46 protein-coding genes and 1 pseudogene (1 of these 47 running past the window's edge) are annotated in these 57,671 nt (G+C 45.2%); 24 read left to right on the top strand and 23 right to left on the bottom strand.

What is annotated here, in order from left to right; all coding sequences use genetic code 11:
• On the top strand, positions 1-1,465 hold the 3' portion of the coding sequence (locus IEY09_RS10805; protein ID WP_188871024.1) for an NAD(P)-binding protein. 1,661 nt of this gene lie to the left of the window's left edge; only the last 1,465 of its 3,126 coding nucleotides appear in the window; its start codon lies beyond the left edge, outside the window; the stop codon is at positions 1,463-1,465.
• Between the two features lie 58 nt (positions 1,466-1,523).
• Here the strand turns inward: IEY09_RS10805 and IEY09_RS10800 are convergent, their stop codons facing one another.
• On the bottom strand, positions 1,524-3,191 hold the full coding sequence (locus tag IEY09_RS10800; RefSeq protein WP_188871022.1) for a diguanylate cyclase: 1,668 nt from the start codon (positions 3,189-3,191) through the stop codon (positions 1,524-1,526).
• 197 nt (positions 3,192-3,388) lie between these two features.
• Between IEY09_RS10800 and IEY09_RS10795 the strand changes: the two genes are divergently transcribed.
• The gene (locus tag IEY09_RS10795) at positions 3,389-4,240 is read left to right on the top strand and encodes a DMT family transporter (protein WP_172590067.1); all 852 of its coding nucleotides are present in this window, start codon (positions 3,389-3,391) and stop codon (positions 4,238-4,240) included.
• Positions 4,241-4,297: 57 nt separating this feature from the next.
• Here the strand turns inward: IEY09_RS10795 and IEY09_RS10790 are convergent, their stop codons facing one another.
• The 3 genes from IEY09_RS10790 to IEY09_RS10780 all read right to left on the bottom strand — a co-directional run bounded on the left by IEY09_RS10790 (position 4,298) and on the right by IEY09_RS10780 (position 6,907).
• On the bottom strand, positions 4,298-4,837 hold the full coding sequence (locus tag IEY09_RS10790; RefSeq protein ID WP_188871021.1) for a YfaZ family protein: 540 nt from the start codon (positions 4,835-4,837) through the stop codon (positions 4,298-4,300).
• A 162-nt stretch (positions 4,838-4,999) separates the two neighbouring features.
• Positions 5,000-5,509 (bottom strand): GNAT family N-acetyltransferase, encoded by a 510-nt coding sequence (locus IEY09_RS10785; RefSeq protein ID WP_188871018.1) that lies wholly within the window; start codon positions 5,507-5,509, stop codon positions 5,000-5,002.
• A 27-nt stretch (positions 5,510-5,536) separates the two neighbouring features.
• Complete coding sequence (locus IEY09_RS10780) at positions 5,537-6,907, bottom strand: magnesium transporter (RefSeq protein WP_088585845.1); 1,371 nt, start codon at positions 6,905-6,907, stop codon at positions 5,537-5,539.
• A gap of 147 nt (positions 6,908-7,054) precedes the next feature.
• On the opposite strand from IEY09_RS10780, the gene IEY09_RS10775 reads away from it, so the two are divergent.
• On the top strand, positions 7,055-7,540 hold the full coding sequence (locus IEY09_RS10775) for a glutathione peroxidase (RefSeq protein ID WP_037425797.1): 486 nt from the start codon (positions 7,055-7,057) through the stop codon (positions 7,538-7,540).
• Between the two features lie 597 nt (positions 7,541-8,137).
• Here IEY09_RS10775 and IEY09_RS10770 read toward each other — a convergent pair.
• The 5 genes from IEY09_RS10770 to IEY09_RS10750 form a co-directional block, all read right to left on the bottom strand.
• Positions 8,138-9,955 (bottom strand): M1 family metallopeptidase, encoded by a 1,818-nt coding sequence (locus IEY09_RS10770; RefSeq protein ID WP_188871067.1) that lies wholly within the window; start codon positions 9,953-9,955, stop codon positions 8,138-8,140.
• A gap of 510 nt (positions 9,956-10,465) precedes the next feature.
• On the bottom strand, positions 10,466-11,437 hold the full coding sequence (locus tag IEY09_RS10765) for a PstS family phosphate ABC transporter substrate-binding protein (RefSeq protein WP_037416594.1): 972 nt from the start codon (positions 11,435-11,437) through the stop codon (positions 10,466-10,468).
• 225 nt (positions 11,438-11,662) lie between these two features.
• The gene (gene phoR / locus IEY09_RS10760; protein WP_188871016.1) at positions 11,663-12,961 is read right to left on the bottom strand and encodes a phosphate regulon sensor histidine kinase PhoR; all 1,299 of its coding nucleotides are present in this window, start codon (positions 12,959-12,961) and stop codon (positions 11,663-11,665) included.
• Between the two features lie 80 nt (positions 12,962-13,041).
• Positions 13,042-13,731 (bottom strand): phosphate regulon transcriptional regulator PhoB, encoded by a 690-nt coding sequence (gene phoB / locus IEY09_RS10755; RefSeq protein WP_011071727.1) that lies wholly within the window; start codon positions 13,729-13,731, stop codon positions 13,042-13,044.
• A 185-nt stretch (positions 13,732-13,916) separates the two neighbouring features.
• On the bottom strand, positions 13,917-14,885 hold the full coding sequence (locus IEY09_RS10750) for a porin (protein ID WP_188871014.1): 969 nt from the start codon (positions 14,883-14,885) through the stop codon (positions 13,917-13,919).
• A gap of 292 nt (positions 14,886-15,177) precedes the next feature.
• On the opposite strand from IEY09_RS10750, the gene rdgC reads away from it, so the two are divergent.
• Entirely contained in the window at positions 15,178-16,092 is a 915-nt protein-coding gene (gene rdgC / locus IEY09_RS10745) for a recombination-associated protein RdgC (RefSeq protein ID WP_188871012.1), read from the top strand.
• 181 nt (positions 16,093-16,273) lie between these two features.
• Here rdgC and IEY09_RS10740 read toward each other — a convergent pair whose 3' ends face one another.
• Positions 16,274-18,085, bottom strand: a complete 1,812-nt coding sequence (locus IEY09_RS10740; RefSeq protein ID WP_188871010.1) for a M61 family metallopeptidase — start codon at positions 18,083-18,085, stop codon at positions 16,274-16,276.
• Between the two features lie 140 nt (positions 18,086-18,225).
• On the opposite strand from IEY09_RS10740, the gene IEY09_RS10735 reads away from it, so the two are divergent.
• From IEY09_RS10735 to IEY09_RS10710, 6 genes are all read left to right on the top strand, one after another.
• The gene (locus IEY09_RS10735) at positions 18,226-20,388 is read left to right on the top strand and encodes a tetratricopeptide repeat protein (protein ID WP_188871008.1); all 2,163 of its coding nucleotides are present in this window, start codon (positions 18,226-18,228) and stop codon (positions 20,386-20,388) included.
• Positions 20,389-20,537: 149 nt separating this feature from the next.
• Positions 20,538-22,094 carry a GGDEF domain-containing protein gene (locus IEY09_RS10730; protein ID WP_037416573.1) on the top strand — a complete coding sequence of 519 codons (1,557 nt, stop codon included), beginning with the start codon at positions 20,538-20,540 and terminating at the stop codon, positions 22,092-22,094.
• A 56-nt stretch (positions 22,095-22,150) separates the two neighbouring features.
• A complete protein-coding gene (gene ppnN / locus IEY09_RS10725) occupies positions 22,151-23,506 on the top strand; it encodes a nucleotide 5'-monophosphate nucleosidase PpnN (protein ID WP_188871006.1) in 1,356 nt (451 codons plus the stop codon).
• 14 nt (positions 23,507-23,520) lie between these two features.
• Complete coding sequence (xni, locus tag IEY09_RS10720) at positions 23,521-24,303, top strand: flap endonuclease Xni (RefSeq protein ID WP_144375540.1); 783 nt, start codon at positions 23,521-23,523, stop codon at positions 24,301-24,303.
• A 110-nt stretch (positions 24,304-24,413) separates the two neighbouring features.
• Positions 24,414-24,842: a DUF3192 domain-containing protein gene (locus IEY09_RS10715; RefSeq protein WP_037416564.1), complete on the top strand. Its 429-nt coding sequence runs from the start codon at positions 24,414-24,416 to the stop codon at positions 24,840-24,842.
• A gap of 876 nt (positions 24,843-25,718) precedes the next feature.
• Entirely contained in the window at positions 25,719-26,150 is a 432-nt protein-coding gene (locus IEY09_RS10710) for a ribonuclease E inhibitor RraB (RefSeq protein WP_229777861.1), read from the top strand.
• Positions 26,151-26,606: 456 nt separating this feature from the next.
• Here IEY09_RS10710 and IEY09_RS10705 read toward each other — a convergent pair whose 3' ends face one another.
• The gene (locus IEY09_RS10705) at positions 26,607-29,423 is read right to left on the bottom strand and encodes a S9 family peptidase (protein ID WP_188871004.1); all 2,817 of its coding nucleotides are present in this window, start codon (positions 29,421-29,423) and stop codon (positions 26,607-26,609) included.
• Between the two features lie 254 nt (positions 29,424-29,677).
• Here IEY09_RS10705 and IEY09_RS10700 point away from each other — a divergent pair, with 254 nt between their 5' ends.
• Complete coding sequence (locus tag IEY09_RS10700; RefSeq protein WP_037416541.1) at positions 29,678-30,688, top strand: isocitrate dehydrogenase; 1,011 nt, start codon at positions 29,678-29,680, stop codon at positions 30,686-30,688.
• 131 nt (positions 30,689-30,819) lie between these two features.
• Here the strand turns inward: IEY09_RS10700 and rlmM are convergent, their stop codons facing one another.
• The 4 genes from rlmM to IEY09_RS10680 form a co-directional block, all read right to left on the bottom strand.
• A complete protein-coding gene (gene rlmM / locus IEY09_RS10695) occupies positions 30,820-31,905 on the bottom strand; it encodes a 23S rRNA (cytidine(2498)-2'-O)-methyltransferase RlmM (protein WP_037416532.1) in 1,086 nt (361 codons plus the stop codon).
• 153 nt (positions 31,906-32,058) lie between these two features.
• Positions 32,059-32,451, bottom strand: a complete 393-nt coding sequence (locus IEY09_RS10690; RefSeq protein WP_037416529.1) for a DUF423 domain-containing protein — start codon at positions 32,449-32,451, stop codon at positions 32,059-32,061.
• Positions 32,452-32,544: 93 nt separating this feature from the next.
• Positions 32,545-33,210, bottom strand: coding sequence for an alpha/beta fold hydrolase (locus IEY09_RS10685; RefSeq protein ID WP_037425829.1), 666 nt, complete (start codon positions 33,208-33,210; stop codon positions 32,545-32,547).
• Positions 33,191-34,102 carry a transcriptional regulator GcvA gene (locus tag IEY09_RS10680; protein WP_037416523.1) on the bottom strand — a complete coding sequence of 304 codons (912 nt, stop codon included), beginning with the start codon at positions 34,100-34,102 and terminating at the stop codon, positions 33,191-33,193. The genes IEY09_RS10685 and IEY09_RS10680 overlap by 20 nt, the downstream gene beginning before the upstream one ends.
• Before the next feature lie 176 nt (positions 34,103-34,278).
• Here IEY09_RS10680 and IEY09_RS10675 point away from each other — a divergent pair, with 176 nt between their 5' ends.
• A complete protein-coding gene (locus IEY09_RS10675; RefSeq protein WP_037416521.1) occupies positions 34,279-34,512 on the top strand; it encodes a hypothetical protein in 234 nt (77 codons plus the stop codon).
• 130 nt (positions 34,513-34,642) lie between these two features.
• Here IEY09_RS10675 and thiI read toward each other — a convergent pair whose 3' ends face one another.
• The 3 genes from thiI to pomA all read right to left on the bottom strand — a co-directional run bounded on the left by thiI (position 34,643) and on the right by pomA (position 37,982).
• The gene (thiI, locus tag IEY09_RS10670; RefSeq protein WP_037425834.1) at positions 34,643-36,097 is read right to left on the bottom strand and encodes a tRNA uracil 4-sulfurtransferase ThiI; all 1,455 of its coding nucleotides are present in this window, start codon (positions 36,095-36,097) and stop codon (positions 34,643-34,645) included.
• A gap of 193 nt (positions 36,098-36,290) precedes the next feature.
• Positions 36,291-37,211: a flagellar motor protein MotB gene (locus IEY09_RS10665; RefSeq protein ID WP_188871002.1), complete on the bottom strand. Its 921-nt coding sequence runs from the start codon at positions 37,209-37,211 to the stop codon at positions 36,291-36,293.
• A 3-nt stretch (positions 37,212-37,214) separates the two neighbouring features.
• Entirely contained in the window at positions 37,215-37,982 is a 768-nt protein-coding gene (gene pomA, locus IEY09_RS10660) for a flagellar motor protein PomA (protein ID WP_188871000.1), read from the bottom strand.
• 314 nt (positions 37,983-38,296) lie between these two features.
• Here pomA and xseB point away from each other — a divergent pair, with 314 nt between their 5' ends.
• Genes xseB through dxs form a run of 3 tightly spaced genes read left to right on the top strand, consistent with a single transcriptional unit; the run spans position 38,297 to position 41,310 of the window.
• The gene (gene xseB, locus IEY09_RS10655) at positions 38,297-38,536 is read left to right on the top strand and encodes an exodeoxyribonuclease VII small subunit (RefSeq protein ID WP_011623480.1); all 240 of its coding nucleotides are present in this window, start codon (positions 38,297-38,299) and stop codon (positions 38,534-38,536) included.
• Positions 38,537-38,538: 2 nt separating this feature from the next.
• Positions 38,539-39,420 carry a (2E,6E)-farnesyl diphosphate synthase gene (ispA, locus tag IEY09_RS10650; protein ID WP_069454565.1) on the top strand — a complete coding sequence of 294 codons (882 nt, stop codon included), beginning with the start codon at positions 38,539-38,541 and terminating at the stop codon, positions 39,418-39,420.
• 21 nt (positions 39,421-39,441) lie between these two features.
• Positions 39,442-41,310, top strand: a complete 1,869-nt coding sequence (gene dxs / locus IEY09_RS10645) for a 1-deoxy-D-xylulose-5-phosphate synthase (RefSeq protein WP_055647999.1) — start codon at positions 39,442-39,444, stop codon at positions 41,308-41,310.
• A gap of 120 nt (positions 41,311-41,430) precedes the next feature.
• Here the strand turns inward: dxs and grpE are convergent, their stop codons facing one another.
• A complete protein-coding gene (gene grpE, locus IEY09_RS10640) occupies positions 41,431-42,051 on the bottom strand; it encodes a nucleotide exchange factor GrpE (protein ID WP_037416074.1) in 621 nt (206 codons plus the stop codon).
• Positions 42,052-42,150: 99 nt separating this feature from the next.
• Here grpE and nadK point away from each other — a divergent pair, with 99 nt between their 5' ends.
• The 8 genes from nadK (at position 42,151) to IEY09_RS10600 (ending at position 53,037) form a co-directional block, all read left to right on the top strand.
• Positions 42,151-43,029 carry an NAD(+) kinase gene (gene nadK, locus IEY09_RS10635; RefSeq protein WP_086023973.1) on the top strand — a complete coding sequence of 293 codons (879 nt, stop codon included), beginning with the start codon at positions 42,151-42,153 and terminating at the stop codon, positions 43,027-43,029.
• Positions 43,030-43,780: 751 nt separating this feature from the next.
• Entirely contained in the window at positions 43,781-45,424 is a 1,644-nt protein-coding gene (locus tag IEY09_RS10630) for an L-lactate permease (RefSeq protein ID WP_037425847.1), read from the top strand.
• Positions 45,425-45,490: 66 nt separating this feature from the next.
• Complete coding sequence (locus tag IEY09_RS10625) at positions 45,491-48,295, top strand: FAD-binding and (Fe-S)-binding domain-containing protein (RefSeq protein ID WP_188870998.1); 2,805 nt, start codon at positions 45,491-45,493, stop codon at positions 48,293-48,295.
• Between the two features lie 301 nt (positions 48,296-48,596).
• Positions 48,597-49,340: a (Fe-S)-binding protein gene (locus tag IEY09_RS10620; protein ID WP_037416062.1), complete on the top strand. Its 744-nt coding sequence runs from the start codon at positions 48,597-48,599 to the stop codon at positions 49,338-49,340.
• Between the two features lie 10 nt (positions 49,341-49,350).
• Positions 49,351-50,745, top strand: a complete 1,395-nt coding sequence (locus IEY09_RS10615) for a lactate utilization protein B (protein WP_055648002.1) — start codon at positions 49,351-49,353, stop codon at positions 50,743-50,745.
• Position 50,746: 1 nt separating this feature from the next.
• On the top strand, positions 50,747-51,316 hold the full coding sequence (locus IEY09_RS10610) for a LutC/YkgG family protein (protein ID WP_037425853.1): 570 nt from the start codon (positions 50,747-50,749) through the stop codon (positions 51,314-51,316).
• Positions 51,317-51,515: 199 nt separating this feature from the next.
• A complete protein-coding gene (locus IEY09_RS10605) occupies positions 51,516-51,698 on the top strand; it encodes a hypothetical protein (RefSeq protein WP_188870995.1) in 183 nt (60 codons plus the stop codon).
• 160 nt (positions 51,699-51,858) lie between these two features.
• Complete coding sequence (locus IEY09_RS10600) at positions 51,859-53,037, top strand: AAA family ATPase (RefSeq protein ID WP_188870993.1); 1,179 nt, start codon at positions 51,859-51,861, stop codon at positions 53,035-53,037.
• A 102-nt stretch (positions 53,038-53,139) separates the two neighbouring features.
• Here IEY09_RS10600 and IEY09_RS10595 read toward each other — a convergent pair whose 3' ends face one another.
• The 3 genes from IEY09_RS10595 to IEY09_RS10585 form a co-directional block, all read right to left on the bottom strand.
• Positions 53,140-53,538 (bottom strand): hypothetical protein, encoded by a 399-nt coding sequence (locus tag IEY09_RS10595; RefSeq protein WP_188870991.1) that lies wholly within the window; start codon positions 53,536-53,538, stop codon positions 53,140-53,142.
• A 95-nt stretch (positions 53,539-53,633) separates the two neighbouring features.
• Positions 53,634-54,056 (bottom strand): hypothetical protein, encoded by a 423-nt coding sequence (locus tag IEY09_RS10590; RefSeq protein ID WP_188870990.1) that lies wholly within the window; start codon positions 54,054-54,056, stop codon positions 53,634-53,636.
• 488 nt (positions 54,057-54,544) lie between these two features.
• Positions 54,545-55,522 (bottom strand): transposase, encoded by a 978-nt coding sequence (locus tag IEY09_RS10585; RefSeq protein ID WP_188870988.1) that lies wholly within the window; start codon positions 55,520-55,522, stop codon positions 54,545-54,547.
• A 75-nt stretch (positions 55,523-55,597) separates the two neighbouring features.
• On the opposite strand from IEY09_RS10585, the pseudogene IEY09_RS10580 reads away from it, so the two are divergent.
• A pseudogene (locus IEY09_RS10580) lies at positions 55,598-56,638 on the top strand (AAA family ATPase); the annotation flags it as partial.
• Between the two features lie 246 nt (positions 56,639-56,884).
• Here the strand turns inward: IEY09_RS10580 and IEY09_RS10575 are convergent.
• Positions 56,885-57,394, bottom strand: coding sequence for a hypothetical protein (locus tag IEY09_RS10575; protein WP_047535877.1), 510 nt, complete (start codon positions 57,392-57,394; stop codon positions 56,885-56,887).
• Positions 57,395-57,671 lie beyond the last annotated feature (277 nt).

Genomic DNA, 57,671 nt, shown 5'->3' with positions numbered 1-57,671 from the left:
TGCCCTGCACCAAAGGCTGGTTAAACGCTTTAGCGACCATTTAGACACTAACGATGATTTGCGTCATCTGTATATCGCCGTCGATTTAGGCTTAACCATCTTAAAAGGGATGTTTGTCGACGATGTGTTTGAAAAGGGCTTCGATGCCATCAACGACTACGATTACCGCGAATGGTTAATCAAACACGGTGCAAGTCAAAAATACACGGTCGACAGCGCGCCAGTACGCGGTTTTTATGATCTGGTGTTTGCCTACGAAAAAGGCAATTTTGACAAACCGAATGTCGAAGCAGGCACCATTATCCGCTCTATGCTGCGTATCGCACTGTGTTATCAAGGCGGGATTATGTGGAAAATGCAAGCTGGCATGGGAGATGTGGTCTTTACCCCCTACTATGAAGTGTTGAAACGGCGCGGGGTTAATTTCCACTTTTTCAATCGTGTCGATAATTTAGAATGTCGCAATAACAGCATTCAAGCGATTGAAATCACTGAGCAAGTTGCTCTGGCACCTTCGGTCAAAGAATATAATCCACTCGTGGATGTGAAAGGCTTAGCCTGCTGGCCAAGTACCCCCAATTACGATCAGCTCGAGCCTGAGCAAGCCGCATTGCTAAAAGCCCATGATATTAATCTTGAGCACTTCTGGAGCGATTGGGACAATCTATACGAGGCGCAATTTGGTCAGGCGCTTCCGAAAAAACGTCTGCAAAAAGGCGTGGACTTCGACAAAGTGATTTTTGGTCTGTCACTAGGTTCGGTCCCCCATGTCGCTAGCGAAGTCATGGCGCAGAGTCCGGCGCTCAAAACCTGTGTAGATAAAGTGCAGACCGTCGCGACCCAAGCCTATCAACTTTGGATGAATCAAGATCTTAATGGTATTGGCTGGCCCAATTATTCTGAGAATGGCGAGCAGCCTGTCTTATCAGGCTTTACCGAGCCCTTCGATACATGGGCATCAATGGATCAATTGCTCGATAAAGAAGACTGGCGCGGCCTTGAGCCCCAAAATGCCAGTTATTTCTGCTCGGCGTTGCCCGTGGATGCCTATCCACCACGTACGGATATCGGTTTCCAACAGCGCAAAACCGCCGAAGCCAAGGCTGGCGCCATCAATCAGCTCAATACGGAAATTCATAAGCTGTGGCAACATGTTGGCGATAGTTTCCCCTGGGAATGGTTGCACGATGAACAAAACCGCCAAGGCGAAGCGCGATTCGATAGCCAATATTGGCGCGCCAATGTGGATCCTTCGGAACGTTATGTGTTGTCGGTTAAAGGCAGCTCACAATATCGGATCACTACCGATGGTACGGGTATCGACAATCTGTATATGACGGGAGATTGGATTAAAACCGGCCTCAATGCCGGTTGTGTCGAGGCCGCCACCATGGCGGGGATGCATACCGCTAAAGCCATCTGCGGTCATCCGGCCATTATCAAAGGCGAAAAAGACTTCGCCTAAATGCCAAAGGGCTGCATTGTGCAGCCCTTTCTATTTGTTTTATAAGTTGTTCTCAAGCTTAAAAGGAAGCGATCTCACCCACGCGGCTATCGGCATATTCCTGACGCCGTTTTTCCATCCTAGACTGATACAAACTACTATCTGCACAGCGCAGCCACTCATGGGGTTCAGCTACGTCGGTATTCATCGCGATGCCAAAACTAAAATGACAATCCTTTAAGCCTTCAGCGGCGACTTGCGCAGTTAATTCTCGCAAACTATTCACTAAATTTGTCACGCTACTCGCAGGCAGAATAACGACAAACTCATCGCCACTAATACGGTAGATTTTGAGTTGAGCAATATTGGTCGCTTGCAAAAACTGCACAAGTCTTTGTAGTAAACGATCCCCTTCTTGATGTCCCAAGGTATCATTTACCATCTTGAGATTGTCGACATTGAGCAGCACCAACGCCATAGGGTTAACCACCTTATTGGAAAAGGCCAATTGAGAATTCATAAACTCATCAAAGGCATAACGGTTACCGACTCGCGTTAAGCCATCAAGCCTTGCTTTTTCCCAAGCGATCCCTAACTCTTCGATATGCGCCTTACGTTCTTCAGAAAGGAGTTTAAGTTTATTGGCCAAGGCAAGAGATAGCAGTAAGGCATCTACAGTGCCGCCGAGCAAAGTAGCAAATTCAGCATGCTCAATAAAATCAGGAGTAATCCCCATATTGCCCGGTAAAATAATCACCGCAGGCAACAGCAAACAACTAAAGGCCATGATGAAATAGCGCGCTGGGGCAAAGCCTTTCATCAAACACACATTGCCACAGGTGATCGCCAACGCAATCCACAACATAATGAGTACAGAGGCAATAATCGCGGTATAGGACAATAACCAAATACTGGTAGGCAAGGCTAAAACACAAGCAGCTAATAAGTACTGGCTCAGTCGCCACAATCGGGGCGAATAGCTAGGCAACTGTAAAAAGTGCTTGTAGAACATAATATTAAATATCGGCAAACTGATAAAACACAGATGATGTAGTTCTAGTTGATGATAGTTAAACAAGTGAGCAGGTAAATGGAATGTTAATGCCCAACCACCAAAATAGGCCAATACATAAAGGCCATAATATAAGAAGGCCTTATCAAAAATAGATATATAAATCAGTAAATTATATAAGGCGATAAACAGTAATCCCCCTAAACAAATCAGTATCGCCATGGCCACACGGTCGTTGGTTAACTGATGCACCTCTTCTGACGTTAAAGCCAGCTCTGGGGCGGAGGAATAATAGCGGCTACTCAGTCGAGTCACCAACCAATAATCAATCCCAATATTCAGTTGAACCTTCCGACCGTAATCGAATAAAAATTCATAGGGTGCATAGTAACCACTGTGGGCCGTTTGCACAGAGCCATCACTACCAAGTAACCAATAGTCGACCGATTCAACAATAGAATTACTGGCATCGACTACCCAACGAGTTTGACGGCTATTAACCATCACAGGAGACACCATCCAATAGTCGCCACCAGCCAGACTCACAGAGCTAGCTTCTTTGAGTAGGCTCATCCATTGAGTTACCTCATTAAAATCGGCAGGCGGGAGCTGCTTATCTTCTGCATGGAATAAATAAGGGGAGTCCAACGCAATTTCAGCGCTAAGGGCAAATGGACTAAATGTCCAAAACAGCAACAAAAAGCACCAGAAATTATGCACGTTAGTTTTACTCATTGGTATCTTGGTTTATATACCCGCGTTTAGTTCGACGCAGAAAATCAATTTAGAGTGTTAACTTTATGACTACATTTTATTTTTTACAATTGATTAGACTAAATTAGTCGGCAATTGGATGCCTTATGATGATATTTTAGTCGTTAACTTATAGAACCACACTTTAGCCTCAATATCAGTCGTTAACATGGATACCTATGGCACCTTTATTGATGATTTTAGCGGCACAATTGTTGATAGCCAGCGGTAACCTATTGGTTAAGTTGCTTGAAACTAATGCGCCAGTGTTTCAACTTGTACTTTACCGGCAATTATTTGCCACACTTTTGGTACTGCCCTTTGTCTGGCGTTTACAGGGCAATCTCAAGTTAAGTCCCTTTTACAAAGTGCACTTAAGCCGAGCGCTATTAATTGGTTTAGGCAATGCTATCTTTATGCTAGCTGTATTGCATCTGCCACTCGCAACAGTCACCGCAGTCATTTATACCTCGCCATTATTACTGCTGTTATTGTCCGCGTTCATTTTACATGAGCGCATAGGCTATCGCCGAACAGTAGCAGGCATCATTGGTTTTACAGGCATATTACTGATAAGCCAACCAACCGAATTTAATCTCTACATTGGCTTAGCCTTTTTTGGGGCCATGACTTCGGCAACAAACAGCTTGATTTTGAAGGCATACTCAACCCATGAGCATCCCTTTTCAACACTCTTTTGGTCTAATGCCTTTGCGATGGTTTTTCTGATACCGGCAACTTGGTACGAGGGCGCAGATTTTAATCTCCCCGTCGCTCAAGTCGGCTTAACCTTAGGCGTGTTTTATATCGGCATGACCTACCTGATTATCCATGCCTATCGACGAGCAGATGCGAGCCAAATGGCACCAGTGGAATACACAGGCCTTATTTTTGCCGCATTGTTAGGTTGGTGGTTTTTGGATGAGCACTTAAGCATTGTGGTGTGTATTGGCATAGGACTTGTGCTCTTCTCCTCCATCCTGCCAAGCTACAGCGAGCTCAAAGCCAAATGGAAAAGCCGGCAAAGGTAACCTTGGCCGGCTTTAAATTCGAGGCGACACATTTAGGTCGCCAATTTACTGGTTCGATTAGAAGCGGAATTTACCGCCGATGTACGCACCATCTTCAAAGGTAAAATCACGGGCATTATCGTATTCAAAAGCAATTTTACGATAACCAACGTACAGCGCCATATTCGGGTTGATGTTGTATTGCACTTTAGAATCCAATTCATACTGACCATCGACATTACCGAAAGACAATACCGATGGCGCGTAGTAAGCGGCAGCATGTATAGAAATATTTGGTCCTAAGGCTAACGCATAACGACCACCGACAGACACAGTACTGCCATTTGGCGCATTGTCTGCCCATAACTGGCTTAACTTAGCGCCCACTTCAAAATGATGCACTCCCGCATCGTGGGTCATGTGCATTGCACCTTGAGCAATATGACCGCTATCGTCCGAATAAATATATCCTAATACTGCATTAGTATCTTTATTCACTTGCAGCTCTAACTCAGTAGAAACCACATCGTTGTTTAAGCCAAGATTAAATTCTGACGCATTCACTTGCAGCGCAGCTGCACTCAATAATAAGACACTTGCTACTCTGAATTTAGCCATAAAAACACCTCAATAATGACTGTGGGTAATAGCGCGGATCATACCGAATAAAAAAAGAAAATCTGCATATTTAGGATTTTGGTGCCGATATTTTTGAATTTAAAACCAAATAAAAACCTGCACCAAACATCATCAAAACCTAAATAAAACAATTTTTACACATTAAGGTGCTGGTATACGATTTCCCACTAAGGTTTGCATCGTTCCTTCAATATCAATCTCATCACACAAGGTTAAGTAATACCAACCCACGGTATTCCCTGTTCCTCGAATACTTAAATAGTTACGCCAAAAGTGAAATCCGGCCTTGAGTAAATTCACTCTGCTGGCGTTGTTTTCATCTCGAATAGTGGCAAATAACAGGGCGATTCCCAGTGCTTTAGCCACTTCAATCCGCATAAGGGTAAGCCCTTGGGCGATGCCTCGGCGGCGATATAAAGGCGAGACTACCAGATAACCGAGTTCCCCCACTGGACCAGAACCGGCCTTAATCGCTGCGCAGCCGACTATCTCGCCTTCGAGAGTCTTCGCCAATATCACTGCGCGGGACAGAGCAAAAGCCTGATGGTCGAGGGGATGCGCGTTGTCATCCCGCAGGTCAATTAATGCCGCCGCAGCCGCTAATTCGGCCGCGTTTTGACAAAGAACAAATTGAATATCGTTTTGATTCATACAAATGAGTTAAACAACCAAATCCACTTAAAGATAGAGTATCGTCGCCATACCGAGGAAAGTGAAAAAGCCCACCACATCGGTCACAGTGGTTAAAATCACCGAGCCAGAGAGCGCCGCATCTTGGTTAAATCGCTGCAAGACCATAGGCACGATCACCCCAGCTAAAGCCGCGACCGCCATATTGATTAAAATCGCACAACCTATCACTATGCCTATGGTGCTGTCGGCAAACCACCAGCCCGCCACCAATCCAATAACAATCGCCCACAGAGTGCCATTGACTAAACCAATCCCTAACTCGTTCTTCATTAACGAGAATAAGTTACCCGCAGAGATCTGCCCCATCGCCATACCGCGGATCATCAAGGTGAGCGACTGACTCCCCGCAATCCCGCCCATGGACGCCACTATCGGCATAAGTACCGCAAGTGCAACCACTTGAGATAAGACGTTTTCAAACAATCCAATGGTTGCCGAGGCCAAAAATGCGGTGAGTAAGTTAATCCCTAACCACACGGCGCGGCGCTGCGCACCTTTGATGATTGGGGCGAATAAGTCGTCGGACTCATCCATACCCGCAGTCGCCATTAATTGCGCTTCGTAATGTTCACGCACTAAGGCAGTCGCGGCCCTCAGGGTGACACGGCCAATCAGCTCCCCAGCCTCATCGATCACGGGTAACTCAATTTCGCGGCTATGTTCTATCGCCTCGGCGGCATCGAGTAGCGTCGTATCCGCAGTTAATGCACGACTGTCTTCCGATAACAGTGAAATCAGCGGCTCAGAGGGATCATGCTTGAAAATATCATAACGTCTGACCGTACCTAGGTATTTATCCGCCTCATCGACAATAAATAAGTTGTCGTTACAGTCGAGTTCAATTCGCCTGAAAAACCGCTGTGCCTGAGCCACAGTCGCCTTATCGCTGAGCACTAACATTTGATGATCGGTATAACGACCAATTTCGTTTTCCGAATATTGGTCATACAACTCGAAACGCTGCCGCTGACGCTCGCCCATCTGCGCCAAGGCGCGGTCGGTAAAACTTTCGGGGAGATAATCACTCCACTCAATCAAATCCTCAGGACTGAGCTGCGCGAATAGCAGATCCACCTCATTGTCGGGCATCTGCTTTAGGATACCCATACGCGGATCGGCACGCATTAAACTCAGCACTGTCACACGGTCACTAAACTCAACCTGTTGCCAACGCTCGTAACGCTCGTCTAGGGGTAAAGACTCCAGTGCTAATGCAATAGTACCAGGCTCTGCTTCATTTAAGATTTCACTGAACACTTCAGCCTGTTCTTCACCTTCAACTTCAGTGAGTTGCTGAACAACCTGCCCGACATCGGCCTGTGTGTTTGTTTCGTATTCGGCTTCATGTTCAGTCACATAAACGCCCTTCTGCTGAGATAAAAATTAGCGTAACTATATTGATATTGAAGAAGATTGGCAAACACGCAAAATAAATTGCACACAAATTGATTGATAACAACTTAACTATTATTTATGCTAATCATCACACCTAAGGAGGTAATGATGACATCGACTATCTATAGCCACAGCGCAAACGACATTCAAGGCAATCCAACGGCACTGGCACAATATCAAGGCAAGGTAATTTTAATTGTAAATACAGCCAGTGAGTGCGGTTTTACACCACAGTACAAAGGCTTAGAGGCGCTTTATCAAAAATATAAAGCACAAGGATTTGTGGTTTTAGGCTTCCCATGCAATCAGTTTGGTGCCCAAGAAAAAGCCGATGAGAAAGGTATCCAAAGCTTTTGTGAGCTCAACTTTGGCGTGAGTTTTCCCCTATTTTCAAAAATCGAAGTAAACGGTGAGCATACTCACCCTTTATATCAGTATCTTAAAAAAGCAGCGCCAGGCCTATTAGGCACAGAACGCATTAAGTGGAATTTCACTAAATTCTTAGTTAATCGTCAGGGAGAAGTGGTCGCTCGCTTTGCGCCAACCACAAAACCAGAAGACATTAGCGACAAAATAGAAACGCTTTTAAAGTAATCAGCGAGCTATCCCGTTGAAACTTTACTATTAAATAAAAAAGTTAAGTTATTTTTATTTTCGATGGAACTTTAATCCTATAAGCCCCTCAAACATATTGAACAGCGAATGTCTTTTTCATGTTCATCATTCTCCCAGGGGCTTCTAGCGCGGCCCCCTTGACCTAGGAAGAGGTCACTAGGCAACCAATTGGTTGCCTTTTTTTATGTCTATGTTTTATTTGTAAAATAAATGTAGTCACCCACTGACTTCTATATTTAGCATGTCGGCATGGTCGAAAATAATTTCAAAAATTTTTAGCCGCAAACTGAACTTTATGAAAAGGCCTTAGTCTGACTATATGTAAGGATTAACAAATCCGCTTTGATGCAGAATTGATTGCTAAATGAAATGTTTAGCAAAGGATTAAATGGATAAAACATGCCGTTTAATTCAATGGAACAGTTTCAAGTTATTGCATAGAGTCGAATTGGTTGGTCGTTCATCATCATCTCCCTTTTGGGAAGCAATCGAATACACGCTAGCGCACTGAATTCCTTTGTCTCCTAGCTTGATTTTCTTATGGCAACCTTTGGTTGCCATTTTTTTTATCTGTTTTTACGAGTTAAACATCCTATCTAACTGCACTTGAATGGATGGGTGATAACCTGCGCGTGCGCTTGCATAAATCTGTTGTAACTCAGCATGATAACCCGCAATCTTTAACTCAGCGTAAAGCGGACGGACAAACTTGCCGCGGCCAATACGCTGTAAATAAGCGCTTAAAGCGGGCAGCACGGGATCGTAATGATTGCGGATAGCGACCCTAAACCAATCGCAGGCAATTTCGGCATTGGTCGACTCGGTTAACTTAAAGGTATCGTCCAAATCCATTAATTGCACCTGAGACAAGACTTCAGGCAATTGGGTCAAAAAGTATTGCCAGTGATGGACACGCCAGCCTTGCACCTTAAGCTCACTAGCCGCTTTGCCCTTTAGAAAGTCCTCCAAGGCGCTATCGACCTTATCTAAACTTCGCGATGTGGGCCCAACATAACCTTGAGGTAGCCCTTCGCCATAAATCCATTCCAGCAATTCGGCTTCGCTTATCTTATCGGAATAGGCTTCAACTAAAGCGACTTTGGCGTATTTGACAAACTCTTCAGTGGTAATTGCCTTAAAAGCAAAGTGCTGCACATAGGCAAACAGAAACTTATCGAATTCGGTGCGGCCAAGTCGATGCTCTAATTCATGGACGAACATCGACGCCTTATCATAGGTAAAGCGGTTAAAGGCCAGATTAGGATCGGCCTGTTGTACATTGGCAGGTAGCGTTTGCCTATGGCGCGGTAAAACGGCCATTTCTTCTTTTAGTCGACCAAATTCAATAACCCATTCTAGCTCAGCCTGCTCCTTGCCATAGACTTCCTCGACAATTCGATTGGTGAAATAGGTCGTAAAACCTTCATTTAACCAGAGATCACGCCATGTGGCATTGCTCACCAAATTGCCCGTCCACGAGTGTGCCAACTCATGGGCAACCGTTGACACAAGACTCTTATCTCCCGCAATCAAGGTTGGAGTTAAAAAAGCTAAACGGGGATTTTCCATGCCACCAAACGGAAAGCTCGGCGGCAAGATGATCATGTCATAACGCCCCCAGGCATAAGGGCCTAATAGCGATTGCGCCACATCTAGCATATGTTCGGTATCGGCAAACTCAGTTGCTGCGGCGGCCAACATGCAAGGTTCTGTATACACGCCGCTGCGCGGGCCTATAGCTTGAAATGCCAAATCGCCTACCGCTAATGCCAGCAAATGGGTTGGGATTGGTTTCTCCATCTCAAACGTAAATATCCCTTCAAGCGGTGTATCTGGATGATTCATCGCACTCATCACTGCACGCATTCCCTTGGGCACTTGGACTTTCGCATCGAAGGTTATCCGCGCCTTTGGCGTATCCTGCAAGGGGATCCAACTGCGTGCATTAATGGGCTGAGATTGACTAAAGAGATAAGGTAACTGTTTGCCGGCCGTTTGCTCAGGCATGAGCCACTGCAATCCTTCAGCTTCTGGCGAGGTGCGATAGTGAATACAGACTCGCTCACACTTTTCAGCAGGTAGCTGGATCACCAATTTCTGCCCGAGTATTTCATTTGGCACTTCAAGCACAAACTCAAGGGGCTCTTGAGTATCAGTCGTGACCGATAAAATATGTAAATCACGACTATCGAGCCATAACTCGCTAGTCTGTGGTTCAAAGTAACGAAGTGACAGAATCGCTTCCCCGAGCAAAGTGCGAGTCGCAAAGTCGATTTTCAACGCGAGGGATAAGTGCGTGACCTGCACTTGGTCGCTATTGGCAAAGGAATGGTAATCCCGAGTTAAATCCCATGCTGCGGGAACGATTGGCATTTGCTGGCTTTCTGATGGCATCACTTAGCTAACCTGTGAACGGTAAATTATCTAATCATATTATCGGACGCAGATTTACCGACGCGCAATCGAATAAACTGTCCTCGCATCGGCATTTTGTAACAATGCTTGAATCCAAGTTTTGCCATAATCGACTTTAGTTAACTCATAAAAATAAAATTTACATATTTTTCAATGCATAAAGAAAAATAGTAAAAATATTTTCAAAAATTTTCTATTTTTGCTGAACTAATTTCGCGCCCTTGAGTCAGATATTATGAACCGAATCTTTGCAATGAGTTTCTTCGTTCATCATCATTCTCCTTTCGATGGTTTCTAGCGCGACCGTCCCCAGATTCCGAATTGGAATTTACAGCAACCTAATTAGGTTGCTTTTTTTATGCCCATTTTTCAGTCGTAAGCGCCAGTTAGCAATCACCTAGCATGATAACCCCATACTGACGTTGGTGGTTTAAGTCCCCAAAACAAAAAGGGCCTCCGAAGAGACCCTTAAGGTTTAGCGATTTAGCATTAGAGGCGGATGCCTAACTGTTCTAAATCTTTAGCAACGACGCTCTTAGGCAGAGTCACATAACCGTCTTTTTCTACCACTTGCTGACCTTGCTTAGACAGCACGTAACGGATGAATTCTTTTTCCATTGGTGCTAAGTCTTTGTTTGGTTGCTTGTTCACGTATACATACAAGTAACGTGATAATGGGTAAGTACCATTAGCGGCATTTTCTGCAGTCGCTTCAATAAACTCATTACCTTTTTTAGCGATTGCAACAGCTTTTACGCCTGCAGTTTTATAACCGATACCAGAGTAACCAACCGCATTCAAAGATTGAGATACGGATTGAACGACTGATGCTGAACCAGGTTGCTCGTTTACGTTCGCCTTAAAGTCGCCTTTACAAAGCGCTTTCTCTTTGAAGTAACCGTAAGTACCTGATACTGAGTTACGTCCATATAATTGAACGTCTTTTGCAGACCAATCACCACTAAGACCTAAATCACCCCAACGTTGAATATCCGCACCACCACATTTATGGGTAGAAGAGAAGATACCGTCAACTTGTTCAGCCGTTAAGCCTTTGATTGGGTTATCTTTGTGTACGAATACTGCTAAAGCGTCAATCGCAACACGGATTTCAGTTGGCTTGTAGCCATAATGCTTTTCAAACGCTTCTACTTCGTTAGGCTTCATCTTGCGGCTCATTGGGCCGAATTGTGAAGTACCTTCAGTCAACGCTGGTGGCGCAGTTGAAGAACCAGCCGCTTGAATTTGGATATTGACGTTTGGATACATCTGTTTAAATTCTTCAGCCCAAAGTGTCATCATATTGGCTAAAGTATCTGAACCTACAGATGATAAGTTGCCAGACACACCACTTGTTTTCTCGTAAGTAGGTAGAGATGGGTCAATAGCTGCCATGGCAGTTGTAGAGAATACACCAGCGGCTGTGAGAGTCATCGCGCCGACAAGTTTTTTCAGTTTCATTATGTGCTCCAGTAGTAAGCTAACTAATTTGTAACTTAGGTTTCTTCAGACGCAGCCAGTATCAATCGCCACAATGACAATTCTATGTCCAAGATATGACACTTAGATGACAAAACACTTTTTTTGCATTTTTTTGAAAAATCACTTCTTTTCGAAGTATAAAAAACAAAACAGGCCATAATGGCCTGTTTTTAATATAAAAAATAACGTTACATTAAATAGCAATTATTTTTTACGTTCAATCAAATGCTGCGGGATCACAAAGCTGAAAGTGCTACCCTTTCCTAATTCACTGCTGATATTAAGCTCACTGTGATGATGACTTAACGCATGTTTCACAATGGCTAAACCAAGGCCGCTGCCCCCCGTTTGTCTTGAGCGCGCGCTGTCTACTCGATAAAAACGCTCGGTCAAGCGACTAATATGCTGCGGTGCAATCCCTTCCCCTGTATCGGCCACACTAAAGAGACCTCCGCTGGCAACACTGCGCCACTGCACAGTAATCTTGCCCCCAGGTTCAGTGTAACGAATAGCATTAGAAATTAAGTTAGAACAAGCACTTCTAAGCTGTAGCTCGTTTCCATGTGAATCTAAGCCCGGCTCACAATGGAAACTTAACTCATATTTGTCTTGCGCTAACGCTTTAGCTTCTTCCTTTAAGACTTCCATTAGCTGCGACATATTAACCGTATTCTCAAGATTAATATCCGCCGCATCTTCGATGCGAGATAGCACCAGCAACTGCTCCACCATAGACTGCATTCGCCGCGTCTGCTGTTGCATTAACGCTAATGGCTTTGCGTTCATCGAATCCGGCTCCGCCATGCTTTGCATCATTTCCAAGTATCCCTGCAAAACGGTGAGCGGTGTTTTAAGCTCATGTGACACATTGGCGACAAATTCTTTACGCATACCTTCGAGCTGTCTTATTCGAGTAATATCACGGGCGATCAGCAGTAGTTGCCTATCACCATAGGCCATGATACGGATTTCGAGTAAACGCCTCTCCGATACTGGCGATGCTAGCTCTAAGGGCTCTTTATACTGACCAGCTTTAATATAAGCGGAAAAATCGGGATGACGGATTAAGTTATCAATACGCTGCCCATTATCCTGTGGCCAAACAAAACCCAACATTAGCTGAGCTAATTTATTACACCATAAGATATTATGCTCTGAGTCGAGCACCACAGCGGCATCGGGTAAGGCTTCAGCACCTTGACGGAAACGCCCAAGTAACGCGGCTAATTGGCCGACTCGACGACGGTTTTTACCTTGCAGGCGGTAAATACCGTTAAACACGCCTTCCCAGCTGCCACTGCCCTGGGGAGGCGTTAATTTTCTATCTCGCCATAACCAAAAATTAAGTCGCGCTAACTGACGGTAATGCCAGATCACGAGACCTAGCAATCCAATGATCAGTATCCAGAGGGGTTTCCCTACCAATAAACCAATAAACAAACAAAGCAGTAAGAATACGGCTAAGCGCGTAAATAACCGGTACCCTGAATAAGAGTCGAACATAAATAAACCCAAACATCAGGCTAAATAAGGAGAGCACAAGATAGCCGAAAAGCTAACCTGTGCCTATCTCTAATTTGGCACTAACTACGTGTAGAAAAGCGATAACCCGCACCACGAACGGTCTGAATAAGACGATCATGGCCCGACTCTTCAACCGCTTTACGTAGGCGGCGAATATGCACATCAACGGTTCGGTCTTCAACATACACGTTGGTGCCCCACACGTTATCAAGCAGTTGTTCACGGCTATAGACGCGTTCTGGGTGTGTCATAAAGAAGTGCAACAAACGGAATTCCGTCGGCCCCATATCGAGTACAGTATCGCCAACACTCACCCTGTGACTGACAGGGTCGAGTAACAATCCTTGTACATCAATGGTTTCTTCAAGGCGAGTTGGCGCACTGCGGCGTAACACCGCTTTGATGCGGGCGACTAGTTCCTTGGGGGAGAAAGGTTTAGTGATGTAGTCATCGGCGCCGACTTCGAGCCCCTTAACCTTATCTTCCTCTTCACCGCGCGCGGTAAGCATAATAATAGGGATCTGGCGGGTAAACTCATCCTGCTTGAGGCGTTTAGCCAATTGAATACCGCTTCCTCCAGGAAACATCCAATCCAACAAAATCAGATCGGGGTAAGGCTCCTTTAGCAGCGCAATGGCCGAATCAAAATCTTCTGCCGCAGAGGTGGTAAACCCATGCTGTTCCATTACAAAAGTCAGCATCTCGCGGATGGCTAACTCGTCTTCTACTATCAATATCCTTGCAGTCATAGGTGATTTTCTGTCAGTGAATGTCAACACGGCTATTATTAGTCATTTTTATTACAGATTTATGAATAAGTGTGCCGTACAAGCTATATAGTAGCGCTAATTGTCATATTAAGTTTATATAACTGTTTGTTTATCGCAATAAAAAAGGAGGCCGAAGCCTCCTTAATTCAATCTTAATACTGAGATTAGAACTTGTGTTCTAAACCAACACCGATGTATTTATCATCATCTGTATTCGCTTCTAAAGAGCGATTGGTATAGAAAGCAAACACTTTAGTCGGCTTGCCTAAGCTGTAATCCGCACCCACTGACCATGAATCACCTAAGTCTTCCATGTCTTGATATTGTGCTTTTAATGTCACAGCATTGATATCATAAGCAGCACTTAACAGGTAACCAGTTGCACTATCTGCAGTCACCTCAACAGGTTCGCCCGTTGTTGTGTTGTATTTGTATGTTTGTTCCTGTTGCTGATACATACCACCTAACTTGATGCCAGCTAACTTGGCTTGTAAGCTAGCACGCACGATTTCATATCCAGACACATCCGAATCGTAGGCTAAAGCTGCATAGACAGCGGTTTTCTTTAACTTAGCGTCACCATACATGGCTGCAACACTGAAACCATCTTGAGCAAATTGACTTTTTACATCATTACCTTCCGCAACATAAGTGACACCAAACACGAAGTCACCAAAAGAAGGTGTTAGGTAAGTCGCTGTTTGAGCGGCACGAACTTCACCTTTAAATAATTTTGTTAAGTCGCCAGAAAGATCGTTAAATTGGTCAACATCACCTTGAGAAATCTTGAGCAAGGTATCGTTACGACCAACGGACAAAGAACCAAAGCCACCTTTTAAACCAACAAATTGATTACGGGCAGTAAAGTTGTCGCTCGATGCGGCACCTGTATCGACTTGATACTCAACAGTATAGAAAGCGGTAAGTGAACTTGATAATTCGAAGTCACCTTTCACACCAAAACGAGAAGCATTACTTTGAATAGATGTTGTAGCGTCACCTTTCTCATCGTTTGATTGAGCGGTAACATTCAACTTACCATAAACAGTCAATGGCTCAGCGGCATAAGCAGAAGCCAGAGTTGCAGAAGCTAGCGCAGAAGCAAGTAGAGTTTTACAAAAAACGTTCATCATTTAATCCTTTCGACGTTATGTTCGTCTTGGTTATTGGTTTGGAACGACCGAAAGTTTGCAATGAATCTGTTTCAGTTTTATTTCAATTGTGACAACTTGGCACTGCCACCATAAAACCGCACCTCCGACAAAAGACAAAACCCATTAACACCAAGGGTTGCAGCTGAGTTTTTCTCAATGTTACATTTTGATGAATTCTGCAACCAAGGCAAAATTTAACGATTTCAGGTAGGTTTACCCCGCCGCAACTATGCCGTAAACTGCGACTTTATTTTTCCAATGAGCGCATCTTATGTGGTTTAAAAATCTTACTCTTTATCGTTTCAATAAACCTTTTTCCATCGAGACAGAAGCACTTGAAACCGCACTTGCCGATTTCACATTTTCCCCGTGCGGCAGCCAAGACGTCAGCAAATTTGGGTTTTCCAATGCCTTAGGTAAACAGGGCAGCACCTTAGTGCACAGCGCCAACAATCGTCATCTAATCTGTGTCACTAAAGAAGAAAAAATTCTTCCTGGTCAAGTAATTAAAGAATCATTAGAAGAAAAAGTGGCACAAATTGAAGACGAAGAAAATCGTAAACTCGCCAAAAAAGAAAAAGATGCGCTAAAAGATGAAATCATCACTAGCCTATTGCCACGCGCTTTTTCGCGCCGCAGCCAAACACGCGCACTGATTTTACCTGAGCTAGAAATAATCCTCGTCGACAGCTCAAGCGCCACTAAGGCAGAAGAATTATTAGCCTTATTACGCAAGGCCTTAGGTAGCTTGCCAGTGATCCCATTAAGCTTTAAAGCACCGATTGAAAGCCAATTAACTGAATGGCTTAAAAATGGCAGCGCCCCCTTACCTTTTGAAATGCAAGATGAAGCTGAGCTGAAATCTGCCGCAGATGAAGGCGGCATAGTACGCTTTAAGCAGCAAGATCTAAAAGAAGACGAAGTACTTGCCCACCTCGAAACCGGTAAAGAAGTGCATAAGCTCGCCCTGCACTTTGGCCTATCGATTGCGCTACTGCTGCAATCCGATGCCAGCGTAAAACGCTTAAAATTCTCCGAAGAATTTAGAGCAGGCAATGATGAGTTGGGTAATGAAGATCCGATGGCGCGCCTCGATGCTGACTTTGCCTTAATGGGCAGTGAATTAGTCGCACTAATGCACGCCCTGGTTTCTGCATTGGGTGGCATTGAAGAGACTCAAGCTTAACGCTTATAACGCTGATCGTATTTGGCCAAGGCTCCTTCCTAGCCAGTATTAGAAAAGTAAAAGGCGCCGCAGTTGGACTCAGTTCACTGCGGCGCCTTTTTAGTATCTATGACTGAAGTAACACATTGGTAGTGATTCGAATAAGCCAACCTAAAGCCCACTCACTCAAATCGCAAACAAGTTAACTTTTCGTCAGCAGCTCACCCTTATTATCAAACGGCCAATCAATGCCCAGCCAAGCCTTGAAGAAGGCTTTTTGCTGTTTAGTCGCCTTCACATCGCCTTTGAGCACTAGCTTGCCGCTTTGTTTCTCACCTAAGGTTAACGCCACTTGCTTGATTTTGTCGTTGTTAAATAAGATGATTTCGACCTTATCACCCACTTTAAAGTCTTTGATGCGCTTATCAAATCCTTGAGCGGTCACCTTTAAGCCATTAATCGCGATAATCTCGTCTCCCGCCATGATACCAGCCCGCCAGGCGGGGCTATTACGCAATACTTGGGCAAGCACCAAAGAACCATATTCGCTGCTTAAGGTCATGCCAGTGAAAGGCTCAGCTTTAGCGTCTTTACCGTAGGACATCACTAATCCTGCCTGAGACAACAAGCTTGAAAACTCAAGGCTCAGTGGACTATTCACATGACTTTGCCACCATGGGCCATAGTCCTTACCCGATAAGTCCTTCAGAATTTGCTGCACATCGGCCACAGTGTACCCCTTAGGCACGCGGTAATCCTGATAAAGTTTACGGTGTACGTCGCGGTATGAATGGGCAAGATTCGAATCCGTCAGCAGAGAAAAATCCAGCGCCAATGAGGCTAAATAACCTTCGGAGTAAATATTCACACTGTGGTTAATGGCATAATCGCCGCCCGTGCTGCTCCACTCGCCTAAACTGGCTTCGGCAACGGATTGAATTTCGCGCCCCGGTGTAAGCTCACTCTTCTCGATGCGTTTGGCGAGGTCTTCTAAAAATTCCTTAGGCGTCATTACACCTGCACGCAGCAATAACTGACCTTGGAAATAACTGGTCGAGCCCTCGGCAATCCATAACAGTTCAGTGATATTTTCATGCTGATAATCGTAGGGAACAAGACCCGCTGGACGATAAGCTTTAACGTTCCAAGTATGAATAAACTCATGGGACGCCGTGCTAATAAAGCGTAGGTAATCCTTACGCTCGCGAAAACTAAACCGCGGCAGTTGAATAACCGTCGAGTTTAAGTGCTCGGTCGCGCCGCCCGCACCGCTGGTGGCATGCACCATATAAACATAACGATCAAAAGGATAATCATCCCAGATCGCTTTAGCTTGGCCACTCAATGCGGTTAAGTCTTTCACCACCTTATCGGCATCGTAGTTGCCTTCACCCCAAAACACTAATTCATAGTCTTTGCCATTAGCACTAAATTTTTTGTGAGTATTCACCCCTGTTTCAATGGGGGAGTCAATTAGCACATCATAATTAGGTGCAATAAATGAATGCGCCATTTTGCCTGACGACATGCCCGAATAACTCTGCCAGTTTTCGGGCACGGTTAATTGTACTGCTACTGGGTCTTCTCGAAATTGCGGGCTATACATTAATACGCCACTGGCATCGAGATAAGCATGGCTTGAATCAATATGACGCACGCGCTGGCCTAATTCATTGGCGTAAAGTTGATAACTCACGGTTACATTGGTTGGATTATCTAAGGCAATTTTCCACTCGCCACTAGCACTGCGTTTCCATGGGAGTGGATTGCCCTTACTGTCTTTTGCCGTGAATAAACGCACGCCATCAGAGAGTGGTAACACTTGGTATTTACCCGTACGCCACACAGGAAGATTAACCGTTAACTCACCTGCTTTCGCTTCGGGAAACGTTACACTCACCTGTGCAAGATGATGTTGGGGTTGGCTTAAATCAATTTTGTAATCCACATCGGCAAATACGTTAGCCGACCCTAATACACTTAATGCCAAAATAGATAATCTATTGGGTTTCACTCTGACTTCCTTCCGTCTTCTGTTATTATGCTTCTTATATTTTTTCCAAGTATAACAAGTCGATGTAGCATCCTCATTAGGCGCTAACAAAAGCTAACAAAATAAGTTCCTTGACTTAGGGAATATAGGGCCACCTACACATGCATAAACTCATTGTTATTTTCGTGACCTTGTTAATATCTATTTCTTTTCAAACCTTGGCGGTCGATCTTGAGGCTGAAGAAATAGAATTGCGTGAAACGCCACAAAAAATGTATGACAGGCTTAATCAGTCGATTTCTTTTCCAATCACCTTTAAGAACCGTGAACAATTCGAACGAGCAGCCCAAGAACAGGGCTACAGCAGTGATGAGTTTGAGCACATACTGCAACTCCTCGCACGGTTAAATCTGGAACCCAATGTCAAAACCAAGGTGGGTTTTCAAGACGCAAACAACTTAATCGAACGTCTGGCAAGCATAGCGCAAACGCCCTTCGAGCAAGCCACCGTCGCCATGCTAAAGGGGCGCTATATCGGTCGCACCGAACAAAAATACCAAGAAGCGATCGCTTTTTATAACGAAGCACTGACACAGATCAGCGAAAGCGTTGATATTGAGTCTATGCTGCTAAAACATACCATCCATGAACATTTAGGTGGCATGCACTTGGTTATTCGCCAAGATGTACCTGCACTAATGCATTTTCACACTTATCGCGATATTGCTTATAAGCTCAGAAACGACTACCTCATCGCGGCTGCCGAATCGAAACTAGGGCACTACTATAATAAAAATCAACAACTAACCAAATCATTGCAACATTATAGTGAAGCGATTCGACTATCAAATCGCTCCAATTATCCGTCAATGAAAACGCATCTTCAGTTACAACTCGCTAAGGTGTATCGTGATTTAAAACAATGGGATGAAGCGTTAAAAAATGCCCACGAAGCCGCAGCAGGATTTAAAAAGCTAGGGAACGATACTTATCTTTCCAGCTGTATGACAGTTATTGCCATGGTGTATGGTGAGCAAGGGGATTGGAACCGCGCCATTGATTACTACCTTAATGCTCAGCAACTCGATGCTAAACGCGGTAATTACATCGCTCAAGGGCTTAATTTCCACAATTTAGGTCAAGCTTATTCGCATCTTAATGATGATGTGAATGCACTTAAGTATTTGTTGATGGCTAATAAAATATTCACTGAAAAACAAAGCCATCATTACTTGGTCTATAACGAATTACTGATTGGTGAAATTGCTCAAGGTAAGCAAGATTGGCCGTTGATGATGGGGCATGCTGAAAACGCTTTAGTGTTGGCGACAGATTTAAATCTACCAGAGGAGCAAAAATCAGCACTGACACAAATCGCCCTTTCGGCAGAAAAACAGCAAGATCAAGCCAAAGTGATCAACACACAAAAAAAGATTATTGAGTTAAACAACTCATTAAAAGACACTGCTAAAGATCCTGGCGTCACTGCTTCAGTCCTTGCTGAACAGCAGCTCAAGTTAGAACTCAATATGATTCAAAGCAAGTTAAATGATGCCATTCAAACCGCTAAGGATACTAATCAATTCCTGGCATTTAGTGGTCTTATCATAACCTTGTTGGTGATAGCAGTTATCTTCTTACTAAATCAACGACGCAAGAGCAAACAGCAAAACGCATCGCTGCTTCAATTAAGCTTAGAAGAACCTTTTACCCATCATAAGGGATATGCTGCACTATTAAACGATCTGACGCTAAACCCGCCTAGCACTCAAACCACTGCGCTAGCTTTAATTGAATTTCGCGACCATATATCGACTGACCTCAATCACGGCCAATATTTTGCCAATACTATGACCCGTCAGCTCACAAACCATATTAGCCATAGTCTGTTTATGCCCGTCTATGTGATCCGCCAAGGCTTATTTGCGGTCAGGTTTACTGAGGCCGTAGAACCACAGCAAGTGTTAACACAACTTCAACAGCAATTCGATAAACAAGCATTTACGCCTAGTTTCAATCTCGGCTTTATCAATTTGCCCCTGCTTGCCAAAGCGGAGATTAACATTGCCCCCAAATTGCTGTTTGAAACCGTGCAAATGGCGCTCGCTGGTGCACGAAGTTTGCCAAATGACACTTGTTATTATGTGAGTCTCAGAGCATTAGATTTTGTGCCACCGACACTGTTTGCCGACCCGCTGTTTTTGCACTTAGAGAAAGGTATTGAACGCGGCCTGATCCGAGTCGAGACGAATGCGATAAAGGAAGATATTGTATGGCCTTGCTGGGAAAATAACCAAAATCGGCATTTGTTAGAAAATATTTGATCAATATCGACAATTAATCACTATCGTACAAGCAAAGCAATTTGCACTCTACGACCATTGTTATAACATTAGAAGCATATGAGTTAAACGCTAATCTGGACAGAGGACGTCATGCTTGTTAGCCCTGCAGAGTTAGGAAAATACTCCGGATGAAGGATTCCAACGCGACTGTTACACAACTTGCATTACTTCAACAGAAACTTCATTCGGCAAAACTTGCCCTCGATGAAGTCAATGAAGATAGAAATGCTAAGTTACAAACTTTACTCCAATTTATTGGTCATTTAAGTCTTGCCTGCAAAGGTCAAAACTTAGAATTGGATAATAAGCTTGCCAAACTTCGCCATAACTTAAATACCTTTGAGCGAGTCGATGAAGCCCTACCTGAATTGGTCGATGTTGAACGCCTATTAAAAGGCCAATACCACCATGTAATGGTACAACTTGAAGAAAGTCGCGCAGGGCTTGCACAGGTCGTCCGCCAAATTCAACGGGTTAACTCTGTACCAGAAAAGCTCAAAAAAGAAATTAACTACTTTAAGCAAGATCTCGCTAAACCGTTCCATACGGTGTGGGAGTACATTCCTAAAGTAAAACAAATTATCGGCTTCTACGACACCATCCTACAGCAACAGTTTAATGAAACTGAAAAGTTAGATGTGTTACCAAAGCACAGACAACTCGCACATGAGTTGGCACAAATGATCTCGGAAATTGAATTCCGTAAAGATCAACGCGATCAAGTGCTTGTCATTAAAGAAATGCTAGCATCCGATATTGAAATCGATAATTTACTGGAGGCTTATCAAACGATTTTATCCCTGCTGCTCGATAATATTGCACGGGAAAAATCCGCCTCTCAGGAATTTCTCTACGCCTTAAACGATGCCTTAGCAGCAGTGCGGGAAGTCGTTAGTGAATCCTATAATCACAACCAGCGTAGTTTCCAACTCAAAACCCAGCTTAATCGTGAAATCAATTCTCGAGTCGATAATGTGGGTGAAGCCATTATCGATACCGACGATATTGTCGACCTCAAAGCACGTTTAACCGAACAGCTCAATTCGATTCGCTCCGCACTCGCCCGCAAAGAAGCCTTAGAACAACGCGAGCAAGCCTTACTGCGTAAATCGATGGAAACCATGCGCAAAGAGCTTAACGAGCTTAGCAACGAGGCCAATACCTACAAAGAACGACTTTTCGAACAACAAAAGCTCAATCTGCTGGACAGCCTAACTCAATTACCTAACCGTGCCGCCCTAGAAGAGCGCATGGAGCTTGAGTATCGCAATTACCAACGTCATAAATCTCCACTATGGATTGCGATTGCAGATATCGATCACTTTAAGAGCATCAATGACAGTTTTGGCCACAGTACCGGGGACAAAACCCTACAGGTCATCGCCATGGCATTAAAAAATTCTTTACGGGATACCGAGTTTGTCGCCCGCTACGGCGGTGAAGAATTTGTGCTCATTTTGCCAGATATTGACGATAACGATATAGCTCAACTTTTAAACAGAGTTAGAGAAAAAGTAAAAAATATTCCATTTAAATTTAAAAATCAGCGGATTACAGTTACAGTATCTATAGGGGCTGCACGAGTCATGGGCAATGAGCTCATACACGAAACCTTTGAGCGCGCCGATGCAGCACTCTACAAAGCAAAACATGAAAGCAGAGACAGGGTCGTGATTGACGTATAACTAAGTCAGACTATACGTCGCTTCTTATCACTCCTGTCGATACGAAGGAGTGATAAATGATAGTAAAAGTCAGCCCTAAGGGCAGCATGGATCAGCTTTCACAACTTGAAGTTGATCGCCTCAAAAAAAGCGCCAAAAGCGCCCTATATCAACTGTATCGTAACTGCTCACTCGCGGTACTCGCCGCGGGTTTAAAGACCGACAATTCTAAAGCACTATTCGAGCAATATCACGACTTCGACATCAATGTACTGCAACGTGAACGCGGGGTTAAGCTCGAGCTTATCAATCCACCGGAACAAGCCTTTGTTGATGGCCAAATTATCACTGGGATCCAAGAGCATTTATTTTCGGTGCTCAGAGATATTCTCTACATCAGCGACAAATACGACACCCTAAAACATATCAATTTAACAAATGCTAGCCACATTACTAACGTCGTGTTTGATATTTTGCGTAATGCCCGCGCCATTGCGCCCATGAAGGATCCTAATGTAGTGGTCTGCTGGGGCGGACACAGCATTAATGCCATCGAATACCAATATACCCGTGAAGTCGGTTATCAACTCGGCCTAAGGGAATTAGATATTTGCACTGGTTGCGGCCCTGGCGCAATGGAAGGCCCGATGAAGGGCGCAGCGATTGGTCACTCTAAACAACGGATTAAAAATGCTCGTTATATTGGTCTCACTGAGCCAAGTATTATCGCCGCCGAGCCGCCTAACCAAATCGTTAACGAGCTGGTGATCTTGCCCGATATCGAAAAACGCCTAGAAGCGTTTGTACGCTTAGGTCACGGCATTATTATCTTCCCCGGCGGTGCGGGTACAGCCGAAGAACTGCTGTATATACTGGGGATTTTGCTCAATAAAGAAAACCAACAAACGCCCTTCCCACTGGTATTAACTGGCCCCAGCGAAAGCGCAGATTATTTTATTAAAATTGATGAGTTTATTGCTGCTACCTTAGGGCCTGAAGCACAACAAAAATACCAAATCATTATCGATAATCCTGCCGAAGTCGCTCGGGTAATGAAGCAAGGCATGGAGCAAGTGAAAAACCATCGCCGTGCCACAGGAGATGCTTACCAATATCAATGGGGGCTAAAAATTGAGCCAGAATTTCAACTGCCCTTCACACCGACCCATGAGGTAATGGCAAACTTAAATTTACATTTTCAAACCAACAAAGCGGAGCTTGCAGCCAACCTGCGCAAAGCCTTTTCGGGTATCGTAGCGGGTAATGTAAAATCCGACACCATCAAACAAATTGAGCAATTAGGTCCCTTCCACATTAAAGGGGATCCGCATTTAATGGAGTTGATGGATAATTTGCTGGGGGCCTTTGTCACCCAGCATAGGATGAAACTGCCGGGAAGCGCTTATGTTCCCTGCTATCAAATCGTGAAGTAAAACAAAAACCGCCAATGAATAAGTTTTTAATTATCGATGGTCTCAACTTAGTCCGCCGGATTTATGCGGCGATCCCAGATGAGAACGATATGGACAGTTTAACGGAGCGTGTGAGTGTCGCCTGCACTAAACTGCTGCGCATTCACCACCCAACCCATGTCGCTATCGTCTGGGATGGGGATGAGATCTCTTGGCGTAAACAGCTCTACCCTGATTATAAAAAGGGCCGTAAACCTATGCCTGAGCCACTGGCGGCGGGCTTAACGGCATTGCAAGAACACCTTAACAGTTTACAAATCCAATCAATTTATGCCGCTGCTGAGGCCGATGATGTTATCGCCACCCTTGCAATGAAAACCGCCAAAGCCCAAGGTGAAGCCATTATTGTGTCGACGGATAAAGGTTTTAGCCAACTCAATCATCCGCGGATCAGCCAGTGGGATCACTTTAATCAGCAATATCTCAACATCGCTGAGCTTGAACAAAAACTGGGAGTCGATCGCAGCCAATTTCTCGATTTAATGGCTCTTGCGGGTGATAGCGGCAATAAAATCCCCGGTATCGCAGGTATTGGCCCTAAATCGGCCGCCGAGTTACTCCGAACCTTTAGAACCTTAGCGACACTGTTTTCCTCGTTGTCCAATCTCGGCGCCAAACAAGCGAAAAAGTTAGCAGAAGGCCGAGATATTGCACGCCTCAGTTATAAGTTAGCCCAACTACAAACCGATTTACCCTTAAACATCAACTTAAAAGATTTTCGGGTCAATAGCCCTATTCATACGCCACCCGTCGACTAGCGCCTCTTGTTAACACTAAGTTGCAATAAAGCCGTTTACCTCAGGTCATCAAAGGCGTATTTTATTCATTTGCCAAATAACACATTGGATATGCAAAGGAATTAGATTCAATGAAATCAAAAACCTCGGTTATTATTGGTAGCATATTTGCCGCCTATGTCGCCTTCGTCGCCGTAGTGGTGCTCGTATATGAGCCCACTCCAGATGAAATGGATTGGGAAGATAGGCAAGTCTATAACAGCCAGAAATTAAACGATTTAACACTCGGGCAAGATATTTCCGCCGTCAAAACCCTATTTGGTAAGGCCGATTTTACAGAGGCAAAATCCCTTAAGGATAGCCAGCTACAAGTGCTCTTTTATCGTACTCACCATGAAAAATCCGATGGCGTGACCAGCAAAGAAGAATGCACCCCGCTGATTTTTAAAGATAATAAACTCGTGGCCTGGGGCGATGATACCTATAAACAGTATCTCGAAGCCGGCACAGATATTGTTAGCCGCACCGCCAAAGAGGTCGAAAGCTCAAGCAAAAATTGATTTTGCTCTGATATCACCATCATCCCTAAGCTAAATATCCAAAGCTTATTAAGCTATCCCCCAAAATGGCAGTGTAAATCAATACATTGCCATTTATGTTCCAGAACTGCTTGGAAGCGAGATAACTTTATTGTCAGGTGTGCAGGATGAATTGTCATTTTCCCCTGTGACACGCCACCCTTTAAGTTAATAAAAATCGTCCCTGAGGCTCGACTAAAACCTAGATGTTTTAAAAGGTCACAGGTACAACAATGCCAATCCTAACTATCCCTCTAGCGGTCGTTCAGCTAAAAAGCAATTGCCCTAAAGCAAGATAGCTTGATCATTAGGTGTACTGAGTGAATTGTCATTGTTTCCCCTGTGACACGCCATAAACTCATCCCTGAGGGCTCTACTAAAACATCCATGTTTTAGAAGGTCACTGGTGCAACAATGCCAATCTTAACCAACCCTCTCGCTGCTCGTTTAGCTAAAAAGCTATTGCCCCAAAGCTTGCTACGGCTAGAAGGCTAGCTCTTGCTTAGTCTGATAGTTTGAGATACATAAAGTAATGAATACCAAAAAGTATGACCTGCCCATGAGAGATTTTAAAAATCGTTACAGTGAATCAGACTTGCCTAGTCTGGTTCATGAGCATCCCCCCCATTACGCGCCTTCGCCCATTAGCTTGTCTTATTGAAAAATAATATTTAAAATCAAATAATTACTAGAGACATGGATTAGTTAATTGGTTTTGAAAACGTGCATTCGCGTTTTCCCAGATGGTATATTTAATCGGAAGCTGATAAGTTCATTACAATACAGATAGTTAACTGTGTTGGTCCAACAACGTTAACCATTATCGCGCATGCGCACAGATAAAATGTTAGAAGAAAAATGAATATTAGAACATTCCTACTAGGTTTGATAATTGCCAATTCATATGCATATGGGGCAGATATGAGAGATATCCCTGGGAAAAAAATAACACTTGATTCCTTAAACGAAATGTTCCAGAACATAAAAAATGAAACATCATGGAATATATCTGGCCCCATGCTCTGGGGGTATTTCTTTACACATCACGAGCCACAGAAATTAGAGCAAGCAGCCGAAGAATTAATAAAACAAGGATATAAATACGTAGATATATACTTGTCTGATAAAGATGATCCTAATGAGCCAGATATCTATTGGTTACATGTAGAAAAGGTTGAAATTCATTCACCTAAGACACTAGATAAAAGAAACGATGAACTATACATCTTTGCAAATAAGTATGCTTTGGATAGCTACGATGGAATGGATGTTGGACCTATGAAGCAATAGTGCATCTAATATAAGTTGCCCAACCGTCTGCTATAGCTCACTTGGCCTCGTTGCGGCTCTTACTATTTTGCAAAAGATAAATCCATAGATATTTTAATCCGAATTTAACGAGTTAGAGTTATTGAGATAACTCATTTATATCCCAAAGTGAGCTCATGAATCACTCTACACCAGACTGATTCACGCGAGCCGCTAAAATCCCTACCATGCCCCTGTTATCCGTATTTAGACTGGAGATATTGAGTGTTGGTTGGTTTGTTGCCAAACGAAGCATTGCTATTAGAAGAGCTAATCCAAATCAGGCTAAGAAGGGGGAATAATCTAGCAAGCTTTTGTCCCAAAGCTTATGAATCGCAACTTTAATTAGATGATATTAATTAACTCTAACTTCCTTTGCAGCATAAAAAACGCCACCTTATGGTGGCGTTTGCTTATAGATAAACCTAAAACAGAAGATTACTCATCATCGGCTTTATATTCGACATAGGCTTCGCCTTGGCTTAACCAAGCTGGTGCGGGTTTACCTTTTAGGTAATGGTCGAAGTATTCCATCATCCGAATGCTGTAATCGAGTTTATTAGGGTATTTCTTCAGATGATGTGGCTCATCTTCGTATTGTAAAAACACCACATCTTTACCCGCACGGCGCATGGCCAAGTACATTTCAACACCTTGCTCCCAGGGCACCGCATCGTCTTTATCGCCAAACATGATCATCAACGGCGTTTGAATGCGATCGGCATAAAACACGGGCGAGTTCTCAATGTATTTTTGTGGCGCTGCAAATAAACTTGCACCTATGCGGCTTTGGCCTGTTTCGTATTGGAATTGGCGTGCAATGCCGGTGCCATGGCGAATACCGCTGTAGGCGCTGGTCATGTTGGCCACTGGCGCCCCCGCCACCGCGGCTTTAAACATCTTAGTTTGGGTGATGGCAAACGCCGTTTGATAACCACTCCAAGAATGCCCTTGTAAACCAATGGCGTTAGCATCGGCAACGCCCATATCGATAAGCTTTTGCACACCCGAGGTCAATGTTTGTACTGAGCTGGCACCGGGATAACCGATATCGAAACGAATATCCGGCAAGAATACCGCGTAACCATTATTCACATACCAAGCAAAGTTGGGTCTGTGGTTAACCTTCATTTGCGGAAAGGCATGCAGTCTGTCGGTCATCAATTCATAGTAGTACACCAGCACAGGATAACGCTCGCCCGCTTGATAGTTGGTCGGTTTTATCAACACACCATCGAGGGGTTTACCATCACCATTGATCCAATGCACTAATTCAGCTTGGCTCCAATTAAAAGCTTGGCGCTGCTTATCAAAATCGGTTTGCTTCACTGCTTGTTGTGGTGCTTGATAGCTTGCAGTGTATAAATCGGGGAAGAGATCAAATCGCTCCTTAGAAAACACCAAGGTATCGGCATCTTTACTGCGCCCAAGCACAGTTAATTTATACTCGCCTTCCATCAGGGTCTTAACGCCCGCTTCGCCAAGGGTCGCTTGATAAAAACCATCGGCCTTAGTCTTGTCGCTGTAACCATGCAGCAGCACAGTAGCGTTATAGGCAAGCGTCGTTGGCTCATCGGGATTATCGACTAAACCTTCAACACGATATTGAATTTTTTGAGCGCGTCCCTGCCCTGCTGTTAAGGCAAAGCCCGTTTTCGATGCGGTATTAAACTGCCACACATCGAATTTATCGTAGACGAGGAAGCCGGCATCGTCCTTAAGCCAAGGGCCAAAACCATAACCCGGCGCATTGGAGGGAGAATCATGATCTTCATCGGCAAAACTCACCTTTAAAGACTGGGTCAGATTAGTGCGGCGACCTTCGGCAATATCGTATAAATACACATGACCTTGCTGATAATAGGCCACATATTTACCGTCGCCCGATAAGCTTGGCTCAGCATCACTGGATTGTTGGGTTAACAGCGGCAACTTGCGACCCGTGTTGATATCCACCAAGTAATAATCTTGATAGAACCCTGCCCAAGTGATCATCTTGCGATAGGGTAAGTCAGAACTTGCCAGCATAAAACGCTTATGCTGTGACAGGGCCACATCTGGCACCGTTTTATCGCCAAGCTGCACCACATTGTTAGAGCCTAAATGCAGCACGGCTAAATAAGTACGCTTTTGCTCTGCTTCATATTGCTTGATTTCATGGGGTTTAATCCGCGGATCTTCCCCATGCCAAACCTTAAGCCCGCGCTGGCCAGTCACAATCTCTTTATCATAAAGATCTTTTTCTTCGGCGATTTTCTTCAGGCTGAGCTGTTGGCTCACCTCAGGCACACGGCCAAAGAAGAGCCGTTCACTGTCTAATGAAAAGTTTAAACTGGCGTAACGATTTAACGTCCACTCTTTAGTGTTTGGCACAGGGCGAATTTTGCCCGAAGCGATATCGACTAGGCTTAACTGATAGCTGCGGCCATAGGGTAATTCACTCGCATCCCCCTGAGTAAAGGCCAGCCAGCGACCATTTTTTGAAAGTGCTAGCGCGCCTATTTGTTGGGTTTGAGACTCAAATACCGTTGATTTTTTGTAGTTTTTCAAATCAATTAGTTGTAATTGATGTTGCTTTGCTTCGATATCATTAACCGTGACGGCCAAGCGGCGACTGTCTTTATCAAACTGATAGGCGGTCACATGCTCCAGATCCACCCGCTGCGAAGGCGAAGATAGATTCACTAAGCTAAAACGACGGCCTTGGTCGAACTTATCAATCTTCACCTTTTCGGCTTTGGGCTTATCTTCGATGCCTTCGCTCTTCTCTTTGGCGTCTTTCTTGGCCTCTTCGTCGACTTCAAACCAAATGGCTAAATGCGCGCCATCGTCACTAAAGACAAATTCTTTTACCCGTTCAAATTTGGTTTGCGTGCCCGTTTGGGTATCGAGCAACACCATATCGGCCTTAAGCTTTTTCTTAGCTTTAGTATCGCTGGTTTCAACTTTAAGCAAACTAGGCTTAACCGCCATCGCTACATAACGGCCTGTGTGACTCACGATAGGGTCTGAGCCGCCTTCAATCTGAAAGTCTTTTCCTGATTGCAGATTTTTAATTAAACCATGGCTATCGCCACGATCCGGCGCCACCTCAACCGCCAGCACTTGACCATTGTCAGCGATAACGGGCTTTTCGAGGGACTCAAAATGCATAATGTCGGTCAGGGTAAGCGGTTTAGTGCTAGTTTCAGCATGGGCATGCGGCAATATTCCGAGGGATAACAGCACTAGCGATGTGATAGGTAATAACTTCAATGTCTTCCTCTTTTATGTAGTTGTTAGACTAAAGTAGACTTTTTTAACCATTGGCTCTCCATCATCGTTATAACCCAGTATTTTTACAAGTTTTACCCAATAAAAAATCGTGATATTGCTCACTAATTCCTGTGAAGTTTGACCAAACACGGTTAAAATAATAGGGAGAAAAAATACCAAATTCATAGTCATGTTACCCGGCTGATCCCGGGTCGGACAATTGCAGTAACGACGAACCGTGGAAGGACTTCTCCATGTCAAAAAGAACGATAACCGTAATTCCAGGTGATGGAATTGGCCCAAGTATTATTGATTCAGCCTTAAAAATTCTTGATAAAGCAGGTTGTGATTTTGAATATGAATTTGCCGATGCAGGCTTAACCGCTCTCGAGAAGCAAGGCGAACTACTTCCGCAGCGTACTTTAGAACTGATCGAAAAAAACCGCATCACCCTAAAAGGCCCGCTGACGACACCAGTAGGCGAAGGCTTCACCTCTATCAACGTGACATTACGTAAGAAATTCGGCCTGTACGCGAACGTGCGTCCGGTGTTGTCTTTCAAAGGCACTCAAGCCCGTTATGAAAACATTGATATCATCACAGTGCGTGAAAACACCGAAGGCATGTACTCAGGCCACGGTCAGAAGGTTTCTGAAGACGGCAGCACCGCAGAAGCGACCAGTATCGTCACTCGCCAAGGCGCTGAGCAAATCGCGACCTTCGCCTACGAACTGGCCCGTAAAGAAAACCGCAAGAAAGTCACTATCGTGCACAAAGCAAACATCATGAAGTCAACTTCAGGTCTGTTCCTGAAAGTGGCCCGTGAAGTAAGCCAACGCTACCCAGACATCAAAACTGAAGAAATGATCGTCGATGCGACTTGCATGAAGCTAGTGATGAACCCAGAAAACTTCGACGTCATCGTGACCACCAACCTGTTTGGTGACATTCTGTCGGATCTGTGTGCCGGTTTAGTCGGTGGTTTAGGTATGGCACCCGGCGCCAACATTGGCCGTGATGCAGCGATTTTCGAAGCGGTTCACGGCAGCGCGCCAGATATCGCAGGTAAAAACCTCGCTAACCCAACCTCTGTGATCTTAGCCTCTATCCAAATGCTGGAATACTTAGGCATGGCTGATAAAGCCGACATGATCCGTAAAGCCGTATCGGCAGTGATTGAAGAAGGCGACCGTACGACTCGCGATTTAGGCGGCACCCACGGTACGACTGACTTCACTCAAGCGGTGCTTGACCGCCTGTCATAATCGCTTTGCGCGAAACAAAAAACGCACCTTAGGGTGCGTTTTTTATGGCCGCCCTAGCAGAACAGCCAAATAAAAAGCCCCAAACATTACTTGGGGCTTCACTCACTAACAGAACGGTAAAAAACCGTAGATTAGTTCCAAGGCTGGCTAGGTTTAAGCCATAAGTGCACCGTCACTTCATCGCGGTCATGGTATAAGTGCTTACACTGCAACTGGAATTCGTTGATGCCGTTTTCCTTGAGGATTTCCTGCATGGTATTCAAAATCGCCATCACTTCTTTATAACGGCTCTTCATCGGCAGCTTGAGGTTGAAAATGGCTTCTTTAAACCAGCCATTGATGGCCCAAGCCTCAATCAGCTCGGCTACACGCGCCGGTTTTTCAACCATGTCACACACTAACCAATAAATGTTTTTACGCTGTGGCTCGAAGCGGAAACCATCCTCACGGAAATGTTTCACTTGTCCGGTTTCCATCAGTTTTTCGTTCATTGGGCCATTGTCGACCGCGGAGACCATCATGCCACGACGCACTAACTGATAGGTCCAGCCACCTGGGCAAGCGCCTAAGTCCACCGCATTCATGCCGCTGCGAACCCGCTCTTCCTGCGCTTCTTTAGGCACAAACTGCGCGAATGCTTCATCGAGTTTCAGGCTTGAGCGACTTGGTGCATCGGCGGCCATTTTCAGGCGCGGGATCCCCATAAAATAGGGTGAGCTGTTGTTGCTGAAGGAATAACCAACGTAGGCGCGTCCTGGGCCAACAAAACACACATGAATAATCGGACGCTTAGGGTTTTCCTGAGCGAGTAAACTACCGGATTTTTTCAAATGCTGGCGTAAAGGCACAGTAAACTTACGGCAAAATGCCGACAGCTCTTTTGCTTCATTGGTATCAGGGGTTTCAACCCTCAGCTCGCCCGCTTTACTCACCTCACTGAGCGCTGCCACAATCGGGCTGACACGGTCAGACTCGGGCAAATCGGCTAGCAGTTCACTCGCGGCAAACATCTGACGAGCAAAGATCAGCGAATCTAACGACAACTGCTTAGCCAAGGTATCGCCGCCATCATCGTCAAAACATTGGTATACCACATAGGCATCGTTATTGTTGGCCTTAACAAAGCCACCCACATTGAGCTCAGCCGCTCGCTGTTGGATTTCTGCTGCGCATTCTTTCTCATAGCCTGCACGGCAAAATAAAAATAGGTTTTTCATGGAGATCCTTAAGAAATCCAAGCCATAAACATGGCCGACTATCGATTTGGGCGCCAGTATAGCAATTTCAATACACAAAAGCCCGATTTGCTATCGGGCTTTTGTGCTATTGGCTGCGTGGACGCACGGCGCAGTGGCTGCGCCATACAAGCATTATGACTCGTTACCATCCACCACTTTATGGCGCCATACGGCCGCGGCCAGCAATAACCAACCTAAGAGGAAACAGCCGCCGCCCATCGGCGTGATAGGGCCAAACCATTTGCTGCCGACCAGCGCCAAACCGTAGAGCGAGCCAGAAAACAGCACTATACCCGCAATAAATAAATACGCCGCCCAATCGAGTAAACGTGAGGTTAACCACTGCCCCGCAAAAGCAACCACAATCAAGGCAAAGGTATGGTAGAAGTGGTATTGCACCCCAAGATTAAACACTTCAATCAACTCTGGGGGCGCCACGGCTTTTAAACCGTGGGCACCAAAAGCACCTAGCGCGACCGCAAAAAATCCGCTTACCGCGGCGAGTAACAACAATCCTTTACGCATTTTAACCTCCAAAAACCAATAGGCTTTACAACGGATGACGCCCGAGCCGTTAATCCAGACTCTGAGCACTTTACGTCATATCAAGAAGAAACATTAGCCAATAAATTTTGCTGATAAATCAACAGCCAGTGCAAGGTTAGCCGCTTCAGTCGTACCTGACGACTTTCTTGGGACAAAACTATGATCCCCATCGGCTAAGTATTCAATTTGGATATCGCGCTTAAGCGGCCAGCTAGAGATTTGCATCTTACCGCCAAACTTATCCCGCTCCCCTTGCAGCACTAACACGGGCACTTGGCAGTCGTTCAGGGGTTCCAACCTAGGCTCACCGCCCTTAAGCGGAATAAAGGGATAACCTAAACAAATAACCCTATCGATACGGCTGGCTTGTACGCTATCACAAGCCAGTAACGCCGCCATGCGTCCGCCCATGGATTTGCCCATCAAGACCACCCGCTTAACCTTAGGCTGAGCGTGCGCCACATCGAGCATCTCGCTAAAACAGGCAAGCAGCTTTGGTGCCCTGTCTGGCGGTCGCTTTTTACCATCCATGGCATTAGCCTGCATGTAGGGAAAATTAAAACGCATCACTTGAAAGCCCTTGTCGACAAGACCTGCGGCCATTTGGCACATAAAGTCTGAGTCTCGATTCGCTCCCGCGCCATGGGCAAATAAAATCAAGATCTCTGAGGGTTCACCTTCTAACACATGGGCACTTAGTGCAACATTTACCAACGGATTATCCGGGCAACAACTCACTGCGTGACTCCTCGGCAAACATATCTAACATCCACTCACGAAACGCGACCACTTTACCCAGCTCGGCATGATTCTGTTGGCAAACGAGGTAGTAAGCATCTTTGCTCACTAGCACTTCTTGAAATGGGCATACCAGTCGTCCCGCCTTAATATCGGGCCGAGCCAACACGCTATAACCTAACGCCACACCTTGACCATGAGCCGCTGCCTGCAAGACGAGGGAAGAATGACTGAAAATTGGACCTTGGTTCACATTGATATCGGTAATACCGCATTGTCTAAACCACGCCTGCCAATCGTGGCGACTCATATCGTGTAGCAATGTATGGTGTTTTAAATCTTCCGGCTTTGACAGCGGCTTAGGGCCATTTAACAGCATGGGTGAACACACCGGAATAAGCACTTCATTGCGAAGTTTATCGGCCCGCAGCCCAGGCCAATTGCCTAAACCATAATAGATCGCGACATCAACATCGTCAGTTAAGGAACTGGCCTCTGTGTCCACCGCCTTGATCCGTACGTCAATATCAGGATTCTTTTCACTAAACTTGGACAGACGCGGCACCAGCCACTGAATCGCAAAGCTTGGCGACATGCTCACGGTCAACGAACCAATAGCACTACGTGCGAGCAGCCTATCGGTCGCATCAGCCAATTGAATAAAGATGTCCTTAATATCGAGAAAATAACTCTGGCCTTCCTCGGTTAGCAGCAGTGAACGATTTTTTCGGCGAAATAATTTTAATCCGAGAAAATCTTCCAGCGCTTTAATTTGATGACTCACCGCAGCCTGAGTCACAAACAATTCTTCAGCCGCTCGAGTAAAGCTCAAATGCCGTGCGGCGGCCTCAAATGCTTTAACCGCATTCAGTGGTGGTAAGCGTCTTGACATAGTGATCTCTATCTCAATTTTTAATTAGTTTTTCTAATCCGTATTGTTACATTTAATCGTTTGTAAAGGCCAGCATTTTTGATTAAATTTTGCGCCAACGAAACACATGAGTTGGACAATCTCGAACGGGTGATGGGAATGTCTGACAGCAATACTTTGTCAGCCCGGAGGCGACTATGTTCAATTTAAAATCTGCTTTTGCGTTAGTGTTAGTCAGCGCACTCAGTGCCAATGTCTACGCTAATGTTATCAATGCTGAAATTATTATCGACACCAGTGATTTACAAACAAGTATCAATGCCGAACTGACGGCAACGATGGAAAAAATGCACCAAGAAGCGCTGCAAGATCCCACCTTATTGATTGCCGATGAGGTGTTACCAGCACAGCAAGTGGTCAAAACCGAGTAAATTGCACTGCTTCGCAATAACATAAAAGCCGCATTCCAATGCGGCTTTTTTGTATTCATAATCCCGTAGATTGCTGCATATCAAGGTCAAACCCGAGGCTTGACCTTGCATACACTTTGCTGGTTATCGCTTAAGGGCGGTAAACCTTAACATTGTGATAACCTTGCTCAATCAGGTAAAGTGCCTGTAATTTACTCATCACGCCACGCTCACAGTACAGCAGGTAAGTCTTTTGCTTATCGAGATCGGCAAACTGAGTCGCTAATTTGAAGAAAGGAATGCGCTTGATTTCCACGCCTTCAATCTCCAGCGGTTTATTCTCTTCTTCCTCTGGGGCGCGAATATCAATCACCACTTCATTGGTGTCGATAGCAACAACGGTCTCAGTTTCAGTGATACGGGTATTCATTTGTTCTGCTATCTCCCGGATATCAATGGCCACGGCTTGCTCTACGATACGGTCAATCAAATCCTCAGAGAATTTCGTCTCTTCCGCTTCCACCTTAGCCAGTACCGCTTTAACAGTCGGCTTTTGTGAAATCACCCCGCAATATTCCGGCATAGACTTAGCAAAATCTTCGGTGCCGATACGACGGCATTCATTGATAATATCTTGCTTATCCATAGTGATCAGCGGACGCAAAATCAACATATCGGTGCAACGATCAATCACGTTTAAGTTGGTTAAGGTTTGGCTCGACACTTGACCCAAGCTTTCACCAGTCACAATCGCCTGAATGCCCATACGCTCGGCAATACGTGCCGCGGTGCGCATCATCATCCGTTTGAGCACCACGCCCATTTGACCATTGTCGATTTTCTCTAAAATCTCGGCCACCACAGGCTCAAACGGCACGGACACAAACTTCACCTTGTGGGATTCACCATAGGTTTTCCACAAATGGTAAGCAACCTGCTTAACGCCAATCTCATGCTGCGCGCCGCCTAGGTTGAAGAAACAGTAATGGGTACGAGCGCCCTTCTTAATAAATTGATAACTCGATACGCCCGAGTCAAAACCGCCCGAAATTAACGACAACACATCTTCCTGCGTTGCCATTGGGAAACCGCCTAAGCCTTCGATACGCTTAGTCACCATATACAGTTTATCGCCCTCGATTTCGAGGTTAACAGTGACTTCGGGGTTCTTTAAGCGCACGCCAATCGCATCGGTAAACTGGTTTAAGCCACCACCGACATAACGCTCTACTTCAATAGAGTTAAAATCGTGATTACCAGTGCGCTTGACGCGTACACAGAAGGTTTTGCCGGCAATTTGGTCGCGATAAACGGGCAACACTTGCTGATAAATATCATCCACAGAGGTAAAGCTGTATTCATCCACTTGCACTACGTGGGCGATCCCAGGGATACAAGCTAAACGCTCACCAAAGGCCTGAGCTAATTCAGGTTTATCATTTGGCACCTTTACCCAAATACGGTCCCATTGACGTTGCACTTTAGCATCTTCATCAACTTTTTTGAGCACGTTACGGATGTTGGTTTCAAGCATTTTGGTGAAGCGCATGCGCACGGGCTTGCTCTTCATCATGATTTCTGGGTACAGCTTTACAATAAACTTCATGGGATTTCCGCGGGCAATTTTGTAAACAGCAAAATTGGTTAAAAGAATAATCGCCGGATTATAACAAACTCACGGCAATTGGCGCACCTGTTTCCACACACGGACTGCTCGTGGCGTGCGCTTATGCACAAGTCAAAAAAATCACATAGAAAAACGCCGTGAAACATTCACGGCGTTTTATTCAAGCTTAACGCTAATTCCCTACTTGAATTTCCTGAGATTCTTTTGCCTTACCCTGCTCAATAGCAATCTCAACGCGGCGATTTCGTGCGCGGTTTTCAGGTGAGTCATTAGGCACAATGGGATTATTCGACGCCATACCGACAACTTTCATCCGCTTGGGATCAAAACCCTTTACTTGCAGCAGCACATCGGCCACCGCCACAGCGCGTTTGCTGGAGAGATCCCAGTTCGAGCTGTAGAGCTCATCGCTTATCTGCATATCGTCGGTGTAACCGGATACGGTAACAATCCCTGGCACATCCTTGAGCAACTCACCAACAGAACGCACTACAGGCTTAAATCTCGGTTGCAAGAACCCCGAACCAGACGCAAATGACCCCTTTTCACGAATACGGATAATGATTTGCTGCCCAAGTGACTCGATTTCAATGGCGCCATCGGTGATCTCTTTATTGAGCTCCTGCGCCATTTTTTTCACTTGTTGATTAATTTTATCCTGCGCCGCTGCGGCTTCGGCCTTCACTGCATCCGCCGTTTCTTGGGCCGTAGCGGTTGCTTCACCGCCCCGCTGCGAACCATTTTGCTGCTGCACACCACCCGCGCTATCGTCTTCACCCGCTTGGAAATCCAACGTGGGTTCGGTCATTTCGTTGGTTTGTTGGTTAATGATTTCAATCGGTGTGGGATCGGGACGGCCAGGACGAAACTCCAACGCAATCACAGACGTCCCCTTAGGAATATCTTTGACTTCGACCTTATTTTGTACCCCGAAGGCATACTTCATCGAGCCTGCAATCTGCTTAAATTTCATCACGTCCATTTCGGAGAATGACAGCAGCAGCACGAAGAAACACATCAAGAGGGACATCAAATCGGCAAATGTTGCCAACCAGAGCGGCGCTCCGGGCGGTGGACAGTTGCACTTAGCCATGGGCTACTCTCCGTCCGTTGTATCGATTTTCCGCTGTTTTTCAGCAAGATAATTTTTTAAGAAACCTTCAATCACCCGCGGGTTTTGGCCATCTTGAATCGCCAATACCGCATCCATAATCAGATTGCGGTTAAGCATCTCTTCGCCCATGCGCAAGCTCAATTTATCGGCAATGGGAATACACACCATGTTGGCGACCACGGCACCGTACAGCGTCGTTAACAAGGCCACCGCCATGGAAGGACCAATCGATTTAGGATCTGACATGTTGGATAACATAGCCACCAAGCCCACTAAGGTACCAATCATCCCCATCGCAGGGCCGACGTCACCAAAGGCCCTAAAAATCGCAATGCCGTTGCGATGGCGCTCTTCGGTAAGGGCAATGTCTTTTTCAAGTGCGGCGCGCACCACTTCACCATCGTGACCATCGACCAACATATCGACGGCTTTTTGCATAAAACTATTGGAAATTTGCGCTTCTTCAAGGGCTAGGAATCCGCCTTTACGGGCGGCATCGGCCATAGTGACGGATTGTTCGATAAGATCTTCAGGCTTATCAATCTTAAACATAAAGGCTTTGACCGCGATTTTTACCGCCCCTAAAAACTGTTTGAGATTGAATTTCATCATCACGACGAAGAAGGAACCACCGAATACGATAAAAACAGAGGGGACGTCGATAAAAATGGCAATGCCGCCGCTGGTTACCATGGCCCAAAGGATAAAACCAAAGCCCCCGACTAGTCCAATAACTGTAGCTAAATCCACAACGGCTCCTCAATATTCTGTATAAACGACATGATACTGACTCTATTGGCAAAATAACACTAAATGTCATCCGTCAACGGTTAACACTTTGGTCTTAACCCAAGCCTTATTTTATGATGTCTTAAGATGATTATAAGCATAATGCTACTATTGTCATTTATCGGACAAGCTCTAAGCAAGTTTAGTGGCAATTTCTATTTTCTGAAAAAAATTCAGCAACAAAGCGTGCTATCGAGCAAATATCCATCGACTGAATTTGACCCTTGAGCCGCCCTGATATACCTTGTGTCCGCTCTTTCAAAGGAATTATTAACGTGGCAAAGAAACCCGAAAATCTCAGTTTTGAAGAATCCCTTGGTGAACTCGAGCGCATCGTTGCTGAGTTAGAGCAGGGCGATGTCTCTCTCGATGATGCGTTAAAACAATTTGAACGAGGCATCAATCTGGTGCGTAACAGCCAGGCAAAACTTGAACAAGCTCAGCAAAAAGTGGCCATTTTACTCAAGCAGGATGAAAATGCGCCCCTCTCTCCCTATGCCGTTGAGGGCGAATAAGCGTGTTAGTCAATGCAATAAAAGAATATCAACTACGAGTTGATAACCAATTAAAACAACGTTTTAGTACACTCGAAGATACAGCTCCTCAGTTAAAAGCCGCGATGACCCATGGCGCCCTTTTAGGGGGAAAACGCATTCGTCCCTTCTTGGTTTACAGTGTCGGGCAAATGTTTGGTGTAGCACTTGAAAAACTCGATGCCTGCGCCGCCGCGATTGAATGCATCCACGCCTATTCGTTAATCCATGACGATTTACCCGCTATGGATGATGATGCACTTCGCCGTGGTCAACCCACAGTGCATATCGCTTTCGATGAAGCCACCGCAATTCTTGCTGGGGATGCACTACAAACCTTAGCTTTTGAGATTGTGACTGAAGCCGTGCCAGGGATTACCAGCGAGCAACATATCGCTATGGTCAGAGCATTGGCAAAAGCCTCTGGTTATCGGGGGATGTGCGGCGGTCAAGCCATCGACTTAGCCTCCACCGATAAGCACATTGATCTTAAAGCATTAACTCAACTTCATAATATGAAAACAGGGGCGCTGATCAGCTGCGCCGTTGAGTTAGCCTTGATTGCCGCGAACGCGCCAAAAGATCAATATCAGACTATGATGGAATTTGCCCATGCCGTAGGACTTGCCTTCCAAGTCCAAGACGATATTCTGGACATTATTGCCACCACGGAAGAACTCGGCAAACCTCAAGGCTCAGATGCCGAGTCAAATAAGAGTACTTTTCCGCAACTACTTGGACTGCAAGGCGCAAAAGATACCGCCGCGCAACTGATCCAAGAGGCACTATCAGCGCTGGCTAAATTGCCATACAATAGCCAGTTAATTGCAGACTTCGCCCGCTATATTATTGAGCGAAGAATATAAAAAGAGACGAAGTATCTCGCTATGAGTTTGGACATTTCTCAGTTTCCGGTGTTGGCACAGGCCAACACACCTAATGAACTCCGCCAGCTTCCACAGGCCCTATTACCTCAATTGGCCGATGAGTTGCGGGAGTTCCTTCTTAAGTCCGTTGGCATGTCCAGCGGACATTTTGCCTCTGGGCTTGGCACTGTCGAGCTGACTGTTGCCCTGCATTATGTCTATAACACCCCGTTTGACCGTTTGATTTGGGATGTTGGTCACCAAGCCTATCCCCATAAAATCCTCACTGGTCGCCGCGATAGAATGCACACCATTAGGCAAAAGAACGGTTTACACCCCTTCCCTTGGCGGGAAGAAAGTGAATATGACACCTTTAGCGTAGGCCACTCAGGCACCTCCATCAGTGCCGCATTAGCCATGGCCGTTGCAGCCGAAAAAGAACAGGCAGGCCGTAAAGTGGTTGCCGTGATTGGCGATGGTGCAATGACAGGCGGCATGGTGTTCGAGGCAATGAACCACGCGGGTGATTTGCACAATGATATGCTGATGGTGCTAAACGATAATGAAATGTCGATTTCAGAAAATGTCGGCGCACTCAACAATCACTTAGCCCAATTGATGTCAGGCCGCTTCTACACCACGATTCGTGAAAGCAGCAAGAAAGTGCTCAAGGGCATGCCTGTTATCAAAGAAATGGCCAAGCGCACCGAAGAACACCTCAAAGGCATGGTGGTTCCTGGCACACTGTTTGAAGAGTTAGGCTTTAACTATATCGGCCCTATCGATGGCCACGATGTCGATGCCCTAGTGGAAACCCTGCGCAATATGCGCAATCTCAAGGGGCCACAAGTGCTACACATTATGACCAAAAAAGGTCGCGGTTATGAGCCAGCAGAAAAAGATCCTATCGGTTGGCACGCCGTCCCTAAATTTGACCCATCACAGTTTAAGAAGCCAGCGACTAAGCCGGGACTACCAACCTTCTCCCAAGTGTTTGGCAAATGGTTATGTGATATCGCTGAGCAGGATGAAAAAGTCTTAGGCATTACCCCTGCCATGCGTGAAGGGTCGGGTATGGTGGAGTTCTCGCAGCGCTTCCCAAAACAATATTTTGATGCAGCCATTGCCGAGCAACATGCGGTGACCTTAGGTGCAGGGTTTGCCTGTGAGGGCTATAAACCTGTGGTCGCAATCTATTCGACCTTCTTACAACGCGGCTATGATCAGCTGATCCACGACGTCGCATTGCAGCGTTTACCCGTACTATTTGCCATTGATCGTGGAGGTATTGTCGGTGCCGACGGCCCAACCCATCAAGGGGCGTTTGATTTAAGCTTTATGCGCTGTATTCCAAATATGGTGATTATGGCACCATCGGATGAAAATGAATGTCGCCAGATGCTGTATACCGGATATTGCTATGATGCAGGCCCAAGCGCGGTACGCTATCCAAGAGGTAGTGCAACAGGTGCGACTCAAGTTGAAGCCATGACGGCGCTGCCTATTGGTAAAGGGGTGATTAAGCGTTTAGGCAAACGTATCGCGATGCTTAACTTCGGGACTACCTTAGCCGCAGCACTCACTGCCGCAGAGAGTTTAGATGCAACAGTGGTCGATATGCGCTTTGTGAAACCGCTGGATGTGGATTTAGTCAAAGAGATGGCGCAAACCCACGATGTGCTCGTCACAGTTGAAGAAAACGCCATTATGGGCGGTGCTGGCTCAGGTGTGCTAGAGCTTCTGCAAAAGCTTAAAATGCCTAAACCTGTACTACAAATTGGCTTGCCCGATGAGTTTATTAAACATGGATCACCAGAAGAAGTGATCCATGACTTACAACTCGATGCCGAAGGCATGTTAGCGCAGATTAATGCCTATCTTGCCAATTAAGCTCAAGGGAGCTTGCTCCCTGTTTATGACAAAATAAGCTACTGATTAACTTACAATAAAAGTTTTAAACTAAAAAGGACTGCATCTGCAGTCCTTTTTATTGGTTTAACGTTTTACCGCTTACGCTTCAATATCAATCGAAGCAGACTCTTGGCTAGGGCCACCTTGAGACACCATCACCATGGCTGGGCGCAATAAACGGCTATTCAGTTCATAGCCTTTTTGCATCACTAACATCACAGTATTGGCTGGGAATTCAGCACTTGGTTGCATACCAATCGCTTGATGTTGATCAGGGTTGAAGGCTTGTCCTTGAGGATCAATTTGTTTTACACCAAATTTCGCCACAGCGGTCAACAAACTCTTTTGTGTTAACTCAACACCTTCATAGATAGCTTTAGTGGTTTCATCCTGCGGATTAGTCCCTTGCAGCGCTCGCTCCATATTGTCTATCACTGGCAGCAATTCGTTGGCGAATTTTTCCAGAGCAAACTTATTGGCTTTCTCTACATCCATCGCAGCGCGACGACGAATGTTATCCACTTCGGCAGCTGCACGTATTACTGAATCTTTTTGCTCATCAACTTTCGCCAAAGCGTCAGCGAGTAACTGTTCCAGCTCTTCAATACGGAAATTGGCTTGGGTAAGCTCATCAATCAGACTTGCTTCTTCGGTAGAAACTTCAGACTCTACACCCTCTTGGATCAGATCCTGTTCTGCTTTAATCGACTCGTTGCTCATTTTCACTCCAGCTAAAAATGCTTTGTTTCTAAATACTCTGGGCATATTATGGGGATCAATTTTGACGTTTCAAGGCCTAAGGCCAGATCTAGCATAAATATGACCACAAAGTTCCACACCATTGGCCTAATTGGTAAGCCGCATCATCCAGGGACAAATCAAACCCTCAAACGTCTGCACCACTGGCTGACGATGCAAGGTTATGAAGTCCTCGTAGAAGAGCGGGTAGCAACTGAGTTAGGCCCACAAATTGTGGCGGTTGATTTATTAGAGATTGGCGAGCGTTGTGATTTAGCGATAGTCGTTGGCGGTGATGGCAATATGCTCGGCGCCGCCAGAGTGCTGGCGCGCTTCGATGTGGGCGTGATTGGTGTAAACCGTGGCAACCTTGGCTTTTTAACGGATTTACCACCGGATGCATTCGAAGAAGCGCTCGCTAAAGTGCTCGATGGTGAGTTTGATACCGAGCACCGTTTTTTACTTGAGGCAGAGGTCTATCGCCATGGACAGCTAAAAGCCAGTAATACCGCGGTCAATGAAGCAGTGCTGCATCCGGGCAAAATCGCTCATATGATTGAATTTGAAGTCTATATAGACAACCAATTCATGTACAGCCAACGCGCCGATGGCATGATAGTTTCCACTCCCACGGGGTCAACCGCCTATGCACTGTCAGCAGGTGGGGCGATTCTCACCCCCAATTTACAGGCATTAATTTTAGTCCCGATGTTTCCACACACCTTGTCATGCCGTCCTATTGTGGTCGATGCTTGCAGCACCATTAAGATGGTGGTTTCCCCTGAAAATGGCGAAAACCTTGAGGTTAGCTGTGATGGCCATGTGCATTTAGCAGTATTACCCGGTGATGAGATCATCGTGCGCCGCAGCTCTGAGCAACTTAGGCTTATCCATCCTAAAGGCCATAATTACTTCCATGTATTACGAAGCAAACTTGGCTGGGGCAGTAAGTTGTTTTGAGTTTGTACGATGAGATGATGCGAAGCTTAACTCAAGCAACCTACCATAAAAAAATATAGACAATGACTGACTATAGTTGTTAACAAAATGGAGTTGTGCAGCTGCATTGCTGTAAACAGCTTTATTAACCGTTATTAAATTTCAGATTAACTCATATTTCATAAAGTGACATTGCTCACACTCAATTTCCCCGCCCGATAAAGCGTGAGCTAGATCACGCTAAAAATCTCCATCTAAAAATCATATAAAATAATAAAAATCATATATTTAAAATAAATCATTAAAAACCACCGTTCCTTTTAATGAGAGCCTGAGTGACGCAGATCACACCTTAATATTGTCTTAAAAATTCATTAAGTGCCCATTAATGAAATAAATGGATCAGTTAATTGCAATACTGATCGCTAATTTAGTGAAGATCTGATTTTTTATAACTAAAAAGCATAAAAGCTAAATAAATTACTAATAACAGGAATATACAAACCACTCTTTAAGTGACGTTGGTCACAGTTGAAGAAATCCTATGAGAGAAGCCTCCCGCAGCACTGTAAATTAGCATTTCATACAGCAGTCAAAATGATCTAGATCATATAAGTTCAACCCCGAATAGCGTCTAGTACACACCACAGAATGTCGTAACAGTGATTATTAGTAGTGAATACTGCTGATTTATCCACCATAAGTTCTGATATCGAAGCACCAATAAGATTCCTATAAAAAATAAGACAGACCACTTTATGTAGAGGCAAGCATGACAATACTCCAACTCTTCGCCAGCTTGACGCCAGTGCTCAGTGTAATGATCTTTCTTGTATTACTGAGAATGCCCGCGTCAAAAGCTATGCCCATTTCCATGGTAGTTACGGCCATCGCCGCCGTATTTATTTGGCAAATGGATACCACTCTATTGGCCGCATCCGTTCTTGAAGGACTGCTGTCAGCGATCACGCCATTAACCATCATCTTCGGTGCGGTATTCCTACTTAATACTCTGAAATATTCAGGTGCAATGGATACTATCCGAGCAGGCTTCACTAACATCAGTGCCGATGCCCGTGTACAGGTGATTATTATTTGTTGGTTATTCGGCGCCTTTATCGAAGGTAGCGCAGGCTTTGGTACGCCAGCCGCCATTGGCGCGCCACTGCTGGTATTACTGGGAGTACCTCCTGTCGCCGCCGCCGTAGTCGCCTTAATTGCTGACTCAGCCTGCGTATCATTTGGGGCAATTGGTTTACCCGTGCTCTTTGGGATGGAACAGGGTCTTATCCAAGGTGGTGTAAGCATGGCTGCTGAGCAGTTTGCTGCCCATGGTGGAACCTATGCGGGTTATGCTCGATATATCGTAATGCATATGATCACTATCGACTTAATCACAGGTTCATTAATTCCACTGGTTATGGTGACAATGCTGACCGGCTTCTTTGGCCGCAACAAATCCTTTAAAGAAGGCTTAGCCATTTGGAAATTTGCGATTTTCGCAGGTCTTGCCTTTACTGTCCCCGCCTGGATTATTAACTACCTTGCAGGCCCTGAATTCCCATCGGTTATTGGTGCATTAATCGGTATGGCACTGGTGATCCCTGTTGCGCGTAAGGGCTACCTACTGCCTAAAACACCTTGGAATGATTTCGCAGAGAATGACAACCAAGAAGGTGTGAAGATCGAAGCGAAAGCCCAGTTTTCACAAATTGCCGCCTGGACACCTTATATCATCATGGCTGCGCTGTTAGTGTTATCTCGTACAGTCACACCACTGAAAGCTTGGTTATCGAGTTTCAACATTAGCTGGACAGGCCTTATGGGTACTGAGCTTAAAGCGAGCTTTGCAACCTTATACGCTCCTGGCGCCTTCTTCGTCGCAGTGTGTATTATCGGTTTCTTCCTGTTCAAAATGAAAAGTCCTGCGATTAAGCAATCCATCGGTGTTTCATGCAAATCAATGTTACCGACGATTATTTCATTAGGTGCTTCAGTACCTATGGTGAAAATCTTCTTAAACTCAGGTGCTAATGGTGCTGGACTAGCCTCTATGCCAGTGGCCTTAGCCGATATGTTGGGCCATTCAATGGGCGCAGTATGGGCATGGATGGCGCCTATCGTGGGGATTTTTGGTGCTTTCCTGTCAGGTTCAGCGACGTTCTCAAACATGATGTTCTCAAGCCTGCAATACAGTGTGGCTGATAATGTTGGCATGAACCATACGCTGGTATTGGCACTGCAAGGTATCGGTGCAAACGCCGGTAACATGATGTGCGTAATGAACGTGGTTGCCGCAGCAACTGTAGTAGGTATGGCGGGTAGAGAGTCGGAAATTATTCGTAAAACAATGCCTGTTGCCCTTGGTTACGCCTTACTTGCAGGCACTATCGCAACACTTTGGGGTGGCTTCTAATCCATCTTGTTCGAAGTCACGCCGAGTGACTTCGACTTTCTTCTATAAGATAAAGAGAGTGATGTTATGTCGATTAACTACAAAGAGGTCATCAGTGATCTCAGAACACAATTAGGTGATCGTCCGGTGACGGATGATCCCGTCCGTCGTTTTGCTTGGTCTACCGATGCCAGCTACTTCAGAATCGTGCCCGAAGTTGTTGTCCATGCCGAGACCTTAGAACAGGTAAAACTCACCTTAGCCGTTGCCCGCAAGCATAATGCGCCCGTCACATTTAGAGCAGCAGGCACCAGTTTATCTGGCCAAGCGATTGGTGAAGGGATACTACTTATCCTTGGCCATGATGGTTTTAGAAAGATTGAAGTCAGTAGCGATGCAAAACAAATTACCTTAGGTGCCGCAGTTATTGGTTCAGACGCGAATGCTGTGCTAGCGCCACTGAATCGCAAAATCGGCCCCGATCCAGCGACGATTGCTTCGGCAAAAATTGGCGGAATTGTTGCTAACAACGCTTCAGGCATGTGCTGTGGTACTGCTCAAAACAGTTACCAAACCATCGCATCGGCAAAACTGTTGTTTGCCGATGGCACTGAACTCGATACTGGCTGTGAAAAATCTAAGGCTGAGTTTGCTAAGACCCACGGAAAATTACTGCAAGATCTGAGCGAGCTCTCCCATCTGACACGCCATAACACCGTATTAGCCGAGCGCATTCGTAAAAAGTATTCCATCAAAAATACCACTGGCTACGGTATTAACTCCTTAATCGATTTTACCGACCCATTTGACATCATTAACCACTTAATGGTCGGGATGGAAGGTACGTTAGCTTTCATTAACGAAGTCACTTACCACACTGTAAATGAAGCTAAATTTAAAGCCTCAGCCATGGCTGTATTCCATAATATGGAAGATGCTGCACGCGCCATTCCGCTGATTAATGGTGAAAGTGTTTCTGCGGCCGAACTCCTTGACTGGCCATCCATTAAAGCGGTAACAGGCAAGCCAGGCATGCCAGATTGGTTGTCGGAACTGCCTGCGTTATCCGCGATTCTATTGATTGAATCCCGTGCGGATGATGCTCAAACGCTCGAACGCTATACCCAAGATGTCAGTACCAAGCTGGCTGGTTTTGACTTCATCCGTCCGATGGAATTCAGTACCAATCCCGCGGTTTACGACAAGTACTGGGCGATGCGTAAAGGGCTTTTCCCCATTGTCGGTGGCGAGCGTCCAAAAGGAACCTCAGTTATCATCGAAGACGTGGCCTTTGAGCTTGAACATCTAGCCGCAGCAGCTCACGATATCACTGAGCTTTTCCATAAACATGGTTACCCTGAAGGCTGTATTTATGGCCACGCGCTGGCAGGTAACTTCCACTTCATTATTACTCCTACCTTCTCCACTCAAGCCGATATCGACCGCTTCCATGCCTTTATGGACGATATTGCCGATATGGTGATTAACAAGTACAACGGCTCAATGAAAGCTGAGCATGGCACCGGCCGCGCTGTGGCACCGTTTGTTGAAAAAGAATGGGGACAAGATGCTTACACTTTGATGAAGAGCATCAAACAACTATTTGATCCTCAGGGTATTCTAAACCCAGGCGTTATTCTTAACGATGATGCGAACGTTCACGTTAAAAATATTAAGCCCTGTCCTGTAGTCGATGATTTTGTTGATAGATGTATCGAATGTGGCTTCTGCGAAAAAACCTGCCCAACATCAGCACTTAACTTCTCGCCACGTCAGCGGATCGCTACTCTGCGTGAAATCGAGCGTTTAGAGCAGTCCGGTGATAAAGCTGCGGCCGCTAAAATGCGCGCCGATGCAAAATACGATGTGATTGATACCTGCGCCGCCTGTCAGCTTTGTACTATCGCCTGTCCAGTCGATAACAGCATGGGTCAGTTAGTCCGTAAACTACGTACACCTTATATCAGCACCACAGAGCAAAAAGTATTGGATTTCCAAGCCAAGCATTTTGGCGCGGTAAACCAAGTGATCAGTACGGGCTTTGATGTACTTGGCGTTATCCATAAAATCACCGGCGATGGCATTACTAATGCACTGATGAAAACGGGTCGGCTGATTTCTAAAGAAGTGCCCTACTGGAATCCGGACTTCCCCAAAGGCGGCAAACTGCCTAAACCGTCACCCGCCAAAGCAGGCCAAGAAACTGTAGTTTACTTCCCAGCCTGTGGTGGCCGCACCTTTGGTCCAACGCCGAAAGATCCGGATAATCGCACCTTGCCAGAAGTGGTTGTAACCCTACTAGAGCGCGCGGGCTATAACGTTATCACGCCAGAAAAGACCCGCGATTTATGCTGCGGCCAAATGTGGGAATCAAAGGGCGACTTTAAAAACGCCGACGCCAAACGCCAGGAGCTTATCGATGTGCTCAGCAAGATGAGCAATGGCGGCAAGATCCCAGTGTTAGTCGATGCCCTATCTTGTACTTATCGCACCCTCACGGGTAACCCAAAGATACAAATAACGGATCTAGTTGAGTTTATGCACGACAAGCTGCTGGACAAGCTGACCATCAACAAAAAGGTCAATGTTGCTTTGCACTTAGGTTGTAGTGCTCGCAAGATGAAGTTAGAGCCTAAGATGCAAGCCATTGCCAATGCTTGCTCGGCGCAAGTGCTCAAACCCGCGGGTATTGAATGTTGTGGATACGCCGGTGAAAAAGGTTTATATAAGCCAGAAATCAACGCCAGCGCCCTGCGCAATATTAAGAAGTTAATCCCAGTTGAGGTTAAAGAAGGCTATTACGCCAACCGTATGTGCGAGGTTGGTTTGACCCAACACAGTGGTATTTCCTACCGCCACTTAGCGTATCTGCTCGAAGAGTGCAGTCGCTAACACACTGACCAAACGGGGCTAAAGATAGCCCCGTTTTTCTTTAGAAGAAAACTATTCTCATTTATCGACAAATCCGCAAAGTTAACGAAATAAATCTTAAAATAAAAACCAAATTAACCATTTAAAATCATATTGTTAAAAACTTCTCATTTTTGCAAAAATCTAGTAGATCATTTACTAAATTAGGGCTACTTATTTACTTTAGATAAGCCTATATTGGATCAACTACCTTAGCATTTGTGTGGACTTTGGGGCCACAATGCAAGGCAATGTCGTTCACTAACAAGAAAGAGAAAGCACAATGAAAATCGCCCTTTTCATCCCGTGTCTTGTTAACCAAATGATGCCGGATGTGGCCATTGCCACTCTGGAATTACTGGAAAAACTCGGACACCAAGTGATTCTACCCGCAGGCCAAACTTGCTGTGGCCAACCGATGACTAACTCGGGTTGCTTTGATGCAGCACGCAGTACCACCTTGAAATTACTCAATGCTTTCAAAGGTGTAGAATGCGATGCCATTGTTTGTCCTGCCGCTTCTTGTTTAGTGGCCGCCAAAGAAAATTTCCACGAGTTTGATAGCAGCCCAGAAGCTCAAGCCGTTATCGACAAACTCTATGAGCTGACCGAGTTCCTCCACGATATCGCTCCCATTCCCGCCTTCAACAAACCTTTTGCCCATAAGATCAGCCTGCAACTAAGCTGTCACGGCATTCGTATGCTGAGCCTTGCCACGCCAAGCGAGCAAATGGGCCCGCGATTCAACAAAGTTGAAGCCGTGCTTGCCAATATCGCTGGTATCGACATTGTCTATCCAGACCGTCGCGATGAATGCTGTGGCTTTGGTGGTACTTTTGCCGTCGATGAAGGAGCCGTATCCGCCAAGATGGGTAAAGACAAAGCCCAAGCCCACGCGGCAACAGGCGCGCAATATGTGGTTGGCTTCGATCCCTCTTGCCTCTTGCACCTCGATGGCATGATCCGCAGACAGCAATTGCCGATTGAAATTCGCCACATAGCGCAAGTGCTTAACGCCGCGCTCTAGGAGACCCACTATGGCATATCAACATAATCACGGGGCCACGGGTTCACAGGTTCACGCTCATAAAGCCGATATTTTCTGCCGCGATGAAACCCGAGTTGACTGGCACTCTAAAGCCCTTTGGGTGCTGCGCGAAAAACGCGATCGCGCCGCTGGCAGCTTACCCGAATGGGAGCAACTGCGTCAGTTAGGTTCTGAAATCAAACTGCACACCTTAACCAACCTTGCACAATACCTTGAAACCTTTGAGCAAAACTGTCTTGCCAACGGCATCAAAGTGCATTGGGCCAAAGATGGCGCCGAGCACAACCGTATCGTGCACGAGATCTTAGCTAGCCATAAAGTGAAGAAGTTAGTTAAGTCCAAATCCATGCTCACCGAGGAATGTCATCTCAATCCTTACTTAGAGCAGCGTGGAATTGAAGTCATCGACACCGACTTAGGTGAACGGATTATTCAGCTCGCGAAAATGCCGCCTTCGCACATTGTGGTGCCCGCTATCCACATGAAAAAAGAAGAAGTTGGTGACCTCTTCCATGAGAAACTCGGCACTAAAGCGGGGGCAGCCGATCCCTTGTATTTAACCCGTGCCGCCCGCGCGCATTTGCGTGAAAAATTCCTCAGCGCCGATGCCGCCATGACAGGGGTAAACATGGCGATTGCCGATAAGGGCGCCGTGGTCGTTTGTACCAACGAAGGTAACGCCGATATGGGCGCTAACCTGCCCAAGTTGCAGTTGCATTCAATGGGGATCGACAAAATTGTCCCCGATATCGACAGCGCCGCCGTGTTACTACGCACCCTCGCACGCAACGCAACTGGCCAACCCGTCACTACTTATAGCGCCTTCTACCGTGGACCACAGGTCGATGGAGAGATGCATGTGATCATCGTCGATAACGGCCGTACCGAGATGATGAAGGATAAAATCCTTGCCGAATCATTGAAATGTATTCGTTGCGGCGGTTGTTTAAATACTTGTCCTGTGTATCGCCGCTCTGGTGGTTACAGCTACAACTACACCATTCCCGGCCCGATTGGGATTGCGGTGGGTGCCAAGCATGACGATACCAACTCCATCGCTTGGGCTTGTACTCTGTGTGGTAGCTGTACCTATGTCTGCCCGACCAAGGTGCCGCTCGATAAGATTATTCACCACCACAGACGCCTTAAGGCCGAAGCCGGACAACTCCCCTACGGCAAAAACGGCTATATGCCATTAGTGGGTAAATTTATGGCAAGCACTACTCTGCTCAATTGCTCAATGGGCGCGGCCCGAACTGCACTGCGCATTCTGCCCGGTAGTCTGCTCAAGCCCTTTAGCGGTGCCTGGGGTAAATACCGTGAACTGCCAGTCGCCCCCAACTCCAGCTTCGAAGCTTGGTTTAAGAAACACAGGAGCCTATAAGATGTCTAGTAAGCACGAAATTCTCAATGCGCTCAAACTGTCGGCTTTAACAAACCATCCTATGCCAAGCATCGATGTCGCCCCAAGGGTTGAAGATCTGGTTGGCCAGTTTGAAACCAATCTGAAAACCGTTGCGGGTACACTTCACCGTGAAGGCGGCCTCGCGGCACTGCAAGCCAAAGTGGATGAGCTTGTCGCCCAAGGCTTACAGGTTATCTCCCTCGTTGAGGGCATCACAGCAAACCGTGATGTGCCACCAACGGCTCACGAGCTCAGGGATATCGATTATGCGGTGATACCTGGGGATATTGGTGTTGCCGAAAATGGTGCCATTTGGGTAAACAATAAGAACTTAGGCCACAGAGTAACGCCTTTTATCTGTGAAAACCTGATCTTAGCCCTGCCAGCCAATAAGATTGTGCCAAACATGCATCAAGCGGCAAAAGAAATCACGCTAGCCTCAGGTGAGTTTGGGGTGTTTATCGCCGGTCCCTCAAAAACCGCCGATATCGAACAAGCCCTCGTCGTCGGTGCTCACGGCGCCTGCAGCTCGAACGTGTATTTGCTGTAATGCCTCAAGATTTAATGTAACCAAGAAACGCAAAGGTTACGGGACAATCGAAACATGAAAGCCGACCTTTATTGGCGGCTTTCTTATTTAAAATTTAGCATAACAATATTTGAAACATTTGATTTATAAGGGTTATTCGCCTACAGGTACAGGCTTGCCATGGCATTCGCCGCCGACTCGGTGAATAGAGAAATATAGGATGTCTAAGCTTATGAACGAGAGCCATGGTCGTTCTCACGTATCCCTGCATTGCACGACATTCAGGCGTCCTGCCTATAAGATGGCGAACGGGCTGTTAAACACGGATGTAGTGCAAGTCAATCAGTGGATGCAAGGCCGCGCCGTACTGCTCTTTGATGAGCGCCGCAGCCTAAAGCAATAGCTAGTACTAGTACTAGTACTAGTGATAAGTAAAGGATCTTTATCAAGTCGCTTTAACCAGATGCGATAGCGCAATACTGAGGATACCTTACGAGTATCCTCGACGCGGCTGGTCGTATTCTCGACTATATCTATTAGGCATTTATAGTAAAGGTGAGTAAATGAACGAGGTATTACTACAAATAAAGGCGCTCACCAATAGTGATCCTTTGTTGACGGCAGTCATTGTTGGAGTATTAACATTTACGTTAATTGGACTCGTAGGCTACATGCTAAAAGATGTCCCCGCGAAACTGTTAAGTTGGCTCAGTAGCCTGCTATTTGTGCGGCTCACTATAGATGATAGCCATCAGGCACGCACAGAGATATTCAATAAGCTGTCCTTTTTGATCAGTAATACTACCATTCCGTTTTTTTCACGTTCTATCTCTGAGGCTGTTTACTTTGACTATGGTGTGAATTACGACGGGCGTGTCAGTGTTAAGTCTATCGGCTATGGTATGCATCTGTTTAAATACGGTGGTTGTTTTATGTTGGCAACTCGTACTAAGGTCGATAGTTCGATGGCATACGATTCTATTACTGTAAGAGCACCATGGTGGGCAAAAGATAAACTATATCGTTTTTTAGAAGATACTCGTGGAGACATCTCTAATGAGCCGAAAGTGAATATTTTCGAAGAAACCGAATGGTGTCGCTACGGTACATTGAAATCATCGGGTTTTAGTGACTTAGTGCTAGATGAAGGGTTTAAGCAGGACTTGATGAGGGAAGTTGATAACTTCGCAAGTCGGGGAAAATCGGTTGTCAGTAAGCTAACCATACTGTTACATGGAAAAACGGGTACAGGTAAGACGGGTATAGCGAGAGCCTTAGCGGTTGAGTATCATCGCGATCTATACATATTGAATCTATCGACTGTCAATGATGCCACTATTCATAAAGCAATTAGAAAGGTAGCGCCCGGAGCGATGTTGTTAATAGAGGACTGTGACTGTGTAAAGGCCACGGTATCACGTACTGCTGAAAGCAATGTAGATAACCCACCACTCACTTTAGGTGGCGTTCTAAACGCCTTAGACGGAATCGTCCCTCTTGATGATTGCCTTGTCATAATGACCACAAATCATCTTGATCATCTTGACCCAGCGTTAATACGTAAAGGTCGTGTAGATGTCAGTATGGAAGTACCACTTATCAGTGCAAAGCAAGTTAATGAGGACTACTTTGAGCGTTTTGGCGCAGTGCTGAATAGAACTGAGCCATTGTTAGGTTGTGAAGTCTATGAACTCCATCGCAGAGCGAAGTTAAGATATGGAGTGTGTTGTAAGCCAGTGTAACCCTCCGCTATTTGCATAATAAAGTGTCAACAACCAGCATCGGGCTTGTTCAACACTTGCCATGCCTTTTGAGAATGGGTCGCGGCTACGCGCGGCCTATCCTTATTTGTTAACCCATTCCACGTTCACTTTGAAATTATTCCCACAGTCAAAATTTGCAACCTGATTATTGCCAACAGAAATAACATCTGATTCACTCACATTTAAATACTCAATATCACCCACTCGACTTACCACGCACCAATACCCGATAAATGCTATTTGTGAACTGGTTTCATCAAGTATCACTGAAGTAACCTCTAGCTTGAATGAAATATTTTTTCTGTCTTCAGAAAGAGCATTGCTTACTTCGATAATGTTTTGTGAGTTAATTTCTCGACTGACAATCCCTTTTTCTGTCTCCCATGAAATTTTCAACGGTAAATCAAATTCTTTAGCATTTGATTGCAATGTAAAAAGAAATAAAAGAATTGGTAATAGTCTTCTCATAGCTTCACGCAAGGGTTAACGCCTTACTAATGGGCGCATAAATGCTTGGCTAAAATGAGCGACGAAGGAGCGCAAGCCAAGCGTTTTGCGTCCTTTTGAGTAACTTGTTAACTATACTTCTCTGATTCAAATTCTGTATTTGACCATACTAAGCCAAGTTCTGGGCTTTCCAGAGAAAACTCTGAAAATACGCAACTGTATGACTGAGCCACGTCACACATAAAAGCGACCCAGTTTATGAAATCTTCTTCGCTCAATTCATTACCATAGGGGCGAGTTGTACCAGTTAAGAGTTGATACCCTTTTTCGTCAACTTCACTAAGCTCGATTTCATAGTTTTCACTGAGTTGTTGAGCTAATTCATTTAACTTCGATGAAACGTCACAAAAATGAGAGAAATCCATAGCGAAAACTGTTTCCTCATTTGCTCCAGAGCTTACAACAGCATTCCATAGTTGAGTTGCTTCATCTATTTTTCTGTTTTTGATTCGGGCGTAATACTCTTCCCAAGTTTTTTGCGGATCGCTCATGAAACTCCTTGTATAGCTACGCCTAGCTTACCGGATTGGTGAAGATGGCGGCTTTTATGCGTCTTTTTGCAAAAACGGTGACAGTTTACCCAAGTCCGATTGATGGCACTTGTTATGATTTTTAGTTGTTGATTTAATTTAAATATTTACCAACGAACTCGGCTAAATTATTAGCATAAGGATTACATGCCATTGATTCATGGCATGCAAAGCCAACAGAAAACTCTTGGTTTTGATGATGAGAGTAAATCTGGCAGTAAATCTGGCCACCCAGTATAAATCAATAACATAATGCACTTTCAGTTTGCCAGCAACCAGCTCAGGCTCAAATGGTTTAAACGAGAGCGATCAAACGTCGCGAGAACTGAATCTGAGGCATAAATTGAACTAATTTATTCAAAAATAGTGTATTTCAGACGTGGCAAGTGAGCCCATAGTGCTTGAAAGATGTTAGGCGATGATTATTTTCGAAGTTATATAAGTCGTTGTCAGTTGCAGCGTAAGTGCTGGCAGCTTGACGCAAAGTGCCGTCGTCGCTTTTCGAGATGTTCGCAGTAATCGCTCAGTTCTTGCAGCGTGCCCACTGGACCGTGAAATAGTTTGCCAAACTCGGTGGTCAGCTTGAGCCAATTGTCATGGTGAATATTTAATTTTGTCAGTAACTTACCGCTATTCTCACTGATGCTTCCACGTTTATCGTTGCGAATAATTCGGCCTGTATCTTCCACCAACTGAAGGTAATCCGTTAAGGAAAACGCAATGCCATTGGGTTGGTTGTCGCACTCGTTACCAATAAACGGTAATAGATTGCTCGGCTGCTCACCTTTTAACGCCGCCCGAATACGTAGTTGAATACTGGTATGGTCGGATTGTTCTGGCGTATCAGTGAGTTGCGCTCTGATGGGATTTAAATCCACATAGGCCATACAGGCTAATACCGCAGCTTCATCCAGTAAGGCCTGGGATTTAAACCGACCTTCCCAGAAACGACCTGTGCAGTTATCTTCTTGATTTGCTTGTCTTGCTATCGGTTCATTCAAACAGCGCATAAACCATGAAATATCACACAAACGACTGCGATAAAGGGCGATGGAATGCTTTAATCGGTTGACCTCATAGGCTTCAACTAACTCACCTTTAACGAATTTTTGCGTCAACTCATCGCCTTTAAACAATTTATGCCATTGCTCAAGCACTTCGCGGTCAGTCCAGCGATTAGCACTGTCGATATCGACCCGCAGCACCACATGCAGATGATTCGACATCACCGCAAATGCTGCGATATCGATGGCAAAAACAGCTTCAAGTTCAAATAATAATGACTCAACCCAAGCTCTGCGATGGTCATAGTTTTTACCCGAATAGACATCATCTCCACATAAAAATGCACGTCGTACCACGCGGCTACAGCAATGGTAATAGGGTGTGTCTTCAAGACTTATCTGGGTTCGGCGAGGGCGCGGCATACAAACCTCCTTGTTCAATGCTTAACCAAAGCATAGTCGGAGGTTAACAGCAACGCTATTAAAGTTGGGTGTCCGTTTTTGCACTGTAGCCTGCTATTTGTGCGGCTCACTATAGACGATAGCCATCAGGCACGCACAGAGATATTCAATAAGCTGTCCTTTTTGATCAGTAATACTACCATTCCGTTTTTTTCACGTTCTATCTCTGAGGCTGTGTACTTTGACTATGGTGTGAATTACGACGGGCGTGTCAGTGTTAAGTCTATCGGCTATGGTATGCATCTGTTTAAATACGGTGGTTGTTTTATGTTGGCAACCCGTACTAAGGTCGATAGTTCGATGGCATACGATTCTATTACTGTAAGAGCACCATGGTGGGCAAAAGATAAACTATATCGTTTTTTAGAAGATACTCGTGGAGACATTTCTACTGAGCCGAAAGTGAATATTTTCGAAGAAACCGAATGGTGTCGCTACGGTACATTGAAATCATCGGGTTTTAGTGACTTAGTGCTAGATGAAGGATTTAAGCAGGACTTGATGAGGGAAGTTGATAACTTCGCAAGTCGGGGAAAATCGGTTGTCAGTAAGCTAACCATACTGCTACATGGAAAAACGGGCACGGGTAAGACGGGTATCGCGAGGGCCTTAGCGGTTGAGTATCATCGCGATCTATACATATTGAATCTATCGACTGTCAATGATGCCACTATTCATAAAGCAATTAGAAAGGTAGCGCCCGGAGCGATGTTGTTAATAGAGGACTGTGACTGTGTAAAGGCCACGGTATCACGTACTGCTGAAAGCAATGTAGACAACCCACCACTCACTTTAGGTGGCGTACTAAACGCGTTAGACGGGATCATTCCTCTTGATGACTGTCTAGTCATAATGACCACAAATCATCTTGATCATCTTGACCCAGCGTTGATACGTAAAGGGCGTGTAGATGTCAGTATGGAAGTGCCACTTATCAGTGCAAAGCAAGTTAATGAGGACTACTTTGAGCGTTTTGGCGCAGTACTGAATAGAACTGAGCCATTGTTAGGTTGTGAAGTCTATGAACTCCATCGCAGAGCGAAGTTAAGATATGGTAGTGTCCATAATTCTGTGTGATTTCAGTAAAAATCTGACTATCCATTTTAGATCAACAACATAAGCACTTTTGGTTTGTCTACAACTTGTACGAGCTAAAGCTGAGACATGAAATTGAGCTAACTCATTAAAATATTGGTGTATTTAAGACATATTAACCCACCCAATAAAACCAATGAGCAGTAATTGGTTTGGTTAAGCAAGGTTACAGTGAGTTGCAGGACATGACATCCCATTTTTGAGATTGGACAGTCAATAATTGATTTTTTACTTTTTATAAGGGAACAACCAAGTGTTGTTGGGCGTTTTTATATTTGGGTTAACTAACCGCAATGCATCGTATAGTTCGCTTCGCTTATATGGATAGTTAGGGCTCAATAAAACTGATGAACCATTATTCATTTTCACTAAAATAAGGCTAGCGTTTGATCCTATATCTGTACTGTGCTCAATTTCAATAATGTCTTGCGGATTGACGCTGAACGTCCATTCTTTAAAAGTAGGGTGAAATGAGCTGAACTCGGAGTTTGTCAGCTTGATATAAAATTTCGCAGGATGAGTAAGCAACCATGCTGTTAGCGATAACAGAGCAAGCTCAGAAACCACAACAATATATTTTACGTAAAATAAAAATTCGTTATAAAAAGGATCACTTTTTGGAATGAATATCAAAATAAGCCAAAGGATAACGGGCAAAAAAAGCATATTAAAAGCGAGCATTTTGGCTTGTTGTTTTCTGTTTCTTTCATAATAGAAAAAGGTGCGTTTAATATTCATATAATTAACGCCTAGATTCAGATCGAAAAGCACCGCAGTTGGTTGACGTTATCACCTGCACCTTCTGCTGGCGATAAAATTTGATTATTACAAGTCTGAGCATTCATCAAAAATCCGTATAATTGGGATTGTCTGAAACTCCATCTCAACGAGGCTTTGTTTCCTAAATCAGTTGAACTAAAACCATAGCTGGTGATCTGATCGGCATAGCCTATCAACTCACCCATCAATCGTGTCAAAACCTCGCTATAAAACAACTAACTGGAAGCAATACAAT

Origin of the sequence: Shewanella xiamenensis (assembly GCF_014647135.1) — a bacterium.
GTDB lineage: Bacteria > Pseudomonadota > Gammaproteobacteria > Enterobacterales > Shewanellaceae > Shewanella > Shewanella xiamenensis.
This window is presented reverse-complemented; position numbering and strand designations above follow the sequence as displayed.

Coding starts and splice junctions, on each gene's coding strand:
- IEY09_RS10800 (WP_188871022.1), bottom strand. CDS start 3,191: ATGAGTAAAACTAACGTGCATAATTTCTGGTGCTTTTTGTTGCTGTTT.
- IEY09_RS10795 (WP_172590067.1), top strand. CDS start 3,389: ATGGCACCTTTATTGATGATTTTAGCGGCACAATTGTTGATAGCCAGC.
- IEY09_RS10790 (WP_188871021.1), bottom strand. CDS start 4,837: ATGGCTAAATTCAGAGTAGCAAGTGTCTTATTATTGAGTGCAGCTGCG.
- IEY09_RS10785 (WP_188871018.1), bottom strand. CDS start 5,509: ATGAATCAAAACGATATTCAATTTGTTCTTTGTCAAAACGCGGCCGAA.
- IEY09_RS10775 (WP_037425797.1), top strand. CDS start 7,055: ATGACATCGACTATCTATAGCCACAGCGCAAACGACATTCAAGGCAAT.
- IEY09_RS10770 (WP_188871067.1), bottom strand. CDS start 9,955: ATGCCATCAGAAAGCCAGCAAATGCCAATCGTTCCCGCAGCATGGGAT.
- IEY09_RS10765 (WP_037416594.1), bottom strand. CDS start 11,437: ATGAAACTGAAAAAACTTGTCGGCGCGATGACTCTCACAGCCGCTGGT.
- phoR (WP_188871016.1), bottom strand. CDS start 12,961: ATGTTCGACTCTTATTCAGGGTACCGGTTATTTACGCGCTTAGCCGTA.
- phoB (WP_011071727.1), bottom strand. CDS start 13,731: ATGACTGCAAGGATATTGATAGTAGAAGACGAGTTAGCCATCCGCGAG.
- IEY09_RS10750 (WP_188871014.1), bottom strand. CDS start 14,885: ATGATGAACGTTTTTTGTAAAACTCTACTTGCTTCTGCGCTAGCTTCT.
- rdgC (WP_188871012.1), top strand. CDS start 15,178: ATGTGGTTTAAAAATCTTACTCTTTATCGTTTCAATAAACCTTTTTCC.
- IEY09_RS10735 (WP_188871008.1), top strand. CDS start 18,226: ATGCATAAACTCATTGTTATTTTCGTGACCTTGTTAATATCTATTTCT.
- IEY09_RS10730 (WP_037416573.1), top strand. CDS start 20,538: ATGAAGGATTCCAACGCGACTGTTACACAACTTGCATTACTTCAACAG.
- ppnN (WP_188871006.1), top strand. CDS start 22,151: ATGATAGTAAAAGTCAGCCCTAAGGGCAGCATGGATCAGCTTTCACAA.
- xni (WP_144375540.1), top strand. CDS start 23,521: ATGAATAAGTTTTTAATTATCGATGGTCTCAACTTAGTCCGCCGGATT.
- IEY09_RS10715 (WP_037416564.1), top strand. CDS start 24,414: ATGAAATCAAAAACCTCGGTTATTATTGGTAGCATATTTGCCGCCTAT.
- IEY09_RS10710 (WP_229777861.1), top strand. CDS start 25,719: ATGAATATTAGAACATTCCTACTAGGTTTGATAATTGCCAATTCATAT.
- IEY09_RS10700 (WP_037416541.1), top strand. CDS start 29,678: ATGTCAAAAAGAACGATAACCGTAATTCCAGGTGATGGAATTGGCCCA.
- rlmM (WP_037416532.1), bottom strand. CDS start 31,905: ATGAAAAACCTATTTTTATTTTGCCGTGCAGGCTATGAGAAAGAATGC.
- IEY09_RS10690 (WP_037416529.1), bottom strand. CDS start 32,451: ATGCGTAAAGGATTGTTGTTACTCGCCGCGGTAAGCGGATTTTTTGCG.
- IEY09_RS10680 (WP_037416523.1), bottom strand. CDS start 34,102: ATGTCAAGACGCTTACCACCACTGAATGCGGTTAAAGCATTTGAGGCC.
- IEY09_RS10675 (WP_037416521.1), top strand. CDS start 34,279: ATGTTCAATTTAAAATCTGCTTTTGCGTTAGTGTTAGTCAGCGCACTC.
- thiI (WP_037425834.1), bottom strand. CDS start 36,097: ATGAAGTTTATTGTAAAGCTGTACCCAGAAATCATGATGAAGAGCAAG.
- IEY09_RS10665 (WP_188871002.1), bottom strand. CDS start 37,211: ATGGCTAAGTGCAACTGTCCACCGCCCGGAGCGCCGCTCTGGTTGGCA.
- dxs (WP_055647999.1), top strand. CDS start 39,442: ATGAGTTTGGACATTTCTCAGTTTCCGGTGTTGGCACAGGCCAACACA.
- grpE (WP_037416074.1), bottom strand. CDS start 42,051: ATGAGCAACGAGTCGATTAAAGCAGAACAGGATCTGATCCAAGAGGGT.
- nadK (WP_086023973.1), top strand. CDS start 42,151: ATGACCACAAAGTTCCACACCATTGGCCTAATTGGTAAGCCGCATCAT.
- IEY09_RS10630 (WP_037425847.1), top strand. CDS start 43,781: ATGACAATACTCCAACTCTTCGCCAGCTTGACGCCAGTGCTCAGTGTA.
- IEY09_RS10625 (WP_188870998.1), top strand. CDS start 45,491: ATGTCGATTAACTACAAAGAGGTCATCAGTGATCTCAGAACACAATTA.
- IEY09_RS10620 (WP_037416062.1), top strand. CDS start 48,597: ATGAAAATCGCCCTTTTCATCCCGTGTCTTGTTAACCAAATGATGCCG.
- IEY09_RS10615 (WP_055648002.1), top strand. CDS start 49,351: ATGGCATATCAACATAATCACGGGGCCACGGGTTCACAGGTTCACGCT.
- IEY09_RS10610 (WP_037425853.1), top strand. CDS start 50,747: ATGTCTAGTAAGCACGAAATTCTCAATGCGCTCAAACTGTCGGCTTTA.
- IEY09_RS10605 (WP_188870995.1), top strand. CDS start 51,516: ATGTCTAAGCTTATGAACGAGAGCCATGGTCGTTCTCACGTATCCCTG.
- IEY09_RS10600 (WP_188870993.1), top strand. CDS start 51,859: ATGAACGAGGTATTACTACAAATAAAGGCGCTCACCAATAGTGATCCT.
- IEY09_RS10590 (WP_188870990.1), bottom strand. CDS start 54,056: ATGAGCGATCCGCAAAAAACTTGGGAAGAGTATTACGCCCGAATCAAA.
- IEY09_RS10585 (WP_188870988.1), bottom strand. CDS start 55,522: ATGCCGCGCCCTCGCCGAACCCAGATAAGTCTTGAAGACACACCCTAT.
- IEY09_RS10575 (WP_047535877.1), bottom strand. CDS start 57,394: ATGAATATTAAACGCACCTTTTTCTATTATGAAAGAAACAGAAAACAA.